Source organism: Clostridium sp. NkU-1 (genome assembly GCA_001312405.1).
The window spans coordinates 1-57,671 of the sequence record BBDR01000002.1 but is presented as its reverse complement, the minus strand read 5'-3'; the positions used below and the strand labels follow the sequence as shown (position 1 = coordinate 57,671).

At 46.1% G+C, this 57,671-nt stretch carries 44 protein-coding genes, 16 pseudogenes and 1 riboswitch (1 of these 61 running past the window's edge); of the genes and pseudogenes, 18 read left to right on the top strand and 42 right to left on the bottom strand.

Translation table 11 applies throughout. The annotated features are described in order from the left end of the window. The 21 genes and pseudogenes from JCM10519_RS02845 to ssnA form a co-directional block, all read right to left on the bottom strand. Positions 1 to 365 carry the 5' portion of a C-GCAxxG-C-C family (seleno)protein gene (locus JCM10519_RS02845; RefSeq protein WP_054737875.1) on the bottom strand. It extends 136 nt beyond the left edge of the window, so the window shows 365 of its 501 coding nt (coding positions 1-365); its start codon is at positions 363 to 365; its stop codon lies beyond the left edge, outside the window. A gap of 153 nt (positions 366 to 518) precedes the next feature. Beyond that, on the bottom strand, positions 519 to 1,178 hold the full coding sequence (locus tag JCM10519_RS02840) for a tocopherol cyclase family protein (protein WP_347842965.1): 660 nt from the start codon (positions 1,176 to 1,178) through the stop codon (positions 519 to 521). A gap of 1 nt (position 1,179) precedes the next feature. Then, positions 1,180 to 1,395, bottom strand: coding sequence for a hypothetical protein (locus tag JCM10519_RS02835; RefSeq protein ID WP_347842964.1), 216 nt, complete (start codon positions 1,393 to 1,395; stop codon positions 1,180 to 1,182). A gap of 322 nt (positions 1,396 to 1,717) precedes the next feature. Further along, positions 1,718 to 3,524: pseudogene (locus tag JCM10519_RS25790) on the bottom strand (HD domain-containing phosphohydrolase). Between the two features lie 163 nt (positions 3,525 to 3,687). Further along, a complete protein-coding gene (locus JCM10519_RS02815) occupies positions 3,688 to 4,191 on the bottom strand; it encodes a flavin reductase (protein ID WP_054737870.1) in 504 nt (167 codons plus the stop codon). Between the two features lie 144 nt (positions 4,192 to 4,335). Continuing rightward, complete coding sequence (locus JCM10519_RS02810) at positions 4,336 to 4,911, bottom strand: NTP transferase domain-containing protein (protein ID WP_054737869.1); 576 nt, start codon at positions 4,909 to 4,911, stop codon at positions 4,336 to 4,338. Between the two features lie 19 nt (positions 4,912 to 4,930). Beyond that, positions 4,931 to 5,747, bottom strand: a pseudogene (gene yqeB, locus JCM10519_RS02805) (selenium-dependent molybdenum cofactor biosynthesis protein YqeB). Positions 5,748 to 5,769: 22 nt separating this feature from the next. Beyond that, entirely contained in the window at positions 5,770 to 6,279 is a 510-nt protein-coding gene (locus tag JCM10519_RS02800) for a molybdopterin-binding protein (protein WP_054737868.1), read from the bottom strand. Beyond that, a complete protein-coding gene (locus JCM10519_RS02795; protein WP_054737867.1) occupies positions 6,258 to 6,701 on the bottom strand; it encodes an MOSC domain-containing protein in 444 nt (147 codons plus the stop codon). Before JCM10519_RS02795 ends, JCM10519_RS02800 begins: the two co-directional genes overlap by 22 nt. A gap of 3 nt (positions 6,702 to 6,704) precedes the next feature. Further along, positions 6,705 to 6,836 (bottom strand): hypothetical protein, encoded by a 132-nt coding sequence (locus tag JCM10519_RS25785; RefSeq protein ID WP_347842963.1) that lies wholly within the window; start codon positions 6,834 to 6,836, stop codon positions 6,705 to 6,707. Next, complete coding sequence (locus tag JCM10519_RS25780; RefSeq protein WP_347842962.1) at positions 6,829 to 7,194, bottom strand: hypothetical protein; 366 nt, start codon at positions 7,192 to 7,194, stop codon at positions 6,829 to 6,831. Before JCM10519_RS25780 ends, JCM10519_RS25785 begins: the two co-directional genes overlap by 8 nt. Positions 7,195 to 7,211: 17 nt before the next feature. After that, positions 7,212 to 7,673 carry a radical SAM protein gene (locus tag JCM10519_RS25775; protein WP_347842961.1) on the bottom strand — a complete coding sequence of 154 codons (462 nt, stop codon included), beginning with the start codon at positions 7,671 to 7,673 and terminating at the stop codon, positions 7,212 to 7,214. Continuing rightward, positions 7,670 to 8,168: pseudogene (moaC, locus tag JCM10519_RS02785) on the bottom strand (cyclic pyranopterin monophosphate synthase MoaC). The gene JCM10519_RS25775 and the pseudogene moaC overlap by 4 nt, the downstream one beginning before the upstream one ends. Positions 8,169 to 8,199: 31 nt before the next feature. After that, positions 8,200 to 9,234 (bottom strand): molybdopterin-binding protein, encoded by a 1,035-nt coding sequence (locus JCM10519_RS02780; protein WP_054737866.1) that lies wholly within the window; start codon positions 9,232 to 9,234, stop codon positions 8,200 to 8,202. Between the two features lie 91 nt (positions 9,235 to 9,325). After that, entirely contained in the window at positions 9,326 to 9,685 is a 360-nt protein-coding gene (locus JCM10519_RS02775) for a LysR family transcriptional regulator (RefSeq protein WP_054737865.1), read from the bottom strand. Positions 9,686 to 9,697: 12 nt separating this feature from the next. Beyond that, the gene (locus tag JCM10519_RS25770) at positions 9,698 to 9,826 is read right to left on the bottom strand and encodes a hypothetical protein (RefSeq protein WP_347842960.1); all 129 of its coding nucleotides are present in this window, start codon (positions 9,824 to 9,826) and stop codon (positions 9,698 to 9,700) included. Then, positions 9,801 to 10,496: a selenium cofactor biosynthesis protein YqeC gene (gene yqeC, locus JCM10519_RS02770; RefSeq protein WP_054737864.1), complete on the bottom strand. Its 696-nt coding sequence runs from the start codon at positions 10,494 to 10,496 to the stop codon at positions 9,801 to 9,803. The genes JCM10519_RS25770 and yqeC overlap by 26 nt, the downstream gene beginning before the upstream one ends. Beyond that, positions 10,487 to 11,497, bottom strand: a complete 1,011-nt coding sequence (locus JCM10519_RS02765; RefSeq protein ID WP_347843198.1) for an amidohydrolase family protein — start codon at positions 11,495 to 11,497, stop codon at positions 10,487 to 10,489. The genes yqeC and JCM10519_RS02765 overlap by 10 nt, the downstream gene beginning before the upstream one ends. Further along, positions 11,437 to 11,805: an amidohydrolase family protein gene (locus JCM10519_RS25765; RefSeq protein ID WP_347842959.1), complete on the bottom strand. Its 369-nt coding sequence runs from the start codon at positions 11,803 to 11,805 to the stop codon at positions 11,437 to 11,439. The genes JCM10519_RS02765 and JCM10519_RS25765 overlap by 61 nt, the downstream gene beginning before the upstream one ends. A gap of 246 nt (positions 11,806 to 12,051) precedes the next feature. Beyond that, a pseudogene (gene ygfK, locus JCM10519_RS02760) lies at positions 12,052 to 15,042 on the bottom strand (putative selenate reductase subunit YgfK). A 111-nt stretch (positions 15,043 to 15,153) separates the two neighbouring features. Further along, positions 15,154 to 16,489 (bottom strand): annotated as a pseudogene (gene ssnA, locus JCM10519_RS02755) (putative aminohydrolase SsnA). A 331-nt stretch (positions 16,490 to 16,820) separates the two neighbouring features. Between ssnA and JCM10519_RS02750 the strand changes: the two are divergent. The 8 genes and pseudogenes from JCM10519_RS02750 to JCM10519_RS25755 all read left to right on the top strand — a co-directional run bounded on the left by JCM10519_RS02750 (position 16,821) and on the right by JCM10519_RS25755 (position 24,196). Continuing rightward, a pseudogene (locus tag JCM10519_RS02750) lies at positions 16,821 to 17,467 on the top strand (helix-turn-helix transcriptional regulator). Positions 17,468 to 17,497: 30 nt separating this feature from the next. Continuing rightward, positions 17,498 to 18,706: a diaminopropionate ammonia-lyase gene (dpaL, locus tag JCM10519_RS02745; RefSeq protein ID WP_347843197.1), complete on the top strand. Its 1,209-nt coding sequence runs from the start codon at positions 17,498 to 17,500 to the stop codon at positions 18,704 to 18,706. 31 nt (positions 18,707 to 18,737) lie between these two features. Next, positions 18,738 to 20,048 carry a YgeY family selenium metabolism-linked hydrolase gene (locus tag JCM10519_RS02740; RefSeq protein WP_054737862.1) on the top strand — a complete coding sequence of 437 codons (1,311 nt, stop codon included), beginning with the start codon at positions 18,738 to 18,740 and terminating at the stop codon, positions 20,046 to 20,048. Then, entirely contained in the window at positions 20,017 to 20,226 is a 210-nt protein-coding gene (locus JCM10519_RS02735) for a hypothetical protein (RefSeq protein ID WP_054737861.1), read from the top strand. Before JCM10519_RS02740 ends, JCM10519_RS02735 begins: the two co-directional genes overlap by 32 nt. 49 nt (positions 20,227 to 20,275) lie before the next feature. Continuing rightward, positions 20,276 to 21,466 (top strand): knotted carbamoyltransferase YgeW, encoded by a 1,191-nt coding sequence (gene ygeW, locus JCM10519_RS02730; protein WP_054737860.1) that lies wholly within the window; start codon positions 20,276 to 20,278, stop codon positions 21,464 to 21,466. A gap of 116 nt (positions 21,467 to 21,582) precedes the next feature. Then, positions 21,583 to 22,527: a carbamate kinase gene (gene arcC / locus JCM10519_RS02725; protein ID WP_054737859.1), complete on the top strand. Its 945-nt coding sequence runs from the start codon at positions 21,583 to 21,585 to the stop codon at positions 22,525 to 22,527. Positions 22,528 to 22,736: 209 nt separating this feature from the next. Next, entirely contained in the window at positions 22,737 to 23,486 is a 750-nt protein-coding gene (locus tag JCM10519_RS25760; RefSeq protein WP_347842958.1) for a solute carrier family 23 protein, read from the top strand. After that, positions 23,480 to 24,196 carry a solute carrier family 23 protein gene (locus JCM10519_RS25755; protein ID WP_347842957.1) on the top strand — a complete coding sequence of 239 codons (717 nt, stop codon included), beginning with the start codon at positions 23,480 to 23,482 and terminating at the stop codon, positions 24,194 to 24,196. Before JCM10519_RS25760 ends, JCM10519_RS25755 begins: the two co-directional genes overlap by 7 nt. 233 nt (positions 24,197 to 24,429) lie before the next feature. Here JCM10519_RS25755 and JCM10519_RS25750 read toward each other — a convergent pair. Beyond that, a pseudogene (locus JCM10519_RS25750) lies at positions 24,430 to 26,682 on the bottom strand (glycogen/starch/alpha-glucan phosphorylase). Between the two features lie 142 nt (positions 26,683 to 26,824). Between JCM10519_RS25750 and JCM10519_RS25745 the strand changes: the two are divergent. From JCM10519_RS25745 to JCM10519_RS02705, 3 genes are read left to right on the top strand one after another with little or no spacing between them, the layout of a single operon-like run. Continuing rightward, complete coding sequence (locus JCM10519_RS25745) at positions 26,825 to 27,349, top strand: AraC family ligand binding domain-containing protein (protein ID WP_347842956.1); 525 nt, start codon at positions 26,825 to 26,827, stop codon at positions 27,347 to 27,349. Next, positions 27,318 to 27,722: an AraC family transcriptional regulator gene (locus JCM10519_RS25740; protein ID WP_347842955.1), complete on the top strand. Its 405-nt coding sequence runs from the start codon at positions 27,318 to 27,320 to the stop codon at positions 27,720 to 27,722. Before JCM10519_RS25745 ends, JCM10519_RS25740 begins: the two co-directional genes overlap by 32 nt. A 36-nt stretch (positions 27,723 to 27,758) precedes the next feature. Beyond that, positions 27,759 to 28,223, top strand: a complete 465-nt coding sequence (locus JCM10519_RS02705) for a tryptophan-rich sensory protein (RefSeq protein WP_054737858.1) — start codon at positions 27,759 to 27,761, stop codon at positions 28,221 to 28,223. Positions 28,224 to 28,326: 103 nt separating this feature from the next. Here JCM10519_RS02705 and xdhC read toward each other — a convergent pair. From xdhC to JCM10519_RS02650, 14 genes and pseudogenes are all read right to left on the bottom strand, one after another. Beyond that, positions 28,327 to 28,822, bottom strand: a pseudogene (xdhC, locus tag JCM10519_RS02700) (xanthine dehydrogenase subunit XdhC). Continuing rightward, complete coding sequence (gene xdhB, locus JCM10519_RS02695) at positions 28,819 to 29,703, bottom strand: xanthine dehydrogenase subunit XdhB (RefSeq protein WP_054737857.1); 885 nt, start codon at positions 29,701 to 29,703, stop codon at positions 28,819 to 28,821. Before xdhB ends, xdhC begins: the two are co-directional and overlap by 4 nt. A 39-nt stretch (positions 29,704 to 29,742) precedes the next feature. Next, positions 29,743 to 32,025: pseudogene (gene xdhA / locus JCM10519_RS02690) on the bottom strand (xanthine dehydrogenase subunit XdhA). 431 nt (positions 32,026 to 32,456) lie between these two features. After that, positions 32,457 to 33,853, bottom strand: a pseudogene (locus JCM10519_RS02685) (NCS2 family permease). A gap of 19 nt (positions 33,854 to 33,872) precedes the next feature. Then, complete coding sequence (locus JCM10519_RS02680) at positions 33,873 to 34,865, bottom strand: amidohydrolase family protein (protein WP_347842954.1); 993 nt, start codon at positions 34,863 to 34,865, stop codon at positions 33,873 to 33,875. A 503-nt stretch (positions 34,866 to 35,368) separates the two neighbouring features. Then, positions 35,369 to 35,464: riboswitch (purine riboswitch) on the bottom strand. Between the two features lie 275 nt (positions 35,465 to 35,739). Further along, on the bottom strand, positions 35,740 to 35,976 hold the full coding sequence (locus tag JCM10519_RS02675) for a putative Se/S carrier-like protein (protein WP_054738186.1): 237 nt from the start codon (positions 35,974 to 35,976) through the stop codon (positions 35,740 to 35,742). Between the two features lie 66 nt (positions 35,977 to 36,042). Next, complete coding sequence (locus JCM10519_RS02670) at positions 36,043 to 36,870, bottom strand: selenium metabolism-associated LysR family transcriptional regulator (RefSeq protein WP_347843196.1); 828 nt, start codon at positions 36,868 to 36,870, stop codon at positions 36,043 to 36,045. A gap of 75 nt (positions 36,871 to 36,945) precedes the next feature. Beyond that, positions 36,946 to 38,086 (bottom strand): annotated as a pseudogene (locus tag JCM10519_RS02665) (aminotransferase class V-fold PLP-dependent enzyme). A gap of 4 nt (positions 38,087 to 38,090) precedes the next feature. Further along, the gene (gene selD / locus JCM10519_RS02660) at positions 38,091 to 39,137 is read right to left on the bottom strand and encodes a selenide, water dikinase SelD (RefSeq protein ID WP_054737856.1); all 1,047 of its coding nucleotides are present in this window, start codon (positions 39,135 to 39,137) and stop codon (positions 38,091 to 38,093) included. A 79-nt stretch (positions 39,138 to 39,216) separates the two neighbouring features. After that, the gene (locus tag JCM10519_RS25735; RefSeq protein ID WP_347842953.1) at positions 39,217 to 40,839 is read right to left on the bottom strand and encodes a 3'-5' exonuclease; all 1,623 of its coding nucleotides are present in this window, start codon (positions 40,837 to 40,839) and stop codon (positions 39,217 to 39,219) included. Continuing rightward, a complete protein-coding gene (locus JCM10519_RS25730) occupies positions 40,730 to 41,803 on the bottom strand; it encodes a UvrD-helicase domain-containing protein (RefSeq protein WP_347842952.1) in 1,074 nt (357 codons plus the stop codon). Before JCM10519_RS25730 ends, JCM10519_RS25735 begins: the two co-directional genes overlap by 110 nt. Next, positions 41,767 to 42,908, bottom strand: a pseudogene (locus JCM10519_RS25725) (UvrD-helicase domain-containing protein). Before JCM10519_RS25725 ends, JCM10519_RS25730 begins: the two are co-directional and overlap by 37 nt. Then, a complete protein-coding gene (locus JCM10519_RS25720) occupies positions 42,898 to 44,022 on the bottom strand; it encodes a PD-(D/E)XK nuclease family protein (protein WP_347842951.1) in 1,125 nt (374 codons plus the stop codon). Before JCM10519_RS25720 ends, JCM10519_RS25725 begins: the two are co-directional and overlap by 11 nt. Positions 44,023 to 44,039: 17 nt before the next feature. Beyond that, positions 44,040 to 46,358 (bottom strand): hypothetical protein, encoded by a 2,319-nt coding sequence (locus JCM10519_RS02650; RefSeq protein WP_347842950.1) that lies wholly within the window; start codon positions 46,356 to 46,358, stop codon positions 44,040 to 44,042. A gap of 150 nt (positions 46,359 to 46,508) precedes the next feature. Between JCM10519_RS02650 and JCM10519_RS02645 the strand changes: the two genes are divergently transcribed. Next, on the top strand, positions 46,509 to 46,949 hold the full coding sequence (locus JCM10519_RS02645; RefSeq protein ID WP_054737855.1) for a hypothetical protein: 441 nt from the start codon (positions 46,509 to 46,511) through the stop codon (positions 46,947 to 46,949). 129 nt (positions 46,950 to 47,078) lie between these two features. Next, positions 47,079 to 48,467: pseudogene (locus JCM10519_RS02640) on the top strand (MATE family efflux transporter). An 86-nt stretch (positions 48,468 to 48,553) separates the two neighbouring features. Here the strand turns inward: JCM10519_RS02640 and JCM10519_RS02635 are convergent. After that, a pseudogene (locus tag JCM10519_RS02635) lies at positions 48,554 to 49,427 on the bottom strand (YitT family protein). 526 nt (positions 49,428 to 49,953) lie between these two features. On the opposite strand from JCM10519_RS02635, the pseudogene JCM10519_RS02630 reads away from it, so the two are divergent. Beyond that, positions 49,954 to 51,364 (top strand): annotated as a pseudogene (locus JCM10519_RS02630) (spore germination protein). Here JCM10519_RS02630 and JCM10519_RS02625 read toward each other — a convergent pair. Beyond that, positions 51,349 to 51,990, bottom strand: coding sequence for a hypothetical protein (locus tag JCM10519_RS02625; protein WP_347842949.1), 642 nt, complete (start codon positions 51,988 to 51,990; stop codon positions 51,349 to 51,351). The pseudogene JCM10519_RS02630 and the gene JCM10519_RS02625 overlap by 16 nt on opposite strands. Further along, the gene (locus JCM10519_RS02620) at positions 51,950 to 52,201 is read right to left on the bottom strand and encodes a PHP domain-containing protein (RefSeq protein ID WP_054737853.1); all 252 of its coding nucleotides are present in this window, start codon (positions 52,199 to 52,201) and stop codon (positions 51,950 to 51,952) included. The genes JCM10519_RS02625 and JCM10519_RS02620 overlap by 41 nt, the downstream gene beginning before the upstream one ends. Positions 52,202 to 52,410: 209 nt before the next feature. On the opposite strand from JCM10519_RS02620, the gene JCM10519_RS25715 reads away from it, so the two are divergent. The 4 genes from JCM10519_RS25715 to JCM10519_RS02605 all read left to right on the top strand — a co-directional run bounded on the left by JCM10519_RS25715 (position 52,411) and on the right by JCM10519_RS02605 (position 55,252). Further along, positions 52,411 to 52,902 carry a MurR/RpiR family transcriptional regulator gene (locus tag JCM10519_RS25715; protein WP_347842948.1) on the top strand — a complete coding sequence of 164 codons (492 nt, stop codon included), beginning with the start codon at positions 52,411 to 52,413 and terminating at the stop codon, positions 52,900 to 52,902. Positions 52,903 to 52,936: 34 nt separating this feature from the next. Further along, entirely contained in the window at positions 52,937 to 53,317 is a 381-nt protein-coding gene (locus JCM10519_RS25710; protein WP_347842947.1) for an SIS domain-containing protein, read from the top strand. A 22-nt stretch (positions 53,318 to 53,339) separates the two neighbouring features. Then, entirely contained in the window at positions 53,340 to 54,650 is a 1,311-nt protein-coding gene (locus tag JCM10519_RS02610) for a PTS transporter subunit EIIC (RefSeq protein WP_347842946.1), read from the top strand. A 197-nt stretch (positions 54,651 to 54,847) separates the two neighbouring features. After that, a complete protein-coding gene (locus tag JCM10519_RS02605) occupies positions 54,848 to 55,252 on the top strand; it encodes a DUF3842 family protein (protein ID WP_054737852.1) in 405 nt (134 codons plus the stop codon). Between the two features lie 58 nt (positions 55,253 to 55,310). Here the strand turns inward: JCM10519_RS02605 and guaB are convergent. The 3 genes and pseudogenes from guaB to JCM10519_RS02595 form a co-directional block, all read right to left on the bottom strand. Then, positions 55,311 to 56,765, bottom strand: a pseudogene (gene guaB, locus JCM10519_RS02600) (IMP dehydrogenase). A 207-nt stretch (positions 56,766 to 56,972) separates the two neighbouring features. Then, complete coding sequence (locus JCM10519_RS25705; protein WP_347842945.1) at positions 56,973 to 57,134, bottom strand: hypothetical protein; 162 nt, start codon at positions 57,132 to 57,134, stop codon at positions 56,973 to 56,975. Positions 57,135 to 57,144: 10 nt separating this feature from the next. Next, on the bottom strand, positions 57,145 to 57,483 hold the full coding sequence (locus tag JCM10519_RS02595; protein WP_347842944.1) for a DUF6106 family protein: 339 nt from the start codon (positions 57,481 to 57,483) through the stop codon (positions 57,145 to 57,147). Positions 57,484 to 57,671: the final 188 nt, after the last annotated feature.

Genomic DNA, 57,671 nt, shown 5'->3' with positions numbered 1-57,671 from the left:
ATATCAAACTCTTTGGTGAGGATCCTGCAGCATAATGCATTCTTCCCGTTGTTCTCCTTGAACCAGTCGTGAAGCTCCTTTGACAATTCCAGATTCTTTTCCACCTTTGGGTCTCCCTGTTTGGTCCGTCCAAAGAACAGGCCAAGGGCCATAACCCCGCCGGATACCGCTCCGCACAGACATTTGGAACGTCCGATACCTACCGGAAAGCCGGAAGCCATGGCTATGACTTCTTCTGGTATATCCAGTTCAAAATTGGACCTCATGGAGCTTACAACTGCCTCCGAACAAAAAAAGCCTCCCCGAAACAGAGCTTCCGCATCATCTCCGATCTTCTTAACACTAACTGCCTGTTTCACATTCATCTTTTGCATCCTCCTGCATGTTTATTGATAATTATATTCTATTAAGATTTAAGGCTTACGTCCAATTCATAAAATCTATAAATAAGCCGTACTTATAGGGAATATCTATCACATGCGGTCAGAAACTGGATTCTCTGCAAAAATCTGCAGCAATCAGCCGTTTTCCGGTCCCGGCGCATACTCAAAGCTTACATGGTCACTTGTCAGATCAAATATCTGTTCCTTCTCTTTATACAGTAAAAACCTTGCCAGCAATAAATGCTCCTCTTTTATGAAGCGAACCATTTTTCCCTGGTCCGGAGCCAAGAGCCTGTGGGAAAAACCCGCATTATTCATTCTGTTCCGGTTTGTTAAAAATATTTTAAAAGTGTATTGGCCCTGCTTTAATATCACTGCAGTTTCTCTTTTGCAAACCACCTTTACTCCCAGATAAGTGGCCAAACGGTATTCCTGCCCTTTATACTGGATGACACAGATGCAGCCCTGAAAGCTATGTCCGATAAAAGGAATATGGGCAATGGAAACCATGACCGATGCTTCTTCCGGAAACCGGTTGCATTGAAGCCATAAGTAATCCCTGGGAAAGGATCTGCCCCTGTCTCCCTCGATATATCCCTTTTCCCCATGAAAATCCAGGACTTTTCCATTAACATTAAGAAATCCTTTAAGATCATGAGCCATGCTGATGATTTCGTGCCTGCATTCCATAAAAGGGACAAATTGAAATAGACCCATGATGGCATAATCGATGGGACTTAAAGTGCCGTAACGGATTGTTCCCTGAACAGAGATGTCCTTTGACTGAATATCCACCTTAACTCCGTATAAAGAAAAAAATATTATTTCCAAGTATGATTCTTCTTCTCTTTCTGTCAACCAGGTAATCCTCTTCATCAAAGTCCAGAGAATAAGAGTTTTCGTTCCATATGATTTGCAGAAACGGACGCTTCACTCCGCTTTCATCCACACTATGGCCGGGAATAAAGGCTAAGACTGTGTCTGCATTCTGATGCTTGAAATACCAGCTCAAAAACTTCATCCTTTTTTGACGGTAGAACAGCTCATGCAAAGATCTCTTAAATCATTTCCTAAGCTGGACATTCTGGTCTTTGTGATTCTATTAAGGTTTTTCATTTCCACAATGGATTCCATATCTCCCTTCTTTTTAAGCATTGGATGATTCTAAACATAGGGTTTCCAAATGTCACCTATCATAGTCAGAAAAGCATGTTTTAAATTTTATACCCGTCTCACTCTGAGGCAGTCCTGATACAGCTTTAAAGCCGTAGGTCTGAACATAAAAAAAGCCCGTCTCTTTGCGGGACGGACCTTCCTAATATCCTTTTTTTATACTAAACGCTGACTCCCATGTCATAAACAACCTTATCTATAAATATATAGACGTACTCCCTGCAAAACTGGGTACCAGCGCCCTTAACCAGCTCACTGATCGCATATTCCCTGGGCAATGCATGACGGTAGCTTCTTTCACTGATCATGGCGTCGTATGCATCTGCAATCGCAATGATCCTTGACTGGACCGGTATTTCATTTTCCTTAAGTCCCTTGGGATAACCATTTCCATCCCACCGTTCATGATGGGCCAGAACGTAATCCGCCATCTCTGACAGCTCATTGACCGTGCTTAAAATGCGGTAGCCGATCTCCGGGTGCTTTTTAATTTCTTCCCATTCCTTTTCCACCAGTTTTCCGTTTTTATTAAGTATCCCCTCTTCAATTGCCACCTTACCGATATCATGAAGCATTCCAACGGTCCTTAGCTCTTTTATTTCATCTTCCTGCAGGCCAAGGGCTGTCCCCATCTTTTCGCACAGCTCCGACACGCGGAGGGAATGCTGTTCCTCCCTGGGGTTCTTCTCATGAAGGGCAGCCATAATCGTATAGATGGTCTTCCCTCTTATCCCCGCGCTTTCCAGCAGCTTTTTCTTATACATATAATCCTCGGCTTTTTTAAGGACTTCTAATATGGATTCCTCATCCCTATATTTCGCGTTGTATCCAAAGGATACGGAAAGGGTAATCTTATTTACGGCTTCATGCTTTGTCCGTTTATTGACCCTGCCGATTATCTCCTTTATTTCCTTAATATCGGTATTGGGAGAAATTATGATGAATTCATCGCCTCCCAAACGGCATATGATATCCTTTTCCCTGAAACCCTCTCTTAATACATCAGCCACCTTTTGAATGTATTTATCTCCCACCTTATGTCCAAAGGAATCATTCATGAGCTTTAATCCATTGATATCGGCCATGGTAATCATTAACGGATAATAGCTTTGGGAATTCAGCCGTTTTAACTGTTCTTCAAAAAAACCTTCTGTTGTACAATCCCGTCAACTGGTCATGATAGCTTAAATAATGCAGCCGCTCCTCCGCCTGTTTGCTTTTGGTAATGTCATTTAAAATAATGACCAGCTGGTTTTCCTTTGGGCGGGACGCCAGGACCTCATAGTAGTAATTAGTATTTTCCTGAAACCGCTGGTAGCTGGTCGATTCTCCTGTGTTTATGGTACGGATCAGCCTGTCCAGGTTTTTCGGTTCCATGTTTTTATGTATTTCAAAAAAATCTTTTTCCTAAAATATCCCCTTTTTTTAATCCGGTCAAGGTTTCATGGCTGTAATTGGAATCCATCAGCCTATACTTAAAAATATCATCGCCGGAGGCCCCCTCATACAATGCCATGCCTAATTGCATCTGGCTGATAATGGCCTTATATTTCTCTTCACTTATTCTTAACCTTTGATCATACTCCATGATTTTTTCATACTGTATCCTCAGCTCTTTTTCTGATGCAGTGAGCTGCTCCACGTATTCCTTAAGCTCTTCATTGGCGGCGGCAGATCGTCATAGCTTTTGCCCAATCTCTTCTCTGCCAGCTCCACCTTTCGTAAAAGATTGGAAATTAAATAATAAAGGACCAAAGCAGTAAACAAAACATACATAATTCCCTTATAGGTATGGATCACCATCCTTGCAGAAGGATTATAAACGATCCGGTTCACGATTCTGTCAGAGAAATAAACCCAGACAAAACCAAAAAGAAAATACATAATGCAGATTTTAATTCCTTCCTGTTTTAAAGGATCTCTCTTTTGCTTCATATCATTCTTTTTCGCCTTCAACCATTTAATCATGCTACTCCCCCTTTAAACGGTATTATACACTATTTTGATTCCATAAGAAACATTTTACCAATTTTTCCTTCCAATAATGATCCGTAATACCACAAAAAAAGAAGGGCAGGCGTGTACCCTCCTTCTTATGGTTTTTAACAGTATTTTTTTAAGCGGCTTTCCATTAGTCTGCCTTTAATACTTTGACGATTTCTCCTATAATATAATCATGATAGTCCTTTGCCGGATAATTTTGTTTGTCAAGGGTTTGATCAAAAAAGCCATTGGGATCAATCCTCTGTTTATAAAGCTTACGGCAGATGAGCACCAGCCTTGCCTCGGAAAAATAAGGTGCTTCTGCATCAAAAACAGGCGTAAGCCCGGACTCTTTCTCCTTATCCACGTCACGTCCGGAATGGGCGCCACAGTAGTTTAAAGCGGATCTGCAATTATCACCGAAAAAGTTAAGAGCGTAATACTCGCTTTTATCAATAAATTCCAAGGTATATCTCTGGGGACGGAGCACAATGGTGGAAACACTCTTATTCCACATGATTCCCAGGCTTCCCCAGCTGGCTGTCATCATATTATACTTTTCCTCGCTTCCGGCGGAAATCAGCATCCATTCCTTTCCTATCATTGTGACCGGATCCATGGCCACTTGTTTCGGATCAACAGGTCTTAACATATTAATACCTCCATATTTTTAATATCTGTTTATTATATATGTTCTTATTCTATAACTTATCAGAAGCTGCAAAGCAGAATCTGATAAAAGGGGCGTTTTTTTGCCCCGTCCATCCGATTGTTGAAAGTGCTCTTCAACTGAAGATCAGGATTCAGAATTATTACGCACATCAATATCCACCAATTCCAGGCCATCCACTACCTCGTGAAGGTATAGATCTTCAATATGCCTCCGTATGACCCGTTTTCCGCCCACATCTCCTTTTAATTCCAGAAGCTCCTTAAGGTAATTCCTGGAGAAGATGGCGGGATTTCCCAAAGCGCCCATGTTGCACAGACAGCCGATCCCTTTTCCGCTGTCCCTCCAGCCTTCCACCAGATCTCTTATGGTAGCCGCTTTTAAATATGGCTGGTCACAGACCGCAAAACAATAATCTGTTTCTTCATTTTCAAGCTCTTTCAGCGCAAGATGGATGGAATGGGAGATACCAAGACTGCTTTCCCTGTTTACCACTACCTCATAACCATAATGTTCCATGGTGTCCATAATCTCCTGGTACTGGGTAACAACCATCTTCTTATCAAAGATGCCGTCCGGAAGCACTTCTACTTCCCCTAAAATATATTGGTACATGGGTTTTCCTTTGAATTCATGAAGCAGCTTATTGCCGTTAAATCTGCGGCTGTCCCCCGCTGCCAGAAGGATAAGTGCCAGTTTCATGCCATCAAACCTCCCCTTTTCATTGCTTTTCCGTTTTTACCGCCGCCCTTTTTTTCTTTTTCATGCTCAAAATCGCCTCCAGGACGCCTCCGCCTATGGAGGCCGCCTTGTCTGAGATCGTGTAGCAGTTTTCAATGTTTCCTCTGGGGTCAACATCTCCTGACTTCATTCCCTTTGTCACTGCCACACCGTCCTGAAGCAGGCCTCTTACAACGCCTCCCACCTGGGCATATATGGGAGCATTGCCTGAATAGCCTACCAGATCGCCTTTTTCTACCAGATCGCCGATCATGACCTGGCCTTTAAACATTCCATCATCTGTTGCACGGATGATCCGTTCCTTATCATAACCGCCGATCATGCCTGGAACTCCTGTGTTTGGAAAAGCACTTCCTTCCCAGATACAGCGGCCCAGGTTATGGCCTCTTTTTGTCTCCACCACCACATGGCAGTCAAGTCCTGCAGTAAAGCCAGGGCCAACGCCTACTACCACATCTGCGTCAGTTATCCTGGTTCCCAGGTTCTTTTTTTGCAATAATGGCATCCACCACCACATCCGGCTTCCAGGTTTCCCGGATTTTACATTCCTCGTCTACCACCACCGCAACCTGATCTCTTGCTATGGCTTCATGGATTTCCTCCAGACTGTGACATAAAACACCGGTGATATCCTCCACCTTTACCTCTTCCTCATAGACTGCCCTTGAAAAGGCCACGGTCCGCCGTACCGTGGTTGGAACGGCGATATCCGTCATGACCAGTTCAAAGCCGCAGCGGTGCAGCCGGCATCCGATGCCTGTTGCCAGGTCACCGGCTCCTTTTATCAATACCTTCATTATAGTCTCCTGATCTTCTGTTTTATTTCTGCAGGGTATCTGATGTTCTGGCACATTCTCCACCTCTGCCTGAAAGGATTTCCAGACCGTGGGAAAGAGTATCCAAAATGTATTCCAGGCTCTCTCTCACCGCCTTGGGACTTCCCGGAAGATTGATGATAAGGGTCGATCCCCTGATGACACTGGCTCCCCTGCTTAACATGGCCCGTTTGGTCACAGTCATGCTGTAAGCCCGTATGGCTTCGGCAATTCCCGGTGCATTGCGGTCCGCAACGGTTAAAGTGGCCTCCGGGGTCACATCCCTGGGAGAAAAACCGGTGCCGCCGGTGGTCAGAACCAGATCACATTCCACTTCATCACTTAAGCGCATGAGCTCTTCCTTAAGGTCTTCTCCTTCATCGGCTAAGAGCCTGTAGCTGACCACTTCATAGCCTGCCTCTTCCAATATCTCTCTTATGACTGCGCCGCTTACATCTTCCCGTTCTCCGGCGGCTCCCTTATCACTTAAGGTTACGATTCCTGCTCGGTACATACCGTGATCTCATCTCCTTCCTTCATGATCCCTCCGTGGAGAACTCTTGTAAAGATTCCGTTTGTGGGCATGATGCATTCTCCCATTTTCTTGTATATCTCACAGTGGCTGTGACATTCCTTTCCGATCTGGGTCACCTCCAAAAGAATATCTCCGCTCTTTAACCTGGTGCCGATGGGAAGATGAATCAAATCAATTCCCTGGACAATGATGTTCTCCCCAAAGGCTCCGTTTCCGATCTTTGCACCTCTGGCCTTAAAATCCTCTATGGTATCAAAGGATAAAAGGCTTACCTGCCGGTGCCATTTACCTGCATGGGCATCCCCTTCTATCCCGTATTCTTCTATCAAATGGCCTTCATCCACTTTGGTTTTCTGAGTTCCCTTTTTTTCGCTGATACAGACAGCCATTACCTTTCCCATCGCTTATCCTCCTATCTGGTTCATGTTGGGGCCCGTTTCTCCCAAATCTTCTTCAAAATGATGGCTCTCCGGTTTGTTCCGGATGCTCTGCTTCATCAGACCGAAAAGGCTGTCATCGGAAATCCCTTCACGCAAAGGCCCTTTTAAATCCACTCCCGCAGCTGTCCAGGCAAAGCTTTAGATATCCGTCAGAAGTCAGCCTTACCCTGTTGCAGGTACGGCAGAATTTGTGGCTTACGGCACTGATAAAGCCGATAAAGCCTGTTCCGTCTCCCCATGTATAATAAACGGCAGGGCCGTTGCCTTTCACCTCGCGGCTTTCTTTAAGCTCTCCAAAGGCCTCTGACAGGATCCCCGCCAGATCATCATTTTCCAGTGCTTTGTAATTTTTCCCCTGTCCAATGGGCATCATTTCGATAAAGCGGACAGGGATCCTGCGTTCCATGGAAAACCGGGCAAAGGCCAGCACCTCTTCCTTTGTTAATTCCTCCATGACCGCACAGTTTATTTTTACCTTGAGCCTGCTGCCAATGCGCTGTCGATTCCTTCCAAGACGGATTCAAAGCAGTCTCTTCTTGTGATCCTGGCAAACCGCCCGGGATCCAGGGTATCCAGGCTCACATTGACGCTTGATAAGCCCGCAGCCTTTAGTTCGGCTGATTTTTCCTTTAACAGGCAGCCATTGGTGGTCATGGTCACATCCTCAATTCCCGGGATCTTTGCCAGCTCCTTGATCAGGACCTCTATGTCCTTTCTCACCAAAGGCTCCCCGCCGGTTACCTTTACTTTACGGATTCCAAGGCGGGTGCCGGCCTTACAGATCCGCTCAATTTCCTGATAGGTGAGGATGTCCTCATGACACAGAGGGGAAATCCCTTCCTCCGGCATGCAGTAGAGACACCTTAAGTTGCACCGGTCCGTAACAGATATCCGGATATAATCAATGGTTCTATTGCAGCTATCTTTCATCATTTGCTCCCCCTGCTGCCTGAGTCCTTTTCATAAAGTCCGCTTTTACCGCCATCCTTTTTCAAAAGGCAGATATTACTGATGGTCATCCCCCGGTCCATGGCCTTGCACATGTCATATATGGTAAGGAGAGCGATATTCACCCCTGTCAGGGCTTCCATCTCCACTCCTGTCTTGCCCTGGGTTTTAACCGTACAGACCGCCTCTACAGAAAGCTGCTCCTCATGAAGTACAAAATCCACCGCGCATTTTGTAAGCATCAGTCCATGGCACAGCGGGATCAGTTCAGAGGTCCTTTTGGCCCCCATGATACCTGCTACCCTGGCCACTCCCAGAACATCGCCCTTTTTTTGCGGTTCCAAGGGAAATGGCTTCAAAAACCTCCTGATTGACCGTAATAAATCCATGGGCAACGGCGATCCGGTCTGTCTCCGCCTTTTCCCCAACATCTACCATTCGGGCATTTCCCTGTTCATCAAAATGTGTCAGTCCATTCATATTCTTCTTTTAACCTCTCCTCCTGTAGCGTCTACCAGCCCTTTCCGAAGCCGCAGTTCGGATAATAGCATACGTCGCAGGAAAGGCAAAGCCCTCCTTTGCCCAGCTTATCAAGATCTTCCTTTGTCACCGGGTCATCCGCCATAAGCCTTGGAAGCACCAGATCAAACACCGTCCGCTTGGAATACATGACGCATCCGGGAAGTCCTGCTATGGGAATGTTTTTCCCATCCTGGCTGTAATAGGACAGTAAGAACATGGCTCCCGGAAGCACCGGAGCACCGTAGGAAATCACTTTAGCCCCTGTATTACGGATTGCCAGAGGAGTCTTATCATCCGGGTCAACGCTCATGCCTCCGCTGACAAGGATCATGTCAGCCCCCTGGCCGATGAGGTCAAGAACGGCCTCTGTGGTATGCTCCGGGTTATCATCGGTGACTGTCTGGCCAAGGATCCTGCCGCCCAGCTCTTCCACCTTTGCCTTTAAGACAGGTCCGAAGGAATCCTTTATCCTGCCATGGAATACTTCGCTTCCCGTGGTTACGATTCCCACCTTTTTATCCAGGTAGGGCAGCACGGCAAAAATCTTCTTTCCTCCACAGACTGCCTTAGCCTCTTCCATCTTTTCCTTTTCAATGACAAGGGGTATGATCCTTGTGCCGCACAGCTTGTCCCCAGGCTCCACCGGGGTGTTAGGATGTCTGGAAGCGATCATCATATTCCCCAGGCTGTTTATTTTATCTAAAAGTCCGGTATCTATTTTTAACAGGCCCCGAACAGTTGATTTCAATTCAATTTTCCCTTCCTTTACCTCGCTTCGCTCCATATTGTCACCAAAGCAAAGACTGCACAGGATTTCAGCAGCTTCATTTTCATGGTAAAGGGAATCATCCTTTTCCCAAACATAAATATGTTCTTTTCCCATGGACAGCAGCACCGGAATGTCCTCCTCTGTCACTACATGTCCTTTCCTGAATCTTGCATCCTTTATGACTCCCGGTATGATCTGAGTCATATCATGGCAGAGAACCTGTCCTACCGCATCTACTGTCTTGATTTCCTTCACGTTCCCCTCTCCTTTCGTTCTTAGGCTTAACAAGTTATTCTCAAGTAAGAATATCCCTATTTACAGAAAATTACCATATCCACTCATTATATCATCCGGGAAAATATTTGTAAAATAATTCTTCCACCGCTGATTCTGCCTCCTCCACAAAGGACAGGTATTGGTCTAAGAACTTCTCGCCCTCTTCAGTTAATATAGTAGTTCCTCCGTTTTCCCCTCCCCTTCTTCCTTCCATCAGGGAAAATCCCAGGTCCTCTTCTGCCTTGTTTATGATCTTCCATGCTTTTGAATACGCCATGTGCAGTTCCTGGCAGGCGGCAGAAAGGGATCCCCTCTCCCTTACAAGCCTCATTAAGTCTGCCACCCCCGGCCCAAAATTACGCTCTTCATAATAAACACGGAGCTTTAAATGATACTTAAGCGTTCTTTCTTCTTTGTTTATTTCTTTCATTCTGATCCTTTTCTATGGTGTAAAAAAACTGGTCATCACACAGCGTCCGGCCCATTCTTCTCCCAGGCATTCCATGACCTGGATCCCCTGGAACAGCCTGCTTTCATTGTCAGCCTTATTTAACAAAATCCGGTATTCCATGAATTCCGCTCCCTTCCTGGTTCCATTGCTGCTTACAAGAATCCGGGCTGCCTGGGCCGGTGTAATAAAACTTTTTTTCCGTCTGCCAGCCAAATGCGGCTTTTACAAGCTCCCACCGGAAGCACTTTTCTTCCCATGGGCTGCCGATGGCATCCAGGCCGGCGCAGCCGACCACCCCATGGGTGCCTTTTAAAAGAACAGGCTCCCCTTCCCTTGGGATCTTCAGAGGCAGACGCTTTGCTCCGTCCGCCTCCACAAGAAGCACATCAGAAAGGCCTGAAAGCTGCTCCATTTCCAAAAGAGCCATGCCCTTTAATTTTCCCTCACCCGCAGGCTGCCCTGTTACCAGAACCTGGCCGGTATGGCCAGAATGCCATTCTTGATCATCTTTCAAGAAATCTTTTACTGTTCCGGCCTGGTCTGCCAGCACTACCTTACGGTTCTCAGGATAGAATATGTGGGTGCTGGTGGAGACAATTACCCGTTTCCCCATGTCCGCAAGTTCATCGGCCAGGGCAAACATGGCGCTTGTCTTACCGCCTCCTCCGGTAAAGCAGATGACCATATGGTCCTTAAGGGGAAAACCAAGGGCTTCCCACAGGCAGCTCCTCCTTGTCACGGCCGTTTTTCCCTGACGGCCGTTTAAGGTATAGACACTTTTTAGTCCCATTTATACAGCTCCATACGTTTCTTTCTCGGAACATAAGAACCGGTTTTCTCCAATACCACCTGACCGTCTTTTGCAGCCAGACGGCCCTTTAAGAATACAAGCTCTGCTTTTCCCTTGACAGAAGTTCCTTCAAAAGGACAATAATCCACATTTGCCACCTGGTTTTCTACGGACATGGTCCACTGGACATCTGGATTCCATACCACGATATCCCCATCGCTTCCAGGAGCAATCGCCCCTTTCTGTGGATAAACACCATAAAGCTTTGCGGGATTTTCTGACAGCAGGCGGCACATCTGTTCCAGCTTTAAGTTATGCTCCAGCACACCAAAGCTGTATATAAGGACCGGACGGGATTCCACTCCAGGCATTCCGTTTGGAATCTTTGTAAAATCCTCTTTTCCCGCTGCCTTCTGGCTGGTGGTAAAGCTGCAGTGGTCTGTTGCTATGGTCTGAATATGGTTCTTAAGGAGGGCATTCCACAATCTGATGCTGTCCTTTTCCTTCTTAATGGTGGGAGAGATCACATACTTACTGCCCTCAAAACCAGGAAGTTCATAAACGCTTTCATTAAGAAGCAGGTACTGGGGACAAGTCTCCAGATAAATCTCCTGGCCCCGTTCCCTGGCGTATTTCACCTCCTGATAGCCCTCTCCTGAGCTTAAATGGACGATGATCACCGGAGCATCCGCCAGGTCTGCGATTTTTAACAGCCTGCCAATGGCTTCCGCCTCCACTGCTGCCGGTCTGGTTTTTTTATGAGCGCTGATGGATAAATTGCCTTTTGCTTTCTCTTCCTCTACCAGTGCCTCTATGAGTCCCATATTTTCACAATGGATGCCGGCAATTCCTCCCACCTCTTTCAGACGCTTCAGTACCTGATAGATTTTCTTGTCATTTAAGTACATCTCATCATAGGTCATATAGAGCTTGAAGGAGGTTACTCCGCCCTCAACGATTTCTTCCAGTTCCTTGCTGATAGAAGGATTCCAATCGGAGATTGCAAGATGAAAACCATAATCACAGGATGCGTTTCCATCTGATTTTTATGCCAGTTTTCCAGAGCCTTTTTAAGAGTCTCTCCCTGATACTGGGTGGCAAAATCAATGATCATGGTCGTACCGCCTGACAATGCGGCCTTTGTTCCTGTTTCAAAATTATCTGCCGTCACAGTACCTGCCACATGAAGATCAAAATGCGTATGCGCATCGATAAAGCCAGGGAATAAAAGCTTTCCCGTTACATCAATAACCTCCGCTTTTTTTTCCTGGATTCCTGGTTCCACTGCCTGAATCTTTCCCTCATCCATGAGTACATCTGCCTGGATCAGCCGCTTCCTGATACTACGGTTCCACCCTTTAATAGCGTCTTCATAAAATATCTACTTCCTTTCTTTCAGCTGTATCGGCGGGTCTTCCTGCCTGCTTTTCATTTTCGTCCATTGGCTGCTGTCATTTTCAAAGCTTGAAAGGCGCAGGGAGAAAACTGTTCTCCGACTGCGCCGATTCATTACCATTACAATTACTTATTCTTTTTGCTTGTTTCCGGACTTTTCTTATCCTAAGATATAGTCGTAGTCACTGCAGACAGTTTCCATAACTTTTCTAAGTCCTTCCGGAATCACGCTGTCCTTTTCACCGGCTTTCCAGGTGAGAATCTTTCCAAGGTAACGTACCTTGCAGGCTGCTGTTTCTTTATCTAATACAACAAAGCCCTCGTTTTTGCTGTTTTTCATGTCAGCCTCATTGGCAAACAAGGTAAACTTATCCAGGTAAGGAGCGCTGTCATATGGACAGAAGCTCTTGCAGTTTCCGCACTCGTTGCACATGTAGTCCACATGAACGATCTGGTGCATGGATAAACCAGGAATATTCAGTGCCAGGTTTGCACGGTTTGGACAGACCTCAGCACAGTTTTCACAGACATTGGAACAGCCAAGACATCTGGCGTCTTCTACCTTATATTCCCTGGTTCCTTCAAGAATACCGCGCTTGTCATAAATCTTATCTAAGTTATCCACTGTGTCATCAAAATCCACAGCAGCTTTTCTGCCTAAAATTGCTTCAGCCGCAATGCGTGCATCTCTCATAGCCTCTACCACAGTAGCCGGTCCATAAAGTCCGTCACCTACCACATAAACACCTGATGCGCTGGTCTCTAAGGTCTCCTCGTTTACAAGGGCTTTACCGCGGTTGCTTACGTTAATGCCGTTTGCTTCGTAGAATTCTGTCGGAACCTGCTCGCCCACTGCTGCGATCACTGTATCTGCAGGAATTTCAACGGTTTCTTCTGTTTCCACAATGCCCCTTCTGCCGGTAGCATCAGTATCGGAAAGCTTCATCACCTTGCAAAGGAGTTTTCCATTCTTAAGCTCTACAGGAGACAGCAGTTCCTTGAATTCCACGCCGTCTTCCAGTGCCATCTCTAATTCTTCCTCATCTGCCGGCATATAGCGTTTGGTTCTCCGGTAAACCAGATAGGAATGTTCCACGCCTTCTGTTCTCTTCACTGCTCTTGCTGTATCCATGGCAGTGTTGCCGCCGCCGATAACTACTACATTTTTACCGATGTTTAATTTTCCGTCGGCCGCCTTGAACTGAGCAAGGAAATCCAGTGCATTTATGGTTTCTCCTGCCTCAAGCTTTAACACGCCTGGTTTTGACGCTCCTGTGGCAAGGATAATATATTCAAAGCCTTCCTTCTTTAAGGCTTCCAGATCTGTCACTTCAGTATTTAATCTCACCTCAGCTCCAAATGCCAGAGACAGGGCAGCATCCTTGTCAATCGCCTCATTCGGAATACGGAAGCCAGGAATCACATGCTTTACCACGCCTCCCAGGCTGCCGCTCTTCTCAATAATGGTTGCAGGCATTCCGTTCTTTGTCAGGAAATAGGCTGCTGCAAGGCCAGCAGGGCCTCCGCCGACTACTGCTGTCTTTTTGCCCTTCAGTTCGCCGGCTTTAATCTTCTTCATGAACGCATCATAGCCGCCTTCCGCACAAACCAGCTTGACTCCGCGGATATTTACCGGATCTTCATAATAGTTCCGGTTACACTTGCTCATGCAGTTATGGGCGCAGATGGTTCCGGTTATGAATGGAAGAGGATTCTTCTCTGCAATCACCTTCATGGCTTCCTCGTATTTTCCTGCACCGGAAAGCTGTAAATAGGTGGTGATATCCTGATGAATCGGACATCCTTCCTTACATGGAGCCACATAGCAGTCAATAAGAGGAACGCTCTTTGGCATTTTTCTGATAGGAAGAGGTTTTACTGCCTTTCTGTGATGAGGATCATGAACTGCATCTGCTGCCAGTTTCGCAGTCTTTTCCGGATCAACGCCTGTAAACTCAACATTGCCAGCTTCCAGCTTCTCTGCGATCTGGTAAAGTCTCTGATAGCCGCCTGGCTTTAAGAGAGTCGTTGCAACCGTAACAGGCCAGATTCCTGCATCAACGATTGCTTGATGTTGTGGTAATCTGCTCCGCCTGAGAAGGAAATTCTTAATTTTCCGTCAAATTCCTTTGCCAGCTTAGCTGCCAGGGTAATGGAAAGCGGATATAAGGACTTACCGGACATATACATCTCTTCGCTTGGAAGTTCTTTATTTTTTTACATCAACCGGGAAGGTATTGGTAATCTTTACACCGAACTCCAGGTTCTTTTTCTCTGCCAAAGCCATAAGGGTCTTTAACATGGGAACCGCATCCTCGTACTGTAAATCATCAAGGAAGTGGAAATCGCCGAATGCGATATAATCATATCCCATATCATCCATGGTCTTTCTGGCAAATTCATATCCAAGAAGAGTCGGGTTGCACTTAATGAAGGTATTCAGTCCCTTTTCCTCGATCAGGTAGGTAGCGATTCTCTGAATCTCCTGCGGAGGACATCCGTGAAGAGTGGAAAGGGTTACGGAATTACAGATTGCGGAAGGAATGTTCTCAATATCCTCTTTCGTCACATTCTTGAACAGATCTAAATGATCCAAAAGATATTTGATGCTGTTCTTGAACATATCCGTATCTTTTGCTTCCTTCATGGAATCGATAAAGGAGTTCACCTTCGGGGATTTAATTCCTTCCAGGTCATAGCCTACGCTCATGTTGAACTGGAAGCCATCCATTGCACCAAGGCCGTATTCCTTGGCAATGACGTGAAGCAGGATCCATGCCTTGATATACTCGTCCTGAGCCTGGGGAACATAAAGCTCCGTAGACCACTCACAGTTATAGCATTCATCATCTGCCTTGATACATGGTTTGCTTACAGGCAGATCCTCTCCGTCTAAGATCTGAACAGTCTTTAACTCGAAGAAACGGCTTCCGGCATAATAGGAAGCCACAATGTTCTGGGTGAGCTGGGTATGAGGGCCGGCTGCCGGTCCCATAGGAGTCTCCAAAGTGCGTCCGAATATTTTCCGGTTATTTTTCTTGTCTGCCTTGTAGGGTCTGTAGACTCCGAAAACAGTCTCATTTTTTCCATATTCATTAATAATCCAGTCCACTAACTGCCCAAATGGCATTGGGGTCATTCTATCTCCCATTTTTTTACCTCCTGTAACGGGGTTGTCCGCTTTCTTTCTCTGCAGACAACCCTCAGTGAATATTCTATATTTGTATACTTTACTATTTTACCTTATTTTATGAAACTGTTATTACCTGGAATTGATCCGGTTTGCCAGTTCAGTTGCTGCCTGTCTGCAGTCTGCCATCACCTTTTCTTCATCAATGGCCGTAAGGATACGGTCCTTCATCAGCACTTTTCCGTTGCCTACTGTGGTTACCACGCTGCGTCCTGTCATTCCGAAAAGGATATGGCTGTTGCAGTTATCCCCATTCATTGGAGTTAACGGAATGTAATCGGTAACGATTACGTCAGCTGCTGCACCCTCTTTTAATACGCCCAAAGGCTTCTTAAAGTAACGGCCTGCAATCTTTGCATTTCCTTCAAACAGCATCTTGGGAACTTCGCCCCATGCCGCATTAGGATCGCATAAATGATGCTTGTGCAGAACATTGGCTACTTTATAGGATTCTGTCATGTCGTGGGTATAACCATCCGTTCCAAGACCTGTTAAGATTCCTCTGTGAACCAGTTCCATGGTTGGCGGGCAGCCGCATGCATTGCCCATGTTGGATTCCGGATTGTGAACTACCATGGTATCTGTATCCTTAATCAGCTGCATCTCATGAGGATTGATATAGATGCAGTGTCCAAGAAGGGTCTTTTCTCCCAGGATTTTGCAGTCCATCAGACGGTCTACGATCCGTTTGCCGTGTTTCTTAAGGCAGTCATGAAGGTCTTCGATTCCCTCTGCCACATGGATGTGGTAGCCCACACCTTCAGGCTTGTGGGAAGCTGCCAGCTCCATGGTCTCATCAGAAATAGTAAACTGGGCATGCATTCCCATCATTCCCGCAATCATGTCGCTGTCATCTGCCAAAGCATGCTTAATGAATGCTTCATTCTCCAGAACCGCTTCTTTTGCCTTTTCTTTGCCGTCACGGTCAGAAACCTCATAGCACAGACAGGAACGGACACCAGTCTCTTTTGCAGCCTCTTCGATCTTAAACAGGGAATCTGTAATATGTCCGAAGCTTGCATGATGGTCAAAAGTCGTTGTCACACCGTTCTTAATAGAATCGATGTAAGTAGCCATAGCGCTTAACCGTGTTTCTTCCAATGTGAGGTTACGGTCAATGGTCCACCACATTCCGTCTAAAATCTCCAGGAATCCGTGAGGATCATATCCTTTGATGCTTAAGCCTCTGGCAAAAGAGCTGTAAATATGTTCGTGGGCATTAATAAAGGCCGGCATGATAACTCCACCCTTTGCATCAATATACTCCGCATCCGGGTATTCTTTCTTAATGTCTTCCGTAGTTCCTACCTTACGGATCACGCTTCCCTCCATTGCAACTGCACCGTTCTCAAAAAAACGGATTTTGGGGGTCTCTTGTAATCATTCTTCCATTACCGATAACCAGCATGTCTCCATCTCCTTTTTTTCCATTTTTTAACATAATTTAAGTGAAACCTTAAAATTTCCAACTGTACAAACCTAACATAGGAATCTCCCCTATGTATGTACTTCATTTCCGCAATCTGCTGATACGGGATACTATAATCCGTCATTTTCTATACAGATTACACCATAAATTCCTCACTAGGTACAGTGTATCATTTCATATAAAGAAATGCAAGTAAAAAAATACAAAAAAAATTAGAGAACCTAAAAATTTTTTTAGAAAACTACTTGAAATTTTAAATTTTTATGCTATGATGAGTGTATAAGATGTTCCAATGAGGGGAGGGCAAACGATGGATTCAAAGCTTGAACTGCTGACGCAGATCGCACGTGGAATCGCTACTCATTTTGGTAACAACTGTGAGGTAGTTATCCACGACTTAAGGAAGGAAGATATAGACAGCTCCATTGTCTATATTGAAAACGGCCAGGTAAGCAACAGACAGCTGGGGGACGGTCCCTCTGAAATCGTTCTGGAAACGTTAAAAAAAAGAATCCGGACCTTTTAAAAGACCGCTTATCCTATTTAACAAGAACCGATGACGGCAGGATCTTAAAATCCAGCACCATGTATATAAGAGGAAAAGATAACACCATTGATTACATTCTGGCTCTTAATTATGATATCACGGGCCTGCTTACCATAGACAGTTCCTTAAAATCTCTTCTCTCCACCTCGGAAACAGAAGACGATGAGAAGCAGCCAAAAAGAATCACCCATAATGTGAATGATCTTCTTGACGCACTGATCGAACAGTCTGTGGCCCTCGTTGGCAAACCGGTCGCTCTTATGAGCAAGGATGACAAAGTTGCGGCAATTCAGTATTTAAATGATGCCGGCGCTTTCCTTATAACTAAGTCAGGCGACAAGGTTTCCAATTATTTTGGCATATCCAAATTCACTTTATACAGTTATATGGATACAAATAAAGAAAAGTAACATAATTAATGAAGAAAAAGGAGAATAAAAATCATGAAACCGATTCAATGGGTTGTAAACACCATGCCAAAGACCGATGATAAAAATTTACCGGTTATGGCAATTGATGAAATCAAGAAAGCAAGAGTATTCCACGAAAGCTTTCCTCAGTACAGCAAGACTCCTCTTGCAAAGCTGGATCACATGGCAGATTATTTAGGCCTTGGCCAGGTCTACTTAAAAGACGAATCTTACCGGTTCGGCTTAAATGCATTCAAGGTACTGGGCGGATCCTTTGCCATCGCAAAGTACATCGCAAAGCAGACTGGAAAAGATGTTTCTGATCTTCCTTACAGCGTACTTACATCTGACGCTTTAAGAAAAGAGTTTGGCCAGGCAACCTTCTTCACCGCTACCGATGGAAATCATGGACGTGGTGTTGCATGGGCAGCAAATAAATTAGGCCAGAAGTCCGTTGTCTATATGCCAAAGGGCTCCACTATCACCCGTTTCAACAATATTAAAGCAGAAGGCGCTACCGTTACTATAGAAGAAGTCAACTATGACGAATGCGTCCGTATGGCTGCAGATGCCGCTTCCAAAACAAAGAACGGCGTTGTGGTACAGGATACTGCCTGGGATGGTTACGAAGAGATTCCTGCCTGGATCATGCAGGGCTACGGAACCATGGCACTGGAAGCGAATGAGCAGCTTGAGGAATATGGCTGCGACAGACCGACCCATGTATTTGTTCAGGCTGGTGTAGGTTCTCTTGCAGGAGCTGTTCAGGGATATTTCGCAAACCGCTATCCAGAGAATCCGCCTAAGGTAGTTGTTGTGGAAGCTGATGTTGCAGACTGCCTCTATAAGGGTGCAAAAGCCGGCGACGGAGATATCCGTATCGTAGACGGTGATATGCAGACCATTATGGCCGGCCTTGCCTGCGGAGAGCCAAACACTATTTCCTGGGATATCTTAAAGAATCACGTAGATACCTTTGTTTCCGCTCCTGACTGGGCAGCTGCCCAGGGCATGAGAATGCTTGCCGCTCCTATCAAAGGCGATACACCGGTAACTTCCGGCGAATCAGGCGCTGCTCCATTTGGAGTTCTGGCCTGCATCATGCTTCTTGATGAATACAAGGAGTTAAAAGAGCATTTAGGACTTAATAAGGATTCAAAAGTTCTCCTCTTCTCTACTGAGGGTGACACCGACCCAGATCGTTACAAAGCAATTGTCTGGGAAGGAAAAGAACGTTAATAACTTATAAAAAAATATGGAGGACAAAAACATGGATTACAAAAAAATCAAAGAAGCAGCACAAAATTATGAAGCCGACATGACAAAGTTCTTAAGGGAAATCGTTAAATTCCCAGGCGAGAGCTGTGATGAAAAGGCTCACATCGACCGCATCGCAGAAGAAATGCGGAAGCTGGATTTCGACAAAGTAGAAATCGACGGCATGGGCAACGTATTAGGCTATATGGGAACCGGCAAAACTTTAATCGGTTTTGACGCTCATATTGATACTGTTGGTATCGGCAACAAGAGCAACTGGACATTTGATCCATACGAAGGCTACGAGAATGATACAGAAATCGGCGGCCGCGGCGTATCCGATCAGTGCGGCGGTATCGTATCCGCTGTTTACGGCGCAAGAATCATGAAGGACTTAGGTCTTTTAAATGACAAATACACTGTTCTGGTTACAGGTACTGTTCAGGAAGAAGACTGTGATGGTCTTTGCTGGCAGTATATCATCAACGAAGGCAAGGTTCGTCCTGAATTCGTTGTTTCCACAGAGCCAACTGACGGCGGTATCTACCGCGGACAGAGAGGCCGTATGGAAATCCGTATTGACGTAAAGGGTATCTCCTGCCATGGTTCCGCACCAGAGCGCGGTGACAACGCAATCTACAAGATGGCTGATATTCTTCAGGACGTTCGTGCTCTTAACGAGAACGACGCTGCTGATGACAAGGAAATCAAAGGCCTTGTAAAAATGCTTGATGAGAAATACAACAAAGAGTGGAAAGAGGCTAACTTCTTAGGACGCGGTACTGTTACTGCTTCCGAGATCTTCTTCACCTCCCCAAGCCGCTGTGCAGTTGCTGACTCCTGTTCCGTATCCTTAGACCGTCGTATGACCGCAGGCGAGACATGGGAAAGCTGTCTGGATGAAATCCGCAATCTGCCAAACGTGAAGAAATACGGCAGCGATGTTACTGTTTCCATGTACGAATATTCCCGTCCTTCCTATACTGGACTTACTTATCCGATCGAGTGCTACTTCCCGACCTGGGTTATTCCGGAGGATCACGATGTTACCAAGGCACTGGAAGAAGCTTACAAGAACCTTTTCGGTGATGCAAGAATCGGTGCAAAAGAAACTCTTGATATGAGAACTGCACGTCCTCTTACCGACAAGTGGACCTTCTCCACAAACGGCGTTTCCATCATGGGCCGCAACGGAATCCCATGCATCGGCTTTGGACCTGGTGCAGAAGCTCAGGCTCATGCTCCTAACGAGAAGACCTGGAAGCAGGATCTGGTTACCTGTGCAGCTGTATATGCAGCACTTCCAACCGCTTACTGCAAGTAATTCAGGCAGCCATTTTATTACCATATTATTGCCTCCTTTCCAGGGCATCAAGGTGTCCCTGGAAGGGATTGCCATAATTCTGGCAGCAGGCCCTTCAAGGCCTGCCGCCACTCCTAACAATCATTTTTGCAGACTGCCGATCATTCCTTCCCCAATCAATGCCTGGCAGACTGCATGAAGGATAGATAACACTAAAACAAGACAAGAATCAGGAGGCTAACTACTATATGAAAACCTTACAGGATTACATCGACAAACTCAACTCCTTAAACTTTAAGGAAATGTATGAGAATGATTTCTTCTTAACATGGGAGAAGACCGACGACGAGCTGGAAGCTGTCTGGACTGTTGCTGACGCTCTTCGTTTCATGAGAGAAAACAACATTTCCACAAAAGTTTTTGAGAGCGGTCTTGGAATTTCCTTATTCCGCGACAACTCCACACGTACCCGTTTCTCCTTCGCTTCCGCATGTAACTTACTTGGTCTGGAAGTTCAGGATTTAGACGAGGGCAAATCCCAGGTAGCTCACGGCGAGACCGTTCGTGAAACAGCTAACATGGTTTCCTTCATGGCAGATGTTATCGGTATCCGCGATGATATGTATATCGGCAAGGGAAATACCTATATGCATGAATTTATGGACGCTGTTACCCAGGGAAATAAAGACGGCATCTTAGAGCAGAGACCAACCTTAGTAAACTTACAGTGCGACATTGACCATCCAACTCAGAGTATGGCTGATATGCTTCACATCATCCATGAAATGGGCGGCATCGAGAACTTAAAGGGCAAAAAGCTGGCTATGACATGGGCTTACTCTCCTTCCTACGGAAAGCCATTATCCGTTCCTCAGGGAATCATCGGCTTAATGACTCGTATGGGTATGGAAGTTGTTTTAGCTCATCCGGAAGGCTATGAGGTTATGCCTGAAGTTGTTGAAGTTGCAAAGAAGAACGCTGAGAAATCCGGCGGTACCTTCCGTGTATCCAACGATATGGCTGATGCATTCAAGGATGCTGACGTTGTATATCCAAAGAGCTGGGCTCCATTTGCAGCTATGGAAAAGAGAACCAACCTTTACGCTGAAGGCGACACAGACGGCATCAAGGCTCTTGAGAAAGAATTACTTGCTCAGAACGCAAGCCACAAAGACTGGTGCTGTACTGAAGAGCTGATGAAGACCACAAAAGACGGCAAGGCTCTTTACATGCACTGCTTACCAGCTGACATCAACGATGTAAGCTGCAAGGACGGTGAAGTAGTTGCTTCCGTATTCGATCGTTACCGCGATCCGTTATACAAAGAAGCAAGCTTCAAGCCATATGTAATCGCCGCTATGATCTTCTTAAGCAAATTTGAGAATCCACAGGAAATCTTAAAGAAGCTGGAATCTGGCAAAAAAACCGAGAATTTTTGAATAATTTCGCATCGGGGCAACAGCCCCATAGTTAAGAATATCAGGCGCACCCGCAGCCTACCCATGGATACAGGTGCGTCTTTTAGATAATTCTTATTTACTAAGAGGACAGCAAAATGGAAAAGAAGAAAAGAATTGTTATTGCGTTAGGCGGCAATGCTTTGGGTAATACTTTACCAGAGCAGATGGCTGCAGTTAAGATCACGTCAAAAGCAATCGTTGACCTGATTGAAGAAGGCTGTGAAGTAGTGGTGGTTCACGGCAACGGCCCACAGGTGGGCATGATTAACAACGCAATGAGTGCTTTAACACGAGAAGATCCCAAACAGCCAAACACTCCTCTTTCCGTCTGTGTCGCCATGAGCCAGGCTTATATTGGCTATGACTTACAGAATGCTTTAAGAGAAGAGCTGGTAAACAGGAACATAAGCAACATTCCTGTAACCACCATGATCACACAGGTTCGTGTGGATGAAAATGATCCTGCTTTCAACTCTCCCAGCAAGCCCATCGGTCACTTCATGACTGCAGAAGAAGCGAAACTGGCTGAAGAAAAGTACGGATACATCACAAAGGAAGATGCCGGACGCGGATACCGCCGTGTGGTAGCTTCTCCAAGCCCTTCAGAAATCATTGAAATCGGCGCGATCCGCTCCCTTGTGGAAGCCGGACAACTGGTTATTGCCTGCGGCGGCGGCGGCATTCCCGTTACCCTTCAGGGAAATCATTTAAAAGGTGCAAGTGCAGTTATTGACAAAGATTTTGCAAGTGAATTGCTGGCAGAGGAACTGGATGCAGACTTCTTAATCATCCTCACAGCAGTTGAAAAAGTAGCAATAAACTTCGGTAAACCGGAAGAGAAATGGTTGGACGATATCACAACAGACGATGCCCGCAAGTATATTGGAGAAGGACACTTCGCTCCTGGCTCCATGCTGCCAAAGGTTCAGGCTGCTGTGAAATTCGCAGATTCCAAGGAAGGGCGCAATGCGCTCATCACCTTGCTCGAAAAAGCAAAAGAAGGAATCCTGGGGAAGACCGGAACTCATATTCATCAGTAAAACTATTTATGCTTTTGTTAAAAACACATTATAATATTAATTGTTAAGCAAAACACCAACATTCAAAGTCTTTGACCATCATAGAAGACAGTATTGGTTTATTACAAGCTGGTGCTGTCTTCCAATGGGGGGGTCTGGGAATTGTCCAAGATATTTCTAAACAATCCCATATATGGCTTTGAAAATAATAGTAAAGAGAGGGATTTCCTTTGAATAAGCAAAACGACAAAGAACTGATCTACCAACTGGAAGGCAGGCCAAGTTTTAAAACTGCATTCCCACTAGGTCTGCAGCACATACTGGCCATGTTTACGGGCAACCTGGCCCCCATACTTATCATTGCCAGCATCTGTGGGTTAGAGCCGGCGGATAAGACCATCATGTTATCATCCGCCATGATTGTATCTGGTGTAACCACCCTGTTTCAGCTGTATCCGATCAAGCTCGGGAAGAGCTTCCGCATCGGAGCGAATCTGCCAATTGTCATGGGTACATCGTTTGCATTTGTTGCCGTGGCTTCCATTGTTGCCACTCAAGTCGCGCCTTCCATGGGGCTGACAGATCCGCGTGATGTATATGCGTTGGTTCTCGGCTGTTCATTGGTAGGTGGCATCGTTGAAGTATTTATGGGTTTCTTCTATAAGAAGCTTGCCAATCTGTTTTCACCGATCGTGGTGGGAACAACGCTTATTGCCATTGGATTAAACTTATTAAGCGCGGGAGCACGATACTTTAACGGCGGGTCAAACGCAGCAGCTACTTTGGCGGCTTATAATGAGAATCCAGATAAGTTTCAATATACAGGCGTGTTGGGTTCGATGAAAAATGTATGCGTGGCGTTATTTGTGTTCGTTCTTGTGTTATTGCTCCAAAGGTATGGCAAAGGCATTGTAAAGAATTCCGCCCTGCTTTTGGGACTGGCTATCGGGTATATAGTGGCCATTGCTTGGGTATGGTGAATTTTGCGCCGATTTCATCCGCTAAAATCGTCTCCGTACCTATGCCGTTTTATTTCGGACTTAAATTTTCCATAGCCGGCATCTTAAACTTCGCCCTGTTTTATGTCATTTCCGGACTGGAAACCATCGGTAACACCGGCGGTATTACCATTGCGGCATTTGACAGAGAGCCTACCCCCGAAGAAACATCCGGTGCCATCCTCGCAGATGCAGGTGGATCCATGTTAGCGGCTGTATTTAACGCGCTGCCAAACACCGCGTTTGGACAGAACGCAGGTATTATCTCCATGACGAAAATCGTGAACAAATGGTGCGTTGCCGTAGGAGCTGTATTCCTGGCTTTGTGTGGACTTATCCCGAAATTGGCGGCTCTTTTCCAAACCATCCCAGATGCGGTTTTGGGCGGCGCAATTATTTCTGTATTTGCCATGATTACGTTAAATGGTATTAAGATGATCGCAAAAGCAGGTTTCTCCGAGAGAAACGTAACCATTATCGGTATTACATTCGCATTTGGTATTGGACTTACCTCCATGAGCCTGGCTGTTGATACCTTCCCAGCGTTCATTCAACCGTTCTTAATTGCCATTGCACCATTAACGAGCGCACCGGCTGCCGTGTGCTGTATCGTATCAATCGCTGCAAGCATCTGCTTCCCGATGAGTAAAGAAGATAAAGAGAAGGCAAAATCCGCTATGCAAGAGGTATAATGAAACAAAGCCTCTTCCTTATTCTAACATGATAACTACAATTTCCGCTCAATTTCATATTCTCAGCACGGCTGTCGATTCTTTCGCCACTCTGTAACTGACAATTGTTTTTTTGACGGATTTTGACAAAATGCCCTTCCGCTTTCAGCAGAAGGGCATTTTTATTATGCGCTTATTTTATTTTATGCCACTTCCTGCAGCTTACGTGGAAGCATGGTAACAGCCGACTTTTTTTACAGCTTCCATATATCCCGGTTATACTCCAGAATGGTGCGGTCTGAAGAGAAAAATCCTGCCTTGCTGATATTTATTAACATCTTTTTCGCCCAGCCTAAGGAATCCTCATAATCTTTGTAAATCCTTTCCCTGGCAGCCTCATAGGCGCTGTAATCCAGCAGGGTCATGAACCAGTCCTTCTTTAATATCTCATCATAAAGCCGTTTTAAATTCTCCTTATGGCCGATGGCAGTCATCTCCGCTCCCACTATAAAATCCAGGGCTTCCCGGATTCTGGCCTCCTTTTTATAATAGTCCTTAGATACATAATCCGCTTTTTCGTAATGTCTGATCACCTTTTCACTGGATTCTCCGAAAATATAAATATTATCCTTTCCCACCAGCTCTGCAATCTCCACATTGGCACCATCCATGGTTCCAATAGTTACCGCACCATTTAACATGAACTTCATGTTGCCGGTCCCGCTGGCCTCCTTGGAAGCAAGGGAAATCTGCTGGGAGATATCACAGGCAGGAATCAGCTTTTCCGCCTTGGATACATTATAGTTTTCCACCATCACTACCCTTAAATAGGGGCTTACCTGGGGATCATTGTTCACTAGCTCCTGAAGGCATAAGATCAGGTGAATAATATCCTTTGCAATCACATAGGCAGGAGCCGCCTTTGCACCGAAAATCACGGTAATCGGAGTGGATGGCAGGTTTCCTTTTTTTATCTCTAAATACTTGTGGATCACATAAAGGGCATTCATCTGCTGCCTTTTATACTCATGGAGGCGCTTGACTGGATATCATAAATAGAGTTTTCATTTATTTCCGTTCCCTGGGTTGACATAAGATATTCCTTTAATGCGATCTTGTTTTGTTTTTTTTGATATCCAGGATTTCCCTTAAGGTCGCTTCATCATCAAATGCAGCCAGTTTTTCCAGCTCCATGGCGTCCTTCTTATACCCCTCTCCGATTCTTGAAGTGATCAGCTGGGTAAGGAGAGGATTGCAGTGGAGCAGCCACCGCCGGAAGGTGATTCCATTGGTCTTATTGGAAAATTTCTCCGGGTAAATATCATAAAACTTCTTTAATTCGCTTTTTTTCAGGATCTCCGTATGAAGGTACGCCACTCCATTGACGCTGAAGCCATAATGGATATCCATATGAGCCATATGCACCAGATCCTTTTCATCTATGATGCCAACGGAAGGGTCCTTATGAGCCTTGCGGACCTGTTTATCAAGCTTCTTTATAACAGGCACTAACTGGGGTACGGCTTCCTCTAAATATTCCATGGGCCACTTTTCAAGGGCTTCCGCAAGAATGGTATGATTGGTGTAAGCACAGGTCCTGCTGACAATCTCCGCCGCCTTTTCAAAGGAGATTCCCTTCAGGGTCAAAAGACGTACCAGCTCCGGAATCACCATGGAAGGGTGGGTATCATTGATCTGGATCACCGCATAATCCGGTAAGTCATATAGCTTGCAGCCCTTTTTGACACACTCATCAAGAATATACTGGGCACCGCTGCTGACCATAAAATACTGCTGATAAATACGAAGCTTTCTGCCGGCCTCGTCGCTGTCATCAGGATAAAGGAATAAGGTCAGGTTCTTTTTAATATCCTCTTTATCAAAGGAAATCCCATCTTTTATGATCTCCTCATCAATGGTTTCCAAGTCAAACAAATGAAGCTGATTGGTCCGTCCCTGATAGCCGGTCACCCCTATATCATACATTCTGGAACGAACGGTCATCCCTCCAAAGGTTACGGGATAACTGATCCCTGTCTTCTTAAGCCAGCTGTTTTGCTCTATCCAGGGATTGGGATTTTCTGCCTGAAGATGGTCCTCAAAGCTCTGCTTAAATAAACCAAAGTGATAATTAAGCCCAATGCCGTCTCCATTTAAGCCAAGGGTTGCCATGGAATCCAGAAAACAGGCGGCAAGACGTCCCAGGCCGCCGTTTCCAAGAGACGGCTCCGGCTCTATTTCCTCGATCTCGCAAATATTTTTTCCGTTTTTCAAAAGAACCTGGCGGACCTCTTCATACATTCCCAGGTTGATCAGATTATTGGAAAGCAGTTTTCCAATCAGGAATTCCGCAGACAAATAATATACTTTTCTTCTTTCCTTCCTCCTGCTGTCTTTTTTTCCGCCTCTTCTCCCACGATTTTCAGCAGTGCAGAATAAATTTCCTTATTAGAACACTGACTTACTGCTTTCTTGTATATATCAAAAATCCGTTGCTCAAGATTCATAATAACCTCTCCTTTTTTTTGTTTTTTTTAACATTACTCTTGTATTATAGTATCCCATGCAGTGTTTATCTTGCAGCATTCTGGCATATTATGATACAATACTATCATCAACTATTGAAATTTTTCGAAAAACAGGAGTTTTATGAATATCATACAGTACGAAAACTATCAGGAAAAGCATGAGCAGGACCCTTCCGGTTTTCCTTACCTGACTTACCCCTGCACCATACCCCTGGATTTTAACAAGGTTCCCCTGCACTGGCACGATGAGATGGAATTCATCTACATTAAGAAAGGGACCGGACTGGTGTCCGTGGATTTTATTCCCTATGAAGTCCACGGCAGCGACATTATCGTGGTCTGCCCCGGCAAGCTTCATACCATTGAAAAGTGGAACCAGGAATCCATGGAATATGAGAATATTATTTTTGATTTAAACCTGCTGCGGTCCAGGCAGCCGGATGTCTGCTGGGAAACCTATCTTTCCCCCATCAGCCGGGGACAGAAAAATCTTCCGGTGCTCATAACAAAAAGCCTTCCCAGTTACAGCAGGATCGCTTCCTGCTTAGACCAGATCGATCAGATCCGCGAAACATTTCCGGAGGGCTATGAGCTGTTAATCAAAGGAAAGCTATTTGAACTGTTTTTTTCTTTTCTGGAACAATGAGCCAGCCTCCTCCTCTCCTCCTCCCCGTCCCCCAAAGGAGCTGGAACGGACCAGGCAGATCCTTAAATATGTGGAACAGCATTACAGCAGTCCGCTTTCCATAGAAGAAGTATCAGGTGCCTGCGGCATGAGCCAGTCTCATTTTATGAGATTTTTTAGGAAAACCATGGGAATGCCCTTTACCGCTTACTTAAATGATTACCGCCTGACCATGGCCTCCAGGCTGCTCCTCTCCTCCGAGGATTCTATTCTGACCATTGCAGGGGATACGGGGTTTAATAATCTGTCTTATTTTAACCGGATCTTTAAGGAAAAATTCGGAATAACTCCCAGGGAATTCAGAAGGCATATGGATATTCCTCCCTCGGTCTGAATAAGATAGTATCAAATCAGAGACAGGAGAATCCATATGGATAGAAACCGGATTAAATTATATGCTTTCACCGCCGTTCCTTTAGGGATCGGGGCTGTGACAGCATTTTTAGTGAGAAACGGCTTGTCCATATATAAAAGCTTAAATCTTCCTGCTCTTTCTCCCCCTATATGGCTGCTGCCCATTATATGGACCGTTCTATATATCCTCATGGGGTTCGGCTCTTATCTGGCCGCTTCCTCACCTTCTCACAGAAAAGGAGCGGCTCTCCGGTTATATGGAATTCAGCTGCTGCTGAACTTCCTCCGGATCCTGGTGTTTTTTAACTTAAAAAACTATCTGCTGGCATTTTTGATTCTCCTTTTCCTTTGGTACTCTGTTGTAAAAATGATATCAGCCTTCTGGACCGTCAACCCGGATGCGGCAGTCCTGCAGGTGCCTTATCTGCTTTGGATCACATTCTACGGGTATTTAAATTTGGGTATCATGTTTCTTAATTAAAGTATGAACCACTCTCCATAATGACACAAAAAGGAGCAGGGCCAAGGTAACACTTTCCGTTGCCTTGGTCCTGCTCCTTTTAAGCTGCTCTTATCATCTCCATTTAGGATGGCAGCTTTCCCAATCTGCGGAGCATGGTTTTCTCTACCGCATTCAGGATATTCTCATAGCCTGTGCACCGGCATAAATGGCCGGACATCAGCTTTCTAAGCTCATCTCTGGTATACTCTTTTCCGCTTTCCAGAATTTCCACCGCTGACATGATAAATCCCGGTGTACAGAATCCGCACTGGACTGCTGCCTCATCGATAAATGCCTGCTGGATGTCGGATAGCTCTCCATTTGGCCCCATCAGACTTTCCAGGGTCTTAATTTCTTTTCCATCTGCCCAGACAGCCAGGTAGATACAGGAATTGAAGCATTCATGGTCTATGATCACGTTGCAGGCTCCGCATTCTCCCACTTCACAGCCTTTTTTTCACGGAAGTCAGGCGATAATCATCCCGCAGCATATCTGTAAGGGAGGCCCGTACATCCACCATTGTTTCCGTATATTTTCCATTGATGGTACATTTTACTAATTTATATTGTGCCGTCATTCAATCTCACCTCCCGAAAGTTTCACTGATTCCATGAAGCAGCGGGTTGCCATTTCCACAGCAATGTGCTTACGGAAATCCTTTGAAGCACGCCAGCTGTCCCGGGGATTGATGTCTGCAAGTACTTCTTTTCCAAAGGCTTCCGCCAGTTCTTTTGATACCGGCTGTCCCTTTGCCAGGTTTTCCGCGCTTTTCGTGCGCATGGGAATGGGACCTGCCACTCCATAAGCGATCCTTATGTCTTCCACAGTCTTTTTATCCTCTGACAGCTTTACATTTACGGAGCAGCCTGTGGTGGCGATATCCATGGCATTTCTGTTGGCGTATTTGATATAATGGCCTTTGTAGCCTTCATAACTTTTCTTTGGAATGATCACTGCCGTCTGAAGCTCTCCCTCTCTGATATCCACGGTTCCTGCCTTTATATAGAAATCGCTGATGGGAATCCGGCGGATGCCTTCAGGACCTGTCAGTTCGATGATGGCATCCCATGCAAAAAGCGTGGAAGCCGAATCCGCTGAGGTTACGCCGTTACAGGTATTTCCTCCGATCGTGGCGATGTTTCTTATCTGGGGGCCGCCTACCATATCCACCGCTTCACCAAGGACATTGATGTATTTCTGGATAATGGGATCCTTGGTAATATGAGAGAAACTGGTGAGAGAGCCTATGCGGATAGCCTCCTCTTCGTCCAGCTTTACGCCTCTCATTTCATCGATCATATAAATACTGATCAATTCCTTTCCGGCACGTTTTCCCTCCCGCATCTGTATTAAAACATCGCTTCCACCTGCTATGATCTGGGCCTCAGGATGTTCCAAACGAAGCTTTACCGCTTCTTTTACGGTATTTGCTTCATATAATGCTTTCATATCATACATAAAGCTTTCCTCCTTGCTATTAATGACTGAACTGTAATATCAGAAAAGTCCCTCTTCCTTGAACCGTTTAAATAAAGCCTGGGATGTCATCGGTATCTGGTACATGTGCACGCCCGTTGCATTTAAAATGGCATTGCGGATCGCCGGAGCCACCGGACAGGCCGGAGGTTCTCCCAGGGATTTTGTTCCAAATGCACTGGTAGGCTCATAATTTTCCACAAACTGCGCCTCAAGATGAGGATGATCCATGGTAGTAGATAATTTATAATCCAGCAGATTGTCATTTAAGGTTCTGCCTGTTTTCCCGTCAATAAGAAGCTGTTCTGAAAGGCATAGCCGATTCCCATGCTCATTCCTCCATGAACCTGGGCCTGGGCAAGAGCCGGGTTGATCAGCTGGCCGCAGTCATGAACATTGATAATATCCAATAACTTTACCTTGCACATGGGAATATCCACCTCTACCTCGGCAAAGCAGCAGCCAAAGGAATAAGCATTGGACTTTATCTGGTAGGTGCTTTCAGAGGTCAGATGCTGGCTGTTGGACATGCTGTAAAGGGCCTCTGTAGCCAATTCTCCTAATGTCATAAGCTCTCTTCCATCTGTAGTCCGTACGATCTTTCCAGCCCTGATATCCAGGTTAAAGGCCGGCATGCGGGTCAGCTCATGGGCATAATTTAAAATCCTCTCTTTTAATAAAAGAGCTGTCTGCTTGATAGAAAAGCCTCCCACATAGGTCTGCCTTGAAGCATAGGATCCTGTTCCGAAAGGAGTAACATCCGTATCCTGACAGGAAATCACATGGACCATTTCAAAAGGAATTCCGAGGGTATCCGCCGCCATCTGGCCAAAAGCCGTATCAGCACCCTGGCCGATCTCTGTCTCACCAAGCTGAACCTGTATGGAGCCATCCTGGTTCATCACCATCCGGCAGGAAGAGGTTTCCAGGCTGATTGGCCATACCGCCGTGTTATACCAAAATACCGCACAGCCCACGCCTTTGCGTACAGGTCCGGTCTGGTTTGCGTATTCCTTTCTTTTCCTGTCAAAATCTATATAGGCTTTTCCCTTATCCATGCACTGGTTAAAGGTGTCATAATAATTTTCATTTTTAGAGAAACCATCTACATAGCCAACGGGCATCAGGTTTTTACGGCGGAATTCCACCGGATCCATGCCGATTGCAAGGGCAATGTCATCGGACTGGCTTTCCACCGGGAACATGGCCTGAGGGATTCCGTAGCCGCGCATGGCGCCTGCCACAGGCATATTGGTGAATACCGTATAGGAATCGCATTCTATATTTTCGCAGGGATATAACTGCGGAAAAGCATTCATGCCCTTTGCCGCGATTCCATGTCCGTGAGAAGCATAAGCTCCCTGATTGGAAAAGCACTCCAGTTTCCGGGCTGCAAAGGTGCCGTCTTTGCGTACCCAGCTGATAATATGGCTGCGGATAGAGTGTCTTGTACGGTTGCTTACAAAGGTTTCTTCACGGGTCACATCAAGCTTGACCAGCCGTCCTCCCACCGCCGTTGAAAGATAGGCGCATAGAGGCTCATACAAAGCATCCTGCTTATTTCCAAAGCCGCCTCCTATATATGGCTTAATGATGCGGACATTCCCCCAGGGGATTCCAAGGGCCTGCCCCACCACCCTCCTGACGATATGAGGGATCTGGGTAGAAGATACCACGGTTATTTTTCCGTTTTCCATGCTGGCAAAACAAATATGGTTTTCAATATGGCAGTGCTGAACAACGGGAGTGTCATACCACTGGTCGATTTTTACAAGTCCCTGCTCTTTAATGGCCTCTTCCAGATTCCCCTTTCTGATGCTGGAATGGCCCAGGATATTATTGGTATATTTCTCGTGAAGCTGGGGTGCTTCATCCTTCATGGCCTCCTGAACGTCAAGAACAAAGGGATATTCCTCGTATTCCACCTTTAAGGCCTTAATCGCCTGCTTTGCAGCTATTTCGCTTTCTGCGACTACCGCCGCCACCTCATCACCGCAAAAACGCACCCGGTTCGTTAAAAGGAGCCGGTCAGCCACATCCTGATGCGTGATATCCGTTGACCAGGGATGGCCGGCCGTTGGAAAATAGTTTTTAGGTACGTCAAAGCAGGTGACTACCTTAACCACTCCCGGTATTTTTTTCGGCCTCTGAGGTATCAATAGATTTTACGATTCCATTGGCTATGGAAGAGTGGTAGATCTTAGCTACCAGGGCATTTCGCTCACAAAGATCATCGGTGTATTTTGATCTTCCCGTGACCTTATCAAATGCATCCACACGGGCAACACTTTTTCCGATTATCATATTTACGCCTCCTATTTCTCATTCTGATGTGTAAACAGCCTCCGGTCTCTTCCCTTATGAAAAGGACCGACGGAGACGAGACTTTTTCAAAGCATAAAACGCTTATCAAAGTGATGTCGCCGCCAGTCCATGTATCTGTTGACCGGTTATTCTGATATTAATCAGGCTGCCTTATTGGGTTGCTTTTTGGGCTGAAGAACAGCCCTTTTATCTTCACTTGCTTTGCAAGTTCTGATAAGCTATATTATGGCCACAAGGACGTGGCCATAATCGGATGGGCGGGGCAAAAAAACGCCCCTTTTATCAGAAATCTGAAAAGCGATTTCCGATAAGTTATATTATGAAAACAAAAAGATGTTTTCATAATCAGATAGACGGCAGTAAAAAAACACTGCCTTTTATCAGAAATCTGAAAAACGATTTCTGATAAGTTATATTAATACATATTTTAGCACAAACAATACTGCTAAAATATACATAAGGGTACTGATTTTCTTTTCTTTTGCTCTGCCTGTTACCACATTAATAACCACATAAGAGATAACTCCCATGGAGATTCCTTCGGAAATGCTGTACATAAAAGGCATGGCAATAATTGCGATATAGCTTGGGATTGCCTCTGTGAAATCTGCAAAATCAACCTTGGTTACGGAAGTCATCATTAAGAAGCCTACCACTACCAGAGCCGGAGCCGTAGCAAAGGACGGAATGGCTAAGAAAATCGGGGATAAGAACAGGGATAAGCCAAACAGGATGGCTGCAACCACTGCTGTTAATCCGGTTCTGCCGCCTTCTGCAACACCGGCAGCACTTTCTACAAAGGTGGTGGTGGTGGATGTACCAAATATTGCGCCTGCGGTAGTACCGACAGCATCTGCCAGCAATGCGCCCTTGATCCGGGGAAGTTTTCCCTCTTTATCAAGCATATCCGCCTTGGAAGCCACACCGATTAAGGTTCCCAGAGTATCAAATACGTCTACAAACAGGAATGCAAACATAACTACCATGAAATCCAGGGAAAGGATCTTTGAAAAATCCAGTTTAAAAAAAGGTAGGGGACATATCCGGAATACCAAAACCAGCTGAAAAATCAGGAAATACGCTGAACATTCCCAACTCCGGATCCGGTCTGTACCAGCCGATGGCCTGACAGACCATACCCAGTACCCAAGTAATAATAATTCCCCACAAAATATTGCCCTTTACATTTTTTTACTACCAGCACGGCCGTAATCAGAATGCCGATAATCGCCAGCAATACGGTAATGCCGACTGTCTGGAAGGAACCATCTGCCAGGGATCCCTTAAAAGAAAACATGGTGACAAGAGTCGCTCCATCCACAACGATCTTTGCATTCTGCAGTCCGATGAATGCGATAAACAAACCAATGCCAACGGATACGGCATGTTTTAAATTCATGGGAATTGCATTAAAAATCGCTTCCCGCACATTCGTCAATGAAAGAATGATGAAAATAATACCTTCAACAAATACGGCAGTCAAAGCGATCTCCCAGGAATACCCCATATTAAGGACTACCGTATATGCAAAATACGCATTAAGTCCCATTCCCGGTGCCAGTACAAAAGGATAATTTGCAAGCCCTGCCATTAAAAGGGTGGCAAACAGTGATGCAAGTGCAGTAGCTGTAAATACAGCCCCGCTGTCCATTCCAGCCGCGCTTAAGATGCTGGGGTTTACTGCCAGGATATAAGCCATGGTCATAAACGTGGTGATACCGGCTACAATCTCAGTCCTTGCATCCGTATGGTTCTCAGATAAGTGAAATATTCTTTCCAGGAACCCTACATTTTTTTGTGTTTCCATACCTCTACCTCCTTGATAGTTAAAATATTTTCCTTGCTGTATAAGAGCTGCCCCATGCAGTTCTTTTTTTAAGAAGTAAAACTAAAAAAATTCTGTTTCCTCCCGCATATTTCCCCTTCAAGTGTCTGTCATCAGATAGGTAGATGAACCGTTCCAGCCTCTCTTTCAAGGTAAGAGTCTGAGGATAAGGCAAACCGCTGTCATCAAGAATCAGCGCATCAAATTCATATCCTTCCAGGAAGCTTCCAACCTTTCCAAAGAAGGAGCCTCCCCCTAAGGTTCCCAGGTAAAAAGCTTCTTCCACAGTAAGAGGCTTTAAGTTTTCATCTTTTAGCCTCCATCTGAGCTTTGATACCTGAATGGCATCTGCCATGGCGCGGAAAATGGATTCTCCGCTTCCTCCTGCTACGTCACTGCCAAGCCCCACATTCATCTCCCGGTCCAGATAGGTCCTGACCGGTGCGATCCCTGAGGATAGGTTGGTGTTTGACTGTGGACAATGAGCGATATAAACCCCACGCTCTTTTATTAATTCAATTTCTTCTTCCGACGAAGAAACACAATGAGCCATTACTGTCTTCCCGTTTTCTCCAAACAGGCCGAACCTGTCATAAGCATCACCATAAAATCTGGATACCGGACAAAGCTCCTTTACCCATGCCACCTCGCCCTGATTTTCCGACAAATGAGACTGGACCGGGAGTCCGTACTCCTTCTGCAGCCTTCCCAGCCGTTCCATCAGATCATCTGAACAGGACGGAATGAACCGGGGTGTTAAGATGGGCTTTACGTTCTCATATCTGGATCCTGTTTCCTTAAGCCAGCAGAGGGTTTCCTGCTCTGACTCTTCTGCCCCTTCTTCCCTTAAGTAATCCGGCGAATTCCGGTCCATGTTGACCTTGCCGATCATGGTCTTTAAACCGGTTTCCTCCATCAGGTCCATTAAAAGCTCTGTTGCCTGCCTGTGGATGGTGCCAAAAATACAGGCTCTTGTAGTAGCGCTTTTTTTCATGGATTCTGCAAAAATACCATAAGCTTTTTTTTGCATATTCCAGATCAGCATACTTGGCCTCCTCCGGAAATGTATTGGTGTTCAGCCAGTCCAAAAGCTCCAGATCCATTCCCAGGCCGCGAAAGGCAAACTGGGGGGCATGAATGTGAAGATCCACAAGTCCGGGGACAATGAGCATATCTCCCCAGTCCTCCAGAGGATAATTCCGAAACTGTACCGGAAGCTCTTTATAAATCCCTGCCGACTTCCCCTCCCGGCAAACTAAGTATCCCTGCTCCACTGTCCTTAATGTGTGGACATCCTCACTGTAACAAATATTCCCTTTTAAAACAAAATTCTTTTCACCAGTCATAGAACCTCCCATTCCGTATCAGAAAAATAAAAATACGGCAGCCATAATTGCGGCGTTCCATCCATTCCGAAAATTCTGCGCAATAAAAAAACCACCGTTCATTCCATCTGTTCACACGCACAGCATAAAAACACAATAAAAAATCTGGGCTTATTATGGCGTGGAAACTTATAGGCAACTATTACGGTAGTTGGTAGAAACGCTCAACCAATTATGAGCATATATAAGTCCCTTATGAATACTGATACTAAAAAACCTGTAATTTGTGACAGGTTGACTATATCATATTGTACAACTATTTGTCAATACCTATTTTATTTTTGTGCATTTACCATAATTTTATAGTTTTCTTACCTTTTAATCAACAATTGTCGGCAAATTATTAATAGATTTTTTTCTATAAAAAAAATTTTCTATTTACATAACTTTAAAGAAAGAGCCGGAAAAGAACAGCCGCAGCCGTTCCCCTCAGACTCTTTCTCTTTCAATATGTTAAAACTTTCACATATTTTATTCATAAGATCAGATCAGGTATTCCCCATACTGTTCCCAGCTAAGCCCCCTGCTTTCCATCCACTGTCCTATGTCTCCCTCCCAGTCAATGGGCATAGCCCAGGAAAGTCCGCAGCCGGAAGATATTTGTCTGGGAACCGGAATGAGCCGTCCCGGTATTCCCTCTTTCTGGCATTGGGATTCCAGTGCAATGGCCTCTGCAGTTGTGCGGAAGGTAATAACAATTTTTTGTTCTTTTTTTCTCATGATCTCTAACCTGCATTTCCAAAATAATTTCTGCATCATCCGCCATTTCGGGCTTATAGGAAGGCTCTATAAATACGCATATAGCTCCCGGATAAAACGGATAAATAATCTTGCTGCTTTACCGGGCTTGTGATTTTTGCTCCAAACCATATATAATTTCCGGCAAACTTCCTCGGCTCCCGGTGAAAAACGAAGCAGGGATCCCTGTTCTACATAATCAACCACAGCGGCAGCAGATATGATGGAAATGCCCATAGCCGCTTCCACTGACTTTTTAATGGTTTCCTGATTGCTGATAGTCGCCACAATTTCCAGACGGCTTAAATCCACACCCATTTCCTGTAAATGACGTTCCGCTTCCTTTCTTGTGCCGGAGCCTTCCTCCCGGAGGATCCACCTCTCCTCATAAAACTGTTCTATGGGAAACCCGGTATTTTTATATTGGCGGTATTTTTCATTATTGGGAGTAATAATCACCAGACGGTCAGAATAAAAGGGTTCAAACACACAGGTAGAATCGGAGCACATGGTTCCTGTAAAGCCGATTTCCACCTGTCCATCCTGAACCATCCGGACCACTTCCATACTGTCTGCCTCCTTTAATTCCAGCTGGTTTCCAGGGTAGGTTCTGGAAAACAGAGAAAGAATCTGAGGCAGAATGTACTGTCCGGGGACCGTGGAAGCGCCCACTATGATTTTATTGGCTGTTTTTAAATCCTTCTGAGTGAAATCCCGGAGGATATTTTTTTCCAGCTGCAGCATTCGCCTTGCATTGCCATAAAGCATCTCTCCCTCCTGGGACAGCTCCACATCCTTTGTGGTGCGGACAAACAGCCGGACCCCCAATTCCTTTTCTAAAGAGCTGATATGGGCGCTTACCGTAGGCTGGGTCAGATAAAGCTTCTTGGCAGCCGCTGAAAAGCTTTTTTTCTTCCGCTACGCACACAAACGCTTCCAATTGTTTCAAATTCATAGGCTCAGCTCCCTTACTGCATGAATGGCTTCATCGATTTCTTCTTCTTTATTATAATGGGACATGGAAAAACGCACGGCGCCCTGCTCCACCGTTCCAAGGGCCTGGTGCATGAGAGGAGCGCAGTGTGCTCCCGCCCTGGTATAGATTCCGTAAGAGTTAGCCAGTTCATCAGATACTTCCCCGGAATCGTAATCCCCAATGTTAAGAGCCACCACCGGAGCGCGGCAAAGAAGGGCCTCTTCTGAAAAGTCTCCATATACCCGGACTCCCGGAATATCCTTTACCCCTTCATAGAACCGCCTCATAAGAAGCAGCTCTCTTTCCCGGATGGTTCCCATTCCGGTTTTCTCAAGATACAAAAGGGCTGCATGAAGGCCTGCAATCCCGTGTCCGTTTAAGGTTCCTGCTTCCAAAACCTCCGGCATCTCCTCCGGCTGGGTCTTTAAGTAGCTTTTCACTCCGCTTCCACCCACCATAAGAGGGCGTATGGAAACTCCCTGACGGACACAGATTCCTCCTGTTCCCTGAGGGCCCAAAAGCCCCTTGTGACCGGTAAAGCACAAAACATGGATTCCCATTCTCTCCATATCGATGTCAAACACTCCGGCGGTCTGGGATGCATCCACCACCAGAAGGAGCCCATTCTTTTTACAGATCCTTCCAATGGTTTCCAGGTCATTCATATTCCCCGTTAAGTTAGAGGCATGGGTACAGACCACTGCCTTTGTATTCTGACCCACGTTCTCCTCAATATCCTCATACCGGATCCTTCCCTTTTGATCTGCGGGAAGATGGTAAGCTCCACCCCCTGTTCTTCCATCAGGTACAGGGGACGCAGTACGGAATTATGTTCCATCATGGTGGTAATTACATGATCGCCTGGTTTAAACAGGCCCTGGATGGCCATATTTAAGCTGGCCGTGGAATTGGCTGTAAAGGCTACCCGGAAGGATCTCCTGCATGAAAAAGCTCTGCAATGAGCCTGCGGGTATGGAAAATCAGACGGGACGCATCTAAGGATGCCCCATGGGCTCCCCGGCCGGAATTCCCAAGAGTGACCATGGCCTCAGTCACTGCCTTTATCACTTCCTCCGGCTTCTGGCAGGAGGTTGCCGCATTATCCAGATAGATCATATCCTTACCTCAACTTTACTGATTTTTCTTCTTGTTCCACCACCTGTCCGATGATGCCGTAAGCTGTCTCCATTTCCGCTTCTTCTAAATCCTTCATAATGCTTTTTGCCACCTCAGGCGAAACACTGATTAAAAGTCCGCCTGAAGTCTGGGGATCACAGAAAATATCGCGGATGTATTCCTCTGTCTCCCCAAAATCCAGCTTGCTCTCCGTATAGGAACGGTTCCGGTAAGCCCCTTCCGGAATAAGTCCCATCTGGGCAAGGCTCTTCGCTTCCTTTTGGATTGGCAAATCCTTAACGAAAATTTCTATTGTGACCCCGCTGCCCTCTGCCATCTCAACCGCATGGCCTGCCAGGCCAAAGCCTGTAATATCGGTGCAGCTATGAATTTCATAATGCTCGATCACCTGCTTTGCCTTCTTATTTAAAGAGGTCATGACACGGATCACTTCCTGTTTCGCTTCTTCTGATGCCATATCCGCCTTGACAGCCGTGTTGACGATCCCGGTTCCCAAAGGCTTTGTCAGAATGAGAACATCTCCCGGTCTGGCTTCGCAGTTTTTAAAAACCTTGTCCGGATGAACAAATCCGGTAACACTTAAGCCATATTTAGGTTCGTCATCCTGAATGGAATGACCTCCGGCAAGTACAGCACCTGCCTCAAGAACCTTGGAGGCCCCGCCCTCTAAAATCTTCCCCAAAAAAGCCGGGTTGACGCAGTTTGGCCATGCCACAATATTAAGAGCCACTTTTGGTTCCCCTCCCATGGCATAAATATCACTCAGTGCATTGGCAGCCGCTATCTGGCCAAAGGTATATGGATCATCCACCACTGGGGTAAAAAAATCAAGGGTCTGAATCAATGCGGTTTCCTCGTTTACCTTATAGATTGCTCCGTCGTCAGAGGTCTCGATCCCCACCAGCAGATTGGGATCCTGAAATTTAGGCAGGTTCTCTAAGATCCCGGCAAGGGTTCCAGGGCCGATTTTAGCGGCACAGCCAGCCGTTTTCGTCATTTGGGTAAGTCTTACTTCCTGATCTGGTATCATACCTGTTCTTCTCCTTGTATATATAGATATCTTCTATTATTTTAACATATTGTCATTTTTTAGCAACCCTCCAAAGCCTTCAGCTCAGGGTTATTTCCTTTTCCAGTGTCATGGAATAAATGATTTTTTCCCTGACCTTTTTCCCTGTCATCTGTTCCAGGGCACGTTCATAATAATCCATCTGCATCTGATACCGGTCTGCCAGCACCTTTTCTTCTCCAGGCCTTATATGATCCGTTTTATAGTCCACCAAAACCAGGCCTCCTTCCTCTTCCATATAGGCATCCATGATACCCTGAATGAGGATCAGTTCATCGGAGTCCCCTGCATCTATATCCCGTGCAGGAATTCCCACGACAAACTGCTGTTCCTTTTTCAAACGCCCTGAGACTTCTGCCGCCGCCAGCCGCTTTCCAAGGGAAGAGTTCAAAAAGGCCATAATGGTATTCTCCGACAAAAGAGAAAGGCTTTCTTCGTCCATCCGCTGATCCCTGCGAAATCCTTCCAGGGCATTTCTTAAATCGTCCCTGGTTCTTACCTTTCCAAAGTCCAAAAGCTCCATAGCCCTGTGATAGGCAGTTCCCCGGAATGCTCCTCCAGTGCGTTCCTCCTTATCCTCTTCTCTTAGGAATGAGGGAATCGTAGGAAGAAACTCACTTTCTTCCTCATCTGCAAACTGCCCCTGCTTTTTTAACTCGGATACGGTCATCTTGGTATGGAGCCTGGTATCAGCCTCATGGGGATAACGGTACTCAAAAGCAGCCCTTAGGTCCGCTGCAAATTCCTGGTCATAAATTCTGACCGTATCAAGGGACAGGAGAGCGTCCTTTGTCAGCTTCTTTTCCGCCTGCCGTTCTATCTCTCCTCCTACTAAATCAGATACCGACAATTCCTTTAGAATCAAATTCCCAGTGTCCGCTCCCTCCTTACCCTGGATTTGGGAAATGGAATATTTTCCTGACAGGCTCATGAGCATCCAGTCTAAATAGGAGTCCGCGGAACCAAGAATGGTAAAGGGGATCTGGCCCTCCACTCTTAAAATCTCGGCAAAGCGCTCCAGTTTTTTGTCCAGATACCGGTCAAGTCCTGTCATCACCAGCTTTTCTTTTGCCCTTGTCATAGCAACGTAGAGCACGCGAAGCTCCTCCCCCATGGCTCCAAGGTCCATTTTTCGACCCAGGACATGTTTTTTTAAGGTAGGCGCTTTGACACGCCGTTCAAGATCCAGATGGTCCGTTCCTATTCCTAAGTCAGGATCAATGAGGATCTTTCCATAGGAATCCTGCTTATTAAACTTTTTCCCCATACCTGCCAGAAAAACCACCGGAAATTCCAGTCCCTTGCTCTTGTGGATGCTCATGACCCGGACCGTATTCTCTTCCCCAGCCAGGGAAGCCTCCCCAAAATCCGTATCGTATTTTTTCAGGTTTTCAATGTAACGGATAAAATGGAACAATCCGGTATAGCTGGTCTTCTCATAGGCAGAAGCCTTTTCTACCAGCATGGAAAGATTGGCCCTTCGGACCTCTCCTGCCGGCATGGCGGAAATATAATCATAATAGCCGGTTCCTTCATAAAGGTCATAAAGCAGTTCATGAATGGAAAGATAAGACGATTTTTTTCCTGTAAAGAGAAAGCAGCCCCAAAAAAGTCTCCAGCTTCTTAAACAGGTCCGGATAATCCGGATCCTCCATCTCCCCATATTCCTTCCTGTAATGCTGCCATGCTCCATATAGTCCCCTGTCCTGGCCTTTTTTAGCCGTCTTTTTCCAGACAGCCATCAAATGAGCCATTTCCTCATCCGTCACCCTGCCTATGGGTGACTTTAATACTGCCGCCAAAGGGATGTCCTGCATGGGATTGTCTATGATATTCAGCATGGAAAGGATGGTTTCCACCTCAGGTGCCGTAAAATATCCGGTTTTCCGTTCCGCATAGGCAGGGATCCCTTCGTTCATCAGGACGTTTACAAAGTCTTCCGCCCAGCCGCTTAAGCTCCTTAGGAGGATGACCACATCCCCATATCCAGCGATACGGTAGCCTCCCTTTCCTCCCAGCCCTTTATCCCAGATGAGAAGGCCGTTTACCGGATCCGTAAGCTCCTTGATCTTCCCTGCAATGATCTTTGCCTCCATCTCCCGGCTGGTATAATCAACGGCATCTTCGTCAAGCTGCTTTAATAAGTTCCCTGATCCATGGATCATAAGAAGCTCCGTTTTCTCTCCAACACGTCCCTCTTCCTTAGGAAATTCTGCTCCCGGATGGAGTGCTGCATCCTTTGTATACTGTATATTTCCCAGATTTTTTGTCATGATCTGGTAGAATACCTCATTAATGCTTGTAAGGACCTGCTCCCTGCTTCGGAAATTCTGGTGCAGCTCGATTTTCTGATACTTCCCTTCCTCCCTGGAATAGGAATCATATTTCTCTAAAAACAACTGGGGCCTGGCAAGACGGAACTGGTAGATGCTCTGCTTCACATCGCCTACCATAAACACGTTAGGGCTTCCAAACCGTTCTCTGGAAATACTGCCTATCAGGGCCTCCTGGACATCATTGCTGTCCTGGTATTCGTCTACCAGGATTTCCTCGAACTGCCTGCTAAGCTCATCAGCCACCTCGGTGGGTATTACCTTTTCCTCTTCCTTTTTAAGCAGTATTTCCAAAGCATAATGCTCCAAATCATTAAAATCCACCAGGTTCTTTTCTTTTTTTTCTTCTCCTGATACTTACGGGCATATTCTCCTGCCAGATGAAGAAGGGTCGTCACCGCGTCCCTGGTTCCCCTGATATCGGAAAGAACCTCCTCCGGCGATTCAAAACAGTATAAATCAAGGAGCTTTCCAACCGCCTTTTTCACCCTGTCCCTGATTCCCGTTACAAAAGCTTTCTTTTCTGCATCAATATCCTTGCTGCGAATGGAAGCAAGGCGGTCAAAGGAGACCTTTTTTAACTGCTCATTAAACGCTTCATAATCTTCCGCAAGACTTAAACGGCCCAGCATCTGTAAGTCGTTTGCCAGCATGGGAAGATAGGCCCCGGGACCGTTTTCCTCTTCACAGACCTCCATGGCCTTCTCCACCTGGAATTTTAATTCCGAAAGCTGAAGCCCTGCATCCTTCATTAAAAATTTCATCCAGCCGGTATCCATGATCTGATCCATGTCAGAAGTCTCAAGCTCTTTCCTGCATCGGTCAAGCCATTCCATTGGCCAGGGATTGCTCTGGGAAAAGGTATATACCTGCATGATATAATCCTCAATTCCTCTGTCAGACTTTCCCGTGGCATAGGTTTCCACAAACTTCGCAAATAAGGGATCGGCCTTTTCGTAATACTCTTCCAGCATCTCCTTCATCACATCAGCCCGTAAAAGGATAAGCTCTCCCTCATCCCCTACCCGAAAAGCAGGATCAATATCCAGCTTATTATAATGATCTTTAATAAGTCCAAGGCAAAAGCTGTCAATGGTGGTGATCTGGGCATAGGGAATCATGGCTGCCTGCATCTGTAAATGAGAGCTGTCAGGATTCTCCATGAGCTTTTCATCTACGGCCTTTAACACCCGTTCCCGCATTTCATCGGCAGCTGCTTGGTAAAGGTCATGACCAGAAGCTGATCGATCCTTAAGGGATTTTCTCCTTCCGTGATCATGCGGATGATCCTTTCTACCAGCACGGCCGTTTTCCCGCTCCCTGCCGCCGCCGATACCAGGAGATTCCTGTTTCTGCTTTCAATGACAGCCCTTTGTTCCTCTGTCCAGCTAATCGCCATTTGACTCACCTTCCTCTTCTTCTCCTTCAATGACCGGCCATATCTCCTCGGATTTTAAAGCTTTAAATTTCCGGAAACCATATCCGGTTGTCTTTAAATCGAATCCGCAGACAGCATGGTAAGGGCAGTAATCGCAGGCGCTTCTGTTTCCCTGCTTATAGGGATTTACATCGATTACGCCGTCAAGGATCTCTCTTCCTTCTGAAGTCAGCTTTTCCCGCACAAACTGTCTTAATGCGGAAAAACGCTTGCCGCCTGCAACCGATGACCTTGCTTCCTGTATGATTCCATTTTTCATTGCAACAGGAATTACATCAGATTCTGTTTCAATCTCATGATCTAAGTGGGCTATGGCGCTTAAATCGCTGTTGACCAGGCCATTCATGCGAAGCTGTTTCAACATCCTTCCGCTGATTTCCTCATCAGTCATTTCACCTTCCCTGTCGATGACCGGATCGTTGATATTATAATAGAAGATGCCGGCAGGAACCACAGGCTTGTCCTGCTTTTTCCTCTCCTCCATCTCGACAGCAGCATCCATATAGACCACCAGCTGAAGCTGAAGGCCGTAATACAGGGCCGTCAAGTCAAACGCCGTGCTTCCTGACTTATAATCGATGATCTTCACATAAACTGCATCTTCATCCTCGCATAAATCCATGCGGTCGATCCTGCCTCTTAAATGAATGGCTTCCTCCTTTGACAAAGGGATTCTCATAGCCTTTAACTGGTCAGCAGCGGAAAAGGAAACCTCAAATCCCACCGGAACAAAATCTCCCTTTTTCAGCTGCTCCGAAAGAGCCCATACCGTCCGGTCCGTAATCCGCTCCACCTTGCCTGCCAGATAAGCATTTCTGGCAGAGCTTTTTAAAATGGTATTGCCGTATTCTTCTGTCACGTTAGCCACGCATTCATGGACCAGGCTTTTCCTCTCCTCCTCTGTGATGTTCCTAAAATCCCTTCCTTCCTCTTTCATCCGCTGAAACCATAAGTCAATGGAATCATGAAACAGGTTCCCAATATCCATGGCAGCAAGCTCATATTCCTGCCGTTCCATCAGTTCCAGCCCGTAATTTAAGAAATGGGCATAGGCGCAGGAGGCGTACTGTTCCATCCTCGTAACACTTCCGCTTATAACAGAACCGTAGAGGCTTTTGCTGCCACTTTCCCGATTCCCCTCTGCTCATAGGCATAGAAAGCGGCTTCTGCCAGCCTCTTTCCTTCCTCTCTGTGGTCCTCAGACAAAAGAAATGCCTTTAAAAGCTCCAATAGCTTCCTGTCTTCCCCGGTCTTTCCATACTCACGGAGTCCGTTTGCCAGCTGATCCTTTGCCTCTCTCATGGACAGGGGAACCCCCAGCCTGGAGGGGGCGGTCTCCAAAAGGCCGGGAAACAGCCTTTTCAGTTCTCCCACCAAAGTAGAGGGGCGCAGGCTTTTCCCGCTGCCATCCATGGCTGCATAGGATAAAACCAGCCGCTTCTCCGGTTTTGTCAGGGCCAGGTAAAGATAAAACCTTTGCCGTAATCCCTCTTCCCTGGCAGTAGGAGCCAGCTCCATATCATGATTTCCCAGAAATTCTCTTTCCCGGTCCGTAAACAGGCTGCTTTTTTCCTTTTTCACCGGCACGATCCCGTCGTTGACCCCGACAAAAAACAATACCTTAATGTGATCCAGCCTGGTTCTGGTGATATCTCCCACCACCACCCGGTCCAGGGTGGCCGGAATCAGCCCTACCTGGATCTCAGAAAATCCGGCGTCAAGAATTTCTCCATACTCCTTGCGGCTTACATGTTCTTCTCCCAAAAGCCCTGCCAGCCGGTCAAATAAATCCATGACCAGCCCGTAAACCTGGCTGTATTCCATGGCAAGGGTGAATTCTCCCATTGCCCGGAATTTTTCCGAGGAGATCAGCATCTTTTCTTCGATCCCGGTCTCCATAAGCAGGGCTGTCACTGCCCCTGTCATAGAGGCTGCTGTGGAATCCGGGTTTTTAAATGCCTCTCTTAAGCGTCTTAAGGGAGCCATGATCTCTTCCCGAAATTCGTTTAATTCTTCCAGATTAAGCTCCTTGCCTCCCCTGTACCAGCCTTCCCACTGGGTATCCCACTTTTTAAATCCCCGGATTCCCATGGCAATGACATAATTTTCCAGGCGGTCTGTTTTTTCTTCATCCTCTTTGGATATAATGAGACCGGTTCTTAAATACCGGAAAACAGATTCATAGGAAAAATCCTTTTGAATGATCTCCATGGCAGCCCGGATCAGCTCCACCATAGGATTTTTTAAAATGCTTTTTTTATTGTCCAGGAAATAAGGGATTCCATTTAGCTGAAACTGATGAATGATTTCATTGGAATAGCCCCCGATATCCCCGGTAATGACCGCCATATCCCGGTAACGAAGTCCCTGGCTCCGAATCTCCTCTTCCATGGAACGGATCACAAAGGCGATTTCCTCCATTGGATTTAAAGCCTTAATCAGGCGTATGGAACCGGAAACCTCATGACAGGATTTCCCTTTATAGCGGTATAGGTTTTGTTCCAGAAAATCCAGGGCATTTTCCCCGCAGCCCTGCCCTTCCCGGTCCTCCCCTTCCGGCTCTCCCAGGTAACGGACAGCAGGATGGTTCTTAAGAAGGATATCCTTCTCTTTTCCTGCCTCTGTCTCTTTTGCCAGCTCATTTAATTTCCAGATCATCTGACGGCTCATGTAAAACAGCTCCTGAACTCCGGATCTTCTGCTTATGTTTTCAGCAGGATCTATGGTCACGGTAACTATGACCCGTTTGCTGTAACGGAGAAACAACTCCAGGATCCGGTATTGGACCGGAGTAAAGCCGGTATAGCCGTCAAGGGTGATCACGCTGTTCTTAATCAGCTCAGACCGGGGCAGAACTCTGCACAGTACGTCTAAAATCTCCTCCGTGGTGATATATTTATCTTTGATGTAGTCCTTAAAGCCCTGATAAATGACAGAGATATCCGAAAGCTTCTGACGGAGCATGGGACTTATGGTATCCGGTATCTCCTCACTCAGCATTTCCGGTGATACGCCGTACTGGTAAAGCTCTGACAGCATGGACTTTAGCTGGGAGATGAAACCTGACTTTGACAAGTGTTCTTTATAAAGGACCAGATCCTTTTTCTTATTGGCAGCAACCTTCCGCAGCACCATGGATTTTCCCATATCGTCAAGGACCTGGGGATTTGAAATGGCAAGCTCCTCAAATACCCGGTAGGCAAGACGTTTGAAGCTTACGATATCAATATTCATGACCCCGTGGTTTGGATGAAGGGAAACGATCTCCTTCTGGGTCTGCATGGTAAACTGTTCCGGTACAATGGCGATATACCGGGTATCCGGCTGTTCTATGGACTGGCGGATCAATTCCGTATAAAGACGATAGGTCTTGCCGGAACCGGATCCTCCAAGTATCAGTTGAAGAGACATAGCTTTTCGCCTCCTTTCTATGCGGAAAACAAAACTCGTGTTCGTTTATCATCTTAACACAGATTTCCTTCTCCAACAATGAAATCTTAGGTATGAAACACTTGGCCCCTTTCATACATTATAACAAAACTGTACGGAGGGCTTTTTTTTATGAGCTCAAAAACAAAAATTGTTGTTTTACGAATGAAAGAAATCATCTATACCGCAATCTTCGTCGGCCTTGGAATCCTACTCATCACTTTGTTTTTAGTCATGTTCCGTCCGAAGAAGGATACTGTCCCGACTTCCGGCGATCCTGTGCACTATGTTCCGGGAGTGTATTCCTCTGTCATTACGCTGAACAGCCAGGATATCAACGTAGAGGTTACGGTTGACTCCAAAAAAATCACTTCCGTTACCCTGGTTCCCTTAAGCGAAGCCGTTACCACCATGTATCCCCTGATGCAGCCGGCCATGGATAACCTGTCACAGCAGATTATTAAAAACCAATCCACAAAGAACATCTCCTATTCAACCGAAACCCGCTATACCTCGGGCGTGCTTCTAAAGGCCGTGGACCAGGCTATTACAAAGGCGCAGATAACTGAATAAGGACGGGGATTGTATTTTCCATTTTAGACAGTATAATGGAAAAAAAAGACTACATAATTACTTGAATGAGGATACACTGCGGGTATCCCTCTATGTCCGGAAAGCATGGACAGGAAAGATGAAACGGATATGAACGAGAAAGCGGACACAGCAGATGTACTTAAGCATAATCAGATTACAGAGGGAGTGATATGGAAACAGCTTCTTCTGTTTTTCTTTCCCATTTTGTTTGGAACTTTTTTTTCAGCAGCTTTATAATACCGCCGATGCAGTCATTGTGGGGCGGTTTGTAGGAAAGGAAGCACTGGCAGCCGTTGGAGGCCCTACAGGACCCCTTATTAATCTTTTGATCGGGTTCTTTATAGGCTTTCTTCCGGTGCCAGTGTCATTATTTCCCAGTTTTACGGAGCCAGGCAGGAGGAACGGGTGAGCCAGGCAGTCCACACTGCAATCGCATTTTCCATCATATGCGGAGCAATCGTCATGGTTGTGGGCATCCTGGCAGCGCCTTATGCTTTAATGGCAATGGGAACACCTGATGAGATCTTATACTATGCAGTTCTGTACATACGGATCTACTTTGCAGGAGTGATTCCAAATCTTGTTTATAATATGGGCGCAGGAATCCTGCGGGCTATCGGGGATTCCAGGCGCCCTCTTTATTTTTTGATTGCAAGCTGCTTCACCAATATCATCCTGGATATCATATTCGTGGTCTACTGGCATATGGGCGTCATGGGAGCGGCCCTTGCCACCATAATCTCCCAGTTAGTCAGCGCCGTTCTTGTGATCCTGGTTTTAATAAGGACAAAGGAAGCCTACCAACTGGTGCCAAAGGCCATCAGGATCGACCGGGACATGCTGGGCCGCATCATAAGGATCGGATTTCCCGCAGGACTTCAGTCCGTTATGTACTCCTCTTCCAACATCATCATCCAGTCCAGCGTCAATACTCTGGGAACCAACACCATTGCAGCATGGACAGCCTATGGAAAGATAGACAGCGTATTCTGGATGATTATCAGCGCCTTTGGTATTTCCATCACTACCTTTGTAGGACAGAACTATGGAGCAGGGAAAAAGGACCGGGTCTACAAAGGAATCCGGGTCTGCATGGCCATGAGCTTTGCTTCCGCTGCCGTACTCAGCGTTCTTCTTTATACCTTTGGAAATTACATATATCTGCTGTTTACCACCGATGAGGCTGTAATTGAAAAAGGAACGGAAATACTCCGTTACCTTGCCCCAACACTTTTTACCTACGTCTGCATAGAGATTTACTCCGGTTCTCTCCGGGGAGCCGGTGACTGCTGGATTCCCATGATACTCACCAGCCTCGGAGTCTGTGCGCTCCGCATTATCTGGATCTGTGTGGCAGTTCCCCTGCGTCCCACCATTGAGACCGTGATTTTCAGCTACCCATTGACCTGGGCCGCCACCTCATTACTGTTCATCATATATTTTAACTGGTTCAGCAAATTGAAAAGAAAACGGTTTCCCGCTATTTTTAAAAAATAACTGTTATAAAACCTGTTATGGGAGACTTTTACTGCATTATCTTTAAGCAGTAAAAGTCTCCCTTTCATTTTAAGGGACCGCCGGGATTATTCCATGGGCGCCCTGTAAAAAGTTCCGTAAAACTGCTGGGTTTTAAACATGTTTACGATCACATGCTCATCCACCTCATGGAACAGCGCTACAATGTCCGCCACCTCATAGGAAGAAACCACGGTATGAAGAAGATACATCTTCTTCTTGCTGTAGCCTCCCACCGCATCCACACAGGAAATTCCATGATGAAAGGCCTCAACGTATTTATTCGCAAGCTTTGGCCCCTCCACCGTAGTGATCTGGAGGGTAACTCTTTCGTATCTGTGGTGAAAAGTAGAGATAACTTTCGTCCCTACAAACTGAAACAAAATGGAATACCCTGCATAATCCCATCCGAAAATCCCTCCGAAAATACAAAGCAGCAGCACATTTCCCATAAAAACCTGGGACCAGATGGAATTGCCCGTCTTATTGGAAACATACAGGGCAATAAAATCCGTTCCCCCGCTGGAAGCGTTGCCCTTAAGAGCAAGAACAATGCCAAAGCCATAGAGGACACCGCCATAAATAACATTTAAAAGCCGGTCTTCAAATATAGGTGAAAAATTCAATATCCTTAAAAAAACCACTGGTCAGGAAAACCTGCATCAGGGAAAAAAAAGTGAACCGTTTGCTGATATTCCTGCTGCAGGCCCATGCCACCGGAATATTCAAAGCGATCATGCCCAGGGAAGTGGAAATATTAAATCCATACAGGGACGTCACCCGGTCAACTAAAATTGCAATACCCGTAAAACCTCCTGACAGAAGACCTGCCGGTTTGATAAATGCCTGGATAACATAGGTCTGCAAAAGTGCGGAGACTACAACTGCCATGGTCGTTATCGCATTACGGGCGCGCTTATCTCTCCTCAGTTTCTCCCACATAAAAATCCTCCTCATTTCTTTATTTTTGCCCTGTCTCTCCGGGCATAAAGGTATCCCTGGACGGGATTTCTCTTTTTCGCTCAACCTTTCAGGGTATAAGAGTATCCCTGAAAGGGATTTCTTGATATTATATGTAAATCCTTCTCCTGTATCAATCTTTTTTTTAAATTAATAGAGGACTGCCCTTCCCCCACAGAAGGCAATCCTCCGTCACGATCTGAAACCGTCACATTATTCAGTTTCTGCTACCTGGCATCCCCATGCCAAAATCACGCACACAAAAAACCCCTTTGTGCTTCTCACATGGACGATAATACCATCTATTGCCTAAAAAGTCAACGTTTTTAGTACATTTTACTAAAAATCTTTTTATAAAAAAAGGTTCATTCTCATATCTTTTCATACAAGACCGGTACGAAATCCCTTATCATGCATACAGAATTTATAAAACATAATTTCATGGAAAATGCACATACTTACTTTATTGCCGTATTTTCGCTATTTTATTTGCAAGGAGATAATCGCCATGGAATTTACCAACAGCCTTTCCAATAACATGAACCATTTAGGCACAAAGCTTGATGTAGCCGGAAACTTTGATATCGTCTACCGGACTTTTTATATCGGGGAACAGGAAGCATGTCTTTACTTCATTGAAGGATTTACTCAAAGTGATGCGTGGCAGAAGATCCTGGACAGCTTTTTTTTCCATTAAGGCGGCGGATATGCCGCCGGATGCCCATGAATTTTCCAAAAGGTATCTTCCTTATGGTCAGGTGGGCCTTGTAAAAGACGAGGAAGCCATGATCAAGCAGCTCTTATCCGGAATATCCTGCCTGTTTATTAACGGTTATGACAAATGCCTGACAGTAGACTGCCGCAGTTATCCCATCAGAAGCGTTTCAGAGCCGGAAAAGGACAAGGTTCTCAGAGGGTCAAGGGATGGATTTGTGGAAACCCTGGTTTTTAATACCGCTCTCATCCGCCGCAGGATCCGCGATCCCAAGCTTACCATCGAAGTCATAAATGCCGGGGAAAGCTCCCACACGGATATTGCCATCTGCTATTTCAAGGGACGGCATGATGAAAAGCTTCTCACCATGATCAAGGACCGGATCAACAAGCTTAAGGTTGACGCCCTTACCATGAACCAGGAAAGCCTTGCGGAATGCATTTATCCCTATAAATGGTTCAACCCTTTCCCTAAATTCAAATATTCCGAGCGGCCGGATACTGCCGCCGCTTCCATACTGGAGGGAAACATCATTGTCCTGGTGGATAACTCTCCTTCTGCCATGATTTTACCGTCCTCTGTCTTTGATATCATTGAAGAAGCCGATGACTATTATTTCCCGCCTGTGACCGGGACCTATCTGCGGCTGTCCCGCCTGGTCATTTCTATTCTGACCCTGTATTTAACGCCTTTGTGGCTGCTTTTCATGCAAAATCCGGAAATAATCCCCTCCTGGCTCCAATTCATCCGCTTGTCTGAGGATCCCCAGGTGCCCCTGCTTTTCCAGCTCCTGATCCTGGAATTTGCCATTGACGGATTAAGGCTTGCCGCAGTCAACACCCCCAGCATGCTGACCACGCCTCTCAGTGTGATCGCCGGTATTGTACTGGGTGAATATTCCGTAAAATCCGGCTGGTTCAACAGTGAGACCATGCTTTATATGTCCTTTGTGACCATTGCCAATTACTCCCAGTCAAGCTTTGAGCTGGGCTATGCCTTCAAATTCATGCGTATGATCATGCTGGTCACCACCGCATTGTTAAACTTCTGGGGATTTGTGGCCGGCGTGGCGCTTTCCATATTCGCCGTTGTCTTTAACAAAACCATAGCCGGAAAGAGTTATATCTATCCCTTAATTCCTTTCCACTTTTCCGAATTAAAGAAACGGTTCTTCCGGGGAAGGCTTCCTCACAAGCAGAAGTAACCGGACAACAGATGCTTTAATCCCTCCGCCAGTTCTTCCGGCAGCTCCTCAGCTCCCGGAAGAGCTGGTTTCTTCATATAAATACCGTGATAATCGCTGCCGCCTGTGACCATTAGATGTCTGTCCCCAGCCACAGCCAGTAATTCTTCCCGAACAGCTTCCGGATTATCATGATGGTAAACCTCAAGTCCATCCAGGCACTCTTCCCTTAAAAGCGCATGATAAAGCGGTCCGTCTTTTCTCTTTATTTTCCCTGGGTGGGCCAAAACCACATTTCCCCCAGCTTCCTTTATCATAGTGCATACTTGATAAAAACTTTTATAAGGAAAATGATCCTCTTCCTCAAAAGGAGCGCCCTTACCGAAATAAGAGTGGAGGCTTTCCATAATTTCTTCTCTTCTAAGGAGTCCATGGTCAGCCAGAACTCCAAGAAGCTTTGCCCTGTATAGAGGCCCGCCTCCTGCCTTTTCAAAAAACTCCTTTTCTTCAATCTCAATTCCAGCCTGCTGCATTTTGCGGATCTGAAGCCTGGACCGCTCATTCATCTGTTCCAGAAAACAGCTGGAATAACGAAGCAATTCCGGATTATCCGGATCCATCCCATATCCCAGCACATGAAATTTCATTCCCTTTTCTGATGCCGTAAACTCCGCAGCCGGTATATAAGGAATGCGGTACTTTTTTTGACGCCTTCTCTTCTTCTTTCATGCCCAATATGGTATCGTGGTCCGTTATAGCAGCTGCCTTTAAGCCCTGCTCCTTTGCCAGGGAAAAAATCTGCATAATGGTTTCACTTCCGTCAGAAAAACAGGAATGCATATGAAAATCCGCTTTCATAGAAGACCTCCTTAAACCCATGGGTTTTCATGGTCCCATTATAGGCTCATCTTGTATAAAGGTCAATAAATTGCCCAACTTCTGGCATAGAACAAGGCAAAATCCAGACATTTCTTCCAATGTATGGCATAAAATTTCATAAGAAGCCCAATATCTCGAACTATTAATCCATGCCGCATATATTAAACCATGACAAAGGGGAAGTGTAAATGAAAAGTGTACTGGTTCGTTTGCGAGAATATCAAAAAGAGATGAGCGCCGCAGAGACCGGTGTTGTGCGGTACCTGATGGACACTCCGGAGCAGGCGGTGAAGCTTTCGGTTCATGCTCTGGCGGAAAAAGGGTTCTCCTCATCTTCCACCGTTATCCGGCTATGCCATGAGCTTGGCTTCTCCGGGTACAGGGAAATGAAAGCTGCCCTGATCTGCGAACTGGCCATCCGCCAGGAGAACACCAGGGAAAAGATGGAGGAAATTACGGAGAACGATTCTCTGGAACAGATCATCGACAAAATTACATATAAAAACATCGCCTCCTTAGAGGATACCAGAAACTTAACTGATTTATCCGTCATGAAAAGCTGCATTGACCGCTTGTGCCAATGCCGTACGATCTGTTTATTCGGAATCGGCTCTTCCTTTTGGTGGCCCGGGATGCTTACCTTAAATTCCTCCGGATCAATAAGCCTGCATCTTAAATGATGACTGGCATTCCCAGCTTTTACAGGCCCGTAACATGAGCCGGGATGATATGGGACTGATGATCTCCTACTCCGGCAGAACCATGGAAATGATCGAATGTGCCAGGACCATGCAGCAGGTGGGGGCGAAATTTATCCTGATCACCCGTTTTGCCGTATCACCGCTTTCGGAAATGTCGGATTACAACCTTTACGTGGCTGCCAATGAATCCATTTTCAGGAGCGGAGCCATGGGAAGCCGGATCAGCCAGTTAAACATCATCGATATACTGTATACTGCATACGCCAACCGCAACAGCGAATATTCCCTGGCCCAGTGGCGGAAAACACACATTTCCAAGAAAAACCCGTCGTATTTTGAGCCTTTCGACGAAGCGTATAAGGATAAGGAATCCAATCATGGTAGATTGAAGTAAGATGACAATGGAGGTGTTTATTATGACAAATGAAGCATTGATTCAAAATATCCTGGAATTATCGGGAGGGAAAGAAAATGTGGCAGCCGCGGCAAGCTGCATGACACGCCTTCGCTTAAAGGTAAAAGACCCGGATCAGGTGCAGGCGGAGGCGTTAAAAGAACTTTCAGGAGTTCTTGGCCTGGTTTCAGGCGGAATTGATGTACAGGTGGTAGTCGGACCTGGAAAAGCCAGAAAACTCATGGATATCTGCATGGACATGGGGATCCCAAACGAGGTCGGCGGCAAAGGGCTCTCCACCGGTGCCTCCTGGCAGAAAAACAAAGAAGCGGTTAAATCCGGTCAGAAAGGCAGCGGGCTAAAGAGCAGCATACGGGTGATTTCCGATATCTTTATTCCAATGATTCCGGCTATCGTTGCTGCCGGCTTATGCAATGGCGTGGCCAATATCATCAGCCAGGGTGTAGCAGCGCAGGCATTGGAAGGCAGCTTCTGGACCCTTCTCGTTACCGTATTAAAGCTGTTTGGCGGTGCATTTCTCGGTTATTTTACCATTTACACCGGCATCAATGCAGCTAAAAGCTTTGGAGCCACGCCTGCCCTGGGCGGCATGATCGGCTCCATGAGCATTATGCCGCAGATAACGGACATTTCAATATTCTTTGGTCTTTATAACGAACAGATTCCAAACAGCTCCACACTGATAAGCGGAAAGGGCGGGATCATCGGCGTCATCATCGGCGTCTGGGTTCTCTCCAAAGTAGAACGCTGGGTGCGCAGGCACGTTCCTGATGTTCTTGACATCATGCTGACCGGCTTTTTAAGTATACTCATAACCGGAACCTTGTTTGTACTGGTACTGATGCCTGCTGCCGGCTTTTTATCCGACGGTCTGGTCTGGGCTTTATCCCTCCTTGTAAATTCCGCCAACCCCATAGTCAGCGTACTGTCCGGGTACATCATGTCAGCCGTATTCCTTCCCCTGGTCCTTTTAGGACTGCATCATGGTCTGGTTCCCATCTATGCGGTTCAGTTAGAACAGATGGGCGGAGTTTCCTTATTCCCGGTCCTGGCCATGGCAGGTGCAGGTCAGGTGGGTGCTGCCATTGCCATCTATTTAAAAGCAAAACGAAGCGGAAATAAACGATTAAAGAGCGTCATCATCGGTGCACTTCCATCAGGATTCTTAGGCATAGGGGAACCGCTCATTTACGGAGTCACCCTTCCCCTTGGCAAGCCTTTCATAACTGCAGGATTGGGAGCCGGATTTGGCGGCGCCTATGTAATGCTGATGCATGTAAAGAGCATTGCCTGGAGCCTTCCGGCCTGTTAGCCATTCCCATCATGAGCAGCCCGGTTAATATGCTCAATTATTTTCTGGGCCTGGTGATTGCATACATTGCCGGATTTATCATCACCAGCCTGTTTATTAAAGAGGACGAAGTTGCAAAGGCCTAATTCTTCAATTGCCCCTCCTTCCACTTGATTTCTTCCTTTTCCTATAATACAATAAAGGATGAGGAGGAAGCTATGAAAATCGTTATTATTGACGGGCAGGGCGGCAAAATGGGGCAGTCCGTCATCGCCCAGCTTAAGAAATCCTTTCCCAAACTTCCGGTCATTGCAATCGGGACCAATTCCATTGCTACTTCCGCCATGTTAAAGGTGGGAGCCGACGCAGGAGCAACCGGTGAGAATCCGGTCCTTGTAGCCAGCCGGGATGCGGATATTATCATCGGTCCCCTTGGGATCGTCATTGCCGATTCCCTCTTAGGAGAGATCACTCCGGCCATGGCTGATGCCATCGGTAAAAGCCGTGCCTATAAGATCCTTATACCGGTGAACAAATGCAATCATCATGTGGTGGGCTGTGAAAACCTGACTTTAACGGAATCCATTGCCCTGGTAATTAAAGAGGTGGAGAATCTTTTATGATCTCCACCTCTTTGTTTATGAGGAAATTGGCTTCGCCTTCGGCTTATCCAACGTCTCTTTATTCATCAATGCTATAGTTAGGTGCTTCCTTTGTGATATGAATATCATGAGGATGGCTTTCCTTAAGGGAAGCTGCCGTAATCTTTATGAATCTTCCGGTTTCCTGCATGGTCTTGATATTCATTGCTCCGCAGTATCCCATACCGGACCGTAAACCGCCCAGCATCTGGAACACGGTATCCTCTACCATTCCCTTGTAGGCCACACGGCCTTCCACGCCCTCCGGAACCAGCTTCTTGGCATCAGTCTGGAAGTAACGGTCTTTGCTTCCGTTTTCCATGGCAGCGATGGAACCCATACCACGGTATACTTTGTATTTTCTGCCCTGATACAGCTCAAAGGTTCCCGGGCTTTCGTCACATCCGGCAAACATGCTTCCCATCATACATACGCTTCCGCCGGCTGCAATGGCCTTTGTTAAATCTCCGGAATACTTGATTCCGCCGTCAGCAATAATGGGAACGCCGTATTCCTTAGCAACTGCATAGCAGTTCATAACAGCCGTGATCTGGGGAACCCCGATGCCGGCTACCACACGGGTGGTACAGATGGATCCTGGTCCGATTCCTACCTTCACCGCATCTGCTCCTGCTTCTATAAGAGCCTTGGTAGCCTCTCCGGTTGCCACATTCCCTGCAATGACTGAAAGAGCCGGATAAGCCTCTTTGATCATCTTTACGCAGCGGAGAACGTTCTCAGAATGGCCATGAGCGGAGTCTAAAACAACCACATCCACCTTTGCCTTTACCAGAGCGTCCACACGGTCCAGCACATTGGCGGTGATTCCTACGGCAGCGCCACACAGAAGCCTTCCTTGTCCATCCTTTGCGGACAGGGGGTATTTGATCTGCTTTTCAATATCCTTGATCGTGATAAGGCCCTTTAAGTTAAAATCATCGTCAACGATAGGAAGCTTTTCCACCCTTGCTTTTGCAAGGATCTTCTTTGCCTCCATAAGGGTAATGCCTTCCTTGGCTGTTACCAGGTTTTTAGAAGTCATGCACTCCTTGATCTTCCTGCTGAAATCCTCTTCAAACTTTAAGTCACGGTTGGTGATGATTCCCACCAGCTTTTTTTCCTTCTGTGACCGGCACTCCGGAAATACGGAACTTGCCCATAAGCTCATCCGCATCCTTTAATGTATGTTCCGGAGAAAGATAAAATGGGTCCGTTATGACGCCGTTTTCCGACCTCTTTACCTTATCAACCTCTTCTGCCTGTTCCTCTATGGACATATTCTTGTGGATGATACCGATACCTCCCTGTCTTGCCATGCAATTGCCATACGATGCTCGGTAACGGTATCCATGCCTGCACTCATAAGCGGAATATTGAGCTTGATGGTCTTTGTAAGATTGGTCGTTAAGTCAACCTGATTAGGAATGACTTCTGAATAGGCCGGAACTAACAGCACATCATCAAAAGTAATGCCTTCGCCAATTATTGTACCCATTAACTTTTCCTCTCCTTCTTTATATTTTTATTAATAATACTAATAAGCCTTTTCACTTGTTAGTTACATAGTTTAACAAATTTTACATAGGTTGTCAACGGACATTTTCCGGTTTCTTTCCGTCCTCCATGGACAGTGGGGGCTGTCTTTCCTGTATAAAAAGGAACCGGACGGTCTTTTACAAAACCGCCTGGTTCCTTTTTTCTTTTATACCTCTTTTACAACCTTACGGGGCGCTGTCATCCTCATACACTGAAGCAGCTTATCGTTAGGCTCAAATATGATCTTGGTTGTTTCAGCACCGGACTGGCTGATCAGCGTATAGGTCTTTGCACCTGGTACGTGAGAAGAAAAGTCCAGTACCTTCATGTTTTTTGTTTCATGATCCCTGGCCTCTGTAGAACCGGTAGGGGCAACGATCTGTATCCCTTCCATGGAACCTTCCCAGGCCTTTTTTTCTCTTGCTTCTGCCGTAAATCCGGTCAATGGAAAGAGTGCCTGTTACATAAAGATATTCAAATTCCACTTCGCTGTTGCGGAATACAAAGTATGTGGCCGCAACGGCTGCAAGCAGGATGATCACTCCAAAGATTCCGAAAACCGGGGATATGGAGAGGAAAAATGCAATCACGCACAGGATTCCCATCGCAATTTTTATCAACATGGTATAGGCCGGAGACTTTCGCTTCACTAGCCATTCTGCATACATTTCATTCATAACGATTTGGGTCCTTTCCTCTTTCCTGCAGGGTTTTTCTGGGGCGGAGCTTATCCAGTCAGTTGTAAGATATGTTTGGTATACCAAGAGTCCGCAGTGGAGGGAGTAAAGCCTGTGGCTTTACTCCCTCACGGGCATCGCCCTAGGAAACGGAACATAAATTTTTTTTCTTATGTGCAAGCACAACG

Excerpts from the sequence above, each read along its gene's own strand:
- JCM10519_RS02625 (WP_347842949.1), bottom strand. The coding sequence starts at position 51,990 with ATGAAATTTCATGTGCTGGGATATGGGATGGATCCGGATAATCCGGAA.
- yqeC (WP_054737864.1), bottom strand. The coding sequence starts at position 10,496 with ATGGGACTAAAAAGTGTCTATACCTTAAACGGCCGTCAGGGAAAAACG.
- JCM10519_RS25765 (WP_347842959.1), bottom strand. The coding sequence starts at position 11,805 with ATGGATGAGGGAAAGATTCAGGCAGTGGAACCAGGAATCCAGGAAAAA.
- arcC (WP_054737859.1), top strand. The coding sequence starts at position 21,583 with ATGGAAAAGAAGAAAAGAATTGTTATTGCGTTAGGCGGCAATGCTTTG.
- selD (WP_054737856.1), bottom strand. The coding sequence starts at position 39,137 with ATGATACCAGATCAGGAAGTAAGACTTACCCAAATGACGAAAACGGCT.
- JCM10519_RS02810 (WP_054737869.1), bottom strand. The coding sequence starts at position 4,911 with ATGAAACTGGCACTTATCCTTCTGGCAGCGGGGGACAGCCGCAGATTT.
- JCM10519_RS25755 (WP_347842957.1), top strand. The coding sequence starts at position 23,480 with ATGGTGAATTTTGCGCCGATTTCATCCGCTAAAATCGTCTCCGTACCT.
- JCM10519_RS02680 (WP_347842954.1), bottom strand. The coding sequence starts at position 34,865 with ATGAAAAAAAGCGCTACTACAAGAGCCTGTATTTTTGGCACCATCCAC.
- JCM10519_RS02645 (WP_054737855.1), top strand. The coding sequence starts at position 46,509 with ATGAGCTCAAAAACAAAAATTGTTGTTTTACGAATGAAAGAAATCATC.
- JCM10519_RS25735 (WP_347842953.1), bottom strand. The coding sequence starts at position 40,839 with ATGGGGAGATGGAGGATCCGGATTATCCGGACCTGTTTAAGAAGCTGG.
- JCM10519_RS25745 (WP_347842956.1), top strand. The coding sequence starts at position 26,825 with ATGAATATCATACAGTACGAAAACTATCAGGAAAAGCATGAGCAGGAC.
- JCM10519_RS02650 (WP_347842950.1), bottom strand. The coding sequence starts at position 46,358 with ATGTCTCTTCAACTGATACTTGGAGGATCCGGTTCCGGCAAGACCTAT.
- JCM10519_RS02735 (WP_054737861.1), top strand. The coding sequence starts at position 20,017 with ATGCAGCACTTCCAACCGCTTACTGCAAGTAATTCAGGCAGCCATTTT.
- JCM10519_RS25715 (WP_347842948.1), top strand. The coding sequence starts at position 52,411 with ATGAAAAGTGTACTGGTTCGTTTGCGAGAATATCAAAAAGAGATGAGC.
- JCM10519_RS02815 (WP_054737870.1), bottom strand. The coding sequence starts at position 4,191 with ATGTTAAGACCTGTTGATCCGAAACAAGTGGCCATGGATCCGGTCACA.
- JCM10519_RS02705 (WP_054737858.1), top strand. The coding sequence starts at position 27,759 with ATGGATAGAAACCGGATTAAATTATATGCTTTCACCGCCGTTCCTTTA.
- JCM10519_RS02675 (WP_054738186.1), bottom strand. The coding sequence starts at position 35,976 with ATGAGAAAAAAAGAACAAAAAATTGTTATTACCTTCCGCACAACTGCA.
- JCM10519_RS02800 (WP_054737868.1), bottom strand. The coding sequence starts at position 6,279 with ATGTACCGAGCAGGAATCGTAACCTTAAGTGATAAGGGAGCCGCCGGA.
- JCM10519_RS25780 (WP_347842962.1), bottom strand. The coding sequence starts at position 7,194 with ATGGAGGAATTAACAAAGGAAGAGGTGCTGGCCTTTGCCCGGTTTTCC.
- JCM10519_RS02740 (WP_054737862.1), top strand. The coding sequence starts at position 18,738 with ATGGATTACAAAAAAATCAAAGAAGCAGCACAAAATTATGAAGCCGAC.
- JCM10519_RS25775 (WP_347842961.1), bottom strand. The coding sequence starts at position 7,673 with ATGATGAAAGATAGCTGCAATAGAACCATTGATTATATCCGGATATCT.
- JCM10519_RS25770 (WP_347842960.1), bottom strand. The coding sequence starts at position 9,826 with ATGGAATACCGGATTTTGTTAAATAAGGCTGACAATGAAAGCAGGCTG.
- JCM10519_RS02775 (WP_054737865.1), bottom strand. The coding sequence starts at position 9,685 with ATGAAAGAAATAAACAAAGAAGAAAGAACGCTTAAGTATCATTTAAAG.
- xdhB (WP_054737857.1), bottom strand. The coding sequence starts at position 29,703 with ATGTATGATATGAAAGCATTATATGAAGCAAATACCGTAAAAGAAGCG.
- JCM10519_RS02795 (WP_054737867.1), bottom strand. The coding sequence starts at position 6,701 with ATGGGAAAGGTAATGGCTGTCTGTATCAGCGAAAAAAAGGGAACTCAG.
- JCM10519_RS02605 (WP_054737852.1), top strand. The coding sequence starts at position 54,848 with ATGAAAATCGTTATTATTGACGGGCAGGGCGGCAAAATGGGGCAGTCC.
- JCM10519_RS25710 (WP_347842947.1), top strand. The coding sequence starts at position 52,937 with ATGAGCCGGGATGATATGGGACTGATGATCTCCTACTCCGGCAGAACC.
- JCM10519_RS25705 (WP_347842945.1), bottom strand. The coding sequence starts at position 57,134 with ATGAAGGTACTGGACTTTTCTTCTCACGTACCAGGTGCAAAGACCTAT.
- JCM10519_RS02595 (WP_347842944.1), bottom strand. The coding sequence starts at position 57,483 with ATGAATGAAATGTATGCAGAATGGCTAGTGAAGCGAAAGTCTCCGGCC.
- JCM10519_RS02620 (WP_054737853.1), bottom strand. The coding sequence starts at position 52,201 with ATGAAAGCGGATTTTCATATGCATTCCTGTTTTTCTGACGGAAGTGAA.
- JCM10519_RS02610 (WP_347842946.1), top strand. The coding sequence starts at position 53,340 with ATGACAAATGAAGCATTGATTCAAAATATCCTGGAATTATCGGGAGGG.
- ygeW (WP_054737860.1), top strand. The coding sequence starts at position 20,276 with ATGAAAACCTTACAGGATTACATCGACAAACTCAACTCCTTAAACTTT.
- JCM10519_RS25720 (WP_347842951.1), bottom strand. The coding sequence starts at position 44,022 with ATGGAACAGTACGCCTCCTGCGCCTATGCCCATTTCTTAAATTACGGG.